General features: G+C 26.5%; 42 protein-coding genes and 1 tRNA gene (1 of these 43 running past the window's edge). 31 read left to right on the top strand and 12 right to left on the bottom strand.

What is annotated here, in order from left to right:
* From CSGHG_RS00600 to CSGHG_RS00590, 3 genes are all read left to right on the top strand, one after another.
* Window positions 1–108, top strand: the final stretch of a protein-coding gene (locus CSGHG_RS00600; protein WP_010291699.1) for a GH3 auxin-responsive promoter family protein. Its footprint begins 1,554 nt before the window's first position; the window shows 108 of its 1,662 coding nt (coding positions 1,555–1,662); its start codon lies off the left edge, out of view; it ends in the stop codon at window positions 106–108.
* A gap of 76 nt (window positions 109–184) precedes the next feature.
* The gene (locus CSGHG_RS00595) at window positions 185–1,228 is read left to right on the top strand and encodes a DNA polymerase IV (RefSeq protein ID WP_010291698.1); all 1,044 of its coding nucleotides are present in this window, start codon (window positions 185–187) and stop codon (window positions 1,226–1,228) included.
* A gap of 27 nt (window positions 1,229–1,255) precedes the next feature.
* A complete protein-coding gene (locus CSGHG_RS00590) occupies window positions 1,256–1,717 on the top strand; it encodes a DUF4825 domain-containing protein (protein ID WP_010291697.1) in 462 nt (153 codons plus the stop codon).
* 107 nt (window positions 1,718–1,824) lie between these two features.
* On the opposite strand, the gene CSGHG_RS00585 is transcribed toward CSGHG_RS00590, so the two are convergent.
* The gene (locus CSGHG_RS00585) at window positions 1,825–2,646 is read right to left on the bottom strand and encodes a PHP domain-containing protein (RefSeq protein ID WP_010291696.1); all 822 of its coding nucleotides are present in this window, start codon (window positions 2,644–2,646) and stop codon (window positions 1,825–1,827) included.
* 354 nt (window positions 2,647–3,000) lie between these two features.
* Between CSGHG_RS00585 and CSGHG_RS00580 the strand changes: the two genes are divergently transcribed.
* From CSGHG_RS00580 to folK, 7 genes are all read left to right on the top strand, one after another.
* Complete coding sequence (locus CSGHG_RS00580; RefSeq protein ID WP_010291695.1) at window positions 3,001–3,591, top strand: anthranilate synthase component II; 591 nt, start codon at window positions 3,001–3,003, stop codon at window positions 3,589–3,591.
* A gap of 223 nt (window positions 3,592–3,814) precedes the next feature.
* On the top strand, window positions 3,815–5,176 hold the full coding sequence (pabB, locus tag CSGHG_RS00575) for an aminodeoxychorismate synthase component I (protein ID WP_010291694.1): 1,362 nt from the start codon (window positions 3,815–3,817) through the stop codon (window positions 5,174–5,176).
* 171 nt (window positions 5,177–5,347) lie between these two features.
* Window positions 5,348–6,082, top strand: a complete 735-nt coding sequence (locus CSGHG_RS00570) for an aminotransferase class IV (protein ID WP_010291693.1) — start codon at window positions 5,348–5,350, stop codon at window positions 6,080–6,082.
* 44 nt (window positions 6,083–6,126) lie between these two features.
* Window positions 6,127–6,681, top strand: coding sequence for a GTP cyclohydrolase I FolE (gene folE / locus CSGHG_RS00565; protein WP_187117216.1), 555 nt, complete (start codon window positions 6,127–6,129; stop codon window positions 6,679–6,681).
* A gap of 15 nt (window positions 6,682–6,696) precedes the next feature.
* Window positions 6,697–7,179 carry an HD domain-containing protein gene (locus CSGHG_RS00560; protein ID WP_010291691.1) on the top strand — a complete coding sequence of 161 codons (483 nt, stop codon included), beginning with the start codon at window positions 6,697–6,699 and terminating at the stop codon, window positions 7,177–7,179.
* A gap of 85 nt (window positions 7,180–7,264) precedes the next feature.
* Window positions 7,265–8,077: a dihydropteroate synthase gene (gene folP, locus CSGHG_RS00555; RefSeq protein WP_026022159.1), complete on the top strand. Its 813-nt coding sequence runs from the start codon at window positions 7,265–7,267 to the stop codon at window positions 8,075–8,077.
* A gap of 597 nt (window positions 8,078–8,674) precedes the next feature.
* On the top strand, window positions 8,675–9,493 hold the full coding sequence (gene folK / locus CSGHG_RS00550; RefSeq protein WP_010291685.1) for a 2-amino-4-hydroxy-6-hydroxymethyldihydropteridine diphosphokinase: 819 nt from the start codon (window positions 8,675–8,677) through the stop codon (window positions 9,491–9,493).
* 66 nt (window positions 9,494–9,559) lie between these two features.
* On the opposite strand, the gene CSGHG_RS19455 is transcribed toward folK, so the two are convergent.
* Together CSGHG_RS19455 and CSGHG_RS00540 are read right to left on the bottom strand one after the other, a co-directional pair.
* Window positions 9,560–10,144, bottom strand: a complete 585-nt coding sequence (locus CSGHG_RS19455; protein ID WP_010291684.1) for a DUF4883 family protein — start codon at window positions 10,142–10,144, stop codon at window positions 9,560–9,562.
* Between the two features lie 864 nt (window positions 10,145–11,008).
* Window positions 11,009–11,090: transfer RNA gene (locus tag CSGHG_RS00540), tRNA-Leu, on the bottom strand.
* 816 nt (window positions 11,091–11,906) lie between these two features.
* On the opposite strand from CSGHG_RS00540, the gene CSGHG_RS00535 reads away from it, so the two are divergent.
* Window positions 11,907–13,265 carry an alanine/glycine:cation symporter family protein gene (locus CSGHG_RS00535; protein WP_010291683.1) on the top strand — a complete coding sequence of 453 codons (1,359 nt, stop codon included), beginning with the start codon at window positions 11,907–11,909 and terminating at the stop codon, window positions 13,263–13,265.
* A 53-nt stretch (window positions 13,266–13,318) separates the two neighbouring features.
* Here CSGHG_RS00535 and glsA read toward each other — a convergent pair whose 3' ends face one another.
* Window positions 13,319–14,233, bottom strand: coding sequence for a glutaminase A (glsA, locus tag CSGHG_RS00530; protein WP_010291681.1), 915 nt, complete (start codon window positions 14,231–14,233; stop codon window positions 13,319–13,321).
* A 754-nt stretch (window positions 14,234–14,987) separates the two neighbouring features.
* On the opposite strand from glsA, the gene CSGHG_RS00525 reads away from it, so the two are divergent.
* The 3 genes from CSGHG_RS00525 (at window position 14,988) to CSGHG_RS00515 (ending at window position 19,671) form a co-directional block, all read left to right on the top strand.
* Window positions 14,988–16,898, top strand: a complete 1,911-nt coding sequence (locus tag CSGHG_RS00525) for an ABC-F family ATP-binding cassette domain-containing protein (RefSeq protein WP_010291680.1) — start codon at window positions 14,988–14,990, stop codon at window positions 16,896–16,898.
* Between the two features lie 408 nt (window positions 16,899–17,306).
* On the top strand, window positions 17,307–17,987 hold the full coding sequence (locus CSGHG_RS00520) for an HD domain-containing protein (protein WP_010291678.1): 681 nt from the start codon (window positions 17,307–17,309) through the stop codon (window positions 17,985–17,987).
* Window positions 17,988–18,333: 346 nt separating this feature from the next.
* Entirely contained in the window at window positions 18,334–19,671 is a 1,338-nt protein-coding gene (locus CSGHG_RS00515; RefSeq protein ID WP_010291677.1) for an MATE family efflux transporter, read from the top strand.
* A gap of 70 nt (window positions 19,672–19,741) precedes the next feature.
* On the opposite strand, the gene CSGHG_RS00510 is transcribed toward CSGHG_RS00515, so the two are convergent.
* Window positions 19,742–20,731 carry a DUF4003 family protein gene (locus CSGHG_RS00510; protein ID WP_010291676.1) on the bottom strand — a complete coding sequence of 330 codons (990 nt, stop codon included), beginning with the start codon at window positions 20,729–20,731 and terminating at the stop codon, window positions 19,742–19,744.
* 187 nt (window positions 20,732–20,918) lie between these two features.
* On the bottom strand, window positions 20,919–23,396 hold the full coding sequence (locus CSGHG_RS00505; RefSeq protein WP_010291675.1) for a GxGYxYP domain-containing protein: 2,478 nt from the start codon (window positions 23,394–23,396) through the stop codon (window positions 20,919–20,921).
* A gap of 484 nt (window positions 23,397–23,880) precedes the next feature.
* On the opposite strand from CSGHG_RS00505, the gene CSGHG_RS00500 reads away from it, so the two are divergent.
* From CSGHG_RS00500 to CSGHG_RS00455, 13 genes are all read left to right on the top strand, one after another.
* Window positions 23,881–24,483: an MptD family putative ECF transporter S component gene (locus CSGHG_RS00500; RefSeq protein ID WP_010291673.1), complete on the top strand. Its 603-nt coding sequence runs from the start codon at window positions 23,881–23,883 to the stop codon at window positions 24,481–24,483.
* Window positions 24,483–25,178, top strand: coding sequence for an energy-coupling factor transporter transmembrane component T (locus tag CSGHG_RS00495; protein WP_010291672.1), 696 nt, complete (start codon window positions 24,483–24,485; stop codon window positions 25,176–25,178). Before CSGHG_RS00500 ends, CSGHG_RS00495 begins: the two co-directional genes overlap by 1 nt.
* A 477-nt stretch (window positions 25,179–25,655) precedes the next feature.
* Window positions 25,656–26,060, top strand: coding sequence for an ATP-binding cassette domain-containing protein (locus CSGHG_RS25200; protein WP_010291671.1), 405 nt, complete (start codon window positions 25,656–25,658; stop codon window positions 26,058–26,060).
* 17 nt (window positions 26,061–26,077) lie between these two features.
* A complete protein-coding gene (locus tag CSGHG_RS19450) occupies window positions 26,078–27,079 on the top strand; it encodes an ATP-binding cassette domain-containing protein (RefSeq protein ID WP_010291670.1) in 1,002 nt (333 codons plus the stop codon).
* A 34-nt stretch (window positions 27,080–27,113) separates the two neighbouring features.
* Window positions 27,114–28,031, top strand: coding sequence for an ABC transporter transmembrane domain-containing protein (locus CSGHG_RS24010; RefSeq protein ID WP_010291668.1), 918 nt, complete (start codon window positions 27,114–27,116; stop codon window positions 28,029–28,031).
* Window positions 28,007–28,924, top strand: coding sequence for an ABC transporter ATP-binding protein (locus tag CSGHG_RS24005; protein WP_010291666.1), 918 nt, complete (start codon window positions 28,007–28,009; stop codon window positions 28,922–28,924). The genes CSGHG_RS24010 and CSGHG_RS24005 overlap by 25 nt, the downstream gene beginning before the upstream one ends.
* A complete protein-coding gene (locus CSGHG_RS00480; protein WP_010291665.1) occupies window positions 28,924–30,660 on the top strand; it encodes an ABC transporter ATP-binding protein in 1,737 nt (578 codons plus the stop codon). The genes CSGHG_RS24005 and CSGHG_RS00480 overlap by 1 nt, the downstream gene beginning before the upstream one ends.
* A gap of 44 nt (window positions 30,661–30,704) precedes the next feature.
* A complete protein-coding gene (locus CSGHG_RS00475) occupies window positions 30,705–32,294 on the top strand; it encodes a (2,3-dihydroxybenzoyl)adenylate synthase (RefSeq protein ID WP_010291663.1) in 1,590 nt (529 codons plus the stop codon).
* 186 nt (window positions 32,295–32,480) lie between these two features.
* Window positions 32,481–32,732, top strand: coding sequence for a phosphopantetheine-binding protein (locus CSGHG_RS23840; protein ID WP_207635856.1), 252 nt, complete (start codon window positions 32,481–32,483; stop codon window positions 32,730–32,732).
* Window positions 32,704–40,350 (top strand): non-ribosomal peptide synthetase, encoded by a 7,647-nt coding sequence (locus CSGHG_RS19440; RefSeq protein ID WP_010291661.1) that lies wholly within the window; start codon window positions 32,704–32,706, stop codon window positions 40,348–40,350. The genes CSGHG_RS23840 and CSGHG_RS19440 overlap by 29 nt, the downstream gene beginning before the upstream one ends.
* Before the next feature lie 14 nt (window positions 40,351–40,364).
* Window positions 40,365–41,489 carry a saccharopine dehydrogenase NADP-binding domain-containing protein gene (locus CSGHG_RS00465; protein WP_010291660.1) on the top strand — a complete coding sequence of 375 codons (1,125 nt, stop codon included), beginning with the start codon at window positions 40,365–40,367 and terminating at the stop codon, window positions 41,487–41,489.
* Window positions 41,490–41,516: 27 nt separating this feature from the next.
* On the top strand, window positions 41,517–42,611 hold the full coding sequence (locus CSGHG_RS19435) for a Gfo/Idh/MocA family oxidoreductase (RefSeq protein ID WP_010291659.1): 1,095 nt from the start codon (window positions 41,517–41,519) through the stop codon (window positions 42,609–42,611).
* Window positions 42,612–42,651: 40 nt separating this feature from the next.
* Window positions 42,652–48,138, top strand: coding sequence for a non-ribosomal peptide synthetase (locus CSGHG_RS00455; RefSeq protein ID WP_010291657.1), 5,487 nt, complete (start codon window positions 42,652–42,654; stop codon window positions 48,136–48,138).
* A 115-nt stretch (window positions 48,139–48,253) separates the two neighbouring features.
* Here CSGHG_RS00455 and CSGHG_RS00450 read toward each other — a convergent pair whose 3' ends face one another.
* The 3 genes from CSGHG_RS00450 to CSGHG_RS00440 all read right to left on the bottom strand — a co-directional run bounded on the left by CSGHG_RS00450 (window position 48,254) and on the right by CSGHG_RS00440 (window position 50,829).
* Window positions 48,254–48,883, bottom strand: coding sequence for a 4'-phosphopantetheinyl transferase family protein (locus CSGHG_RS00450; protein WP_412766358.1), 630 nt, complete (start codon window positions 48,881–48,883; stop codon window positions 48,254–48,256).
* Between the two features lie 156 nt (window positions 48,884–49,039).
* Entirely contained in the window at window positions 49,040–49,801 is a 762-nt protein-coding gene (locus CSGHG_RS00445; RefSeq protein ID WP_010291653.1) for a thioesterase II family protein, read from the bottom strand.
* A gap of 56 nt (window positions 49,802–49,857) precedes the next feature.
* Window positions 49,858–50,829 (bottom strand): helix-turn-helix domain-containing protein, encoded by a 972-nt coding sequence (locus CSGHG_RS00440; protein ID WP_010291651.1) that lies wholly within the window; start codon window positions 50,827–50,829, stop codon window positions 49,858–49,860.
* 288 nt (window positions 50,830–51,117) lie between these two features.
* Between CSGHG_RS00440 and CSGHG_RS00435 the strand changes: the two genes are divergently transcribed.
* The gene (locus CSGHG_RS00435; RefSeq protein ID WP_010291650.1) at window positions 51,118–52,476 is read left to right on the top strand and encodes an MATE family efflux transporter; all 1,359 of its coding nucleotides are present in this window, start codon (window positions 51,118–51,120) and stop codon (window positions 52,474–52,476) included.
* A 135-nt stretch (window positions 52,477–52,611) separates the two neighbouring features.
* Here the strand turns inward: CSGHG_RS00435 and CSGHG_RS00430 are convergent, their stop codons facing one another.
* Both CSGHG_RS00430 and CSGHG_RS00420 read right to left on the bottom strand, forming a co-directional pair.
* Entirely contained in the window at window positions 52,612–53,469 is an 858-nt protein-coding gene (locus CSGHG_RS00430) for an ATP-binding cassette domain-containing protein (RefSeq protein ID WP_010291649.1), read from the bottom strand.
* 262 nt (window positions 53,470–53,731) lie between these two features.
* Window positions 53,732–54,184: an ABC transporter transmembrane domain-containing protein gene (locus tag CSGHG_RS00420; RefSeq protein ID WP_268869849.1), complete on the bottom strand. Its 453-nt coding sequence runs from the start codon at window positions 54,182–54,184 to the stop codon at window positions 53,732–53,734.
* Between the two features lie 421 nt (window positions 54,185–54,605).
* On the opposite strand from CSGHG_RS00420, the gene CSGHG_RS00415 reads away from it, so the two are divergent.
* From CSGHG_RS00415 to CSGHG_RS00405, 3 genes are all read left to right on the top strand, one after another.
* Window positions 54,606–55,565 (top strand): Rpn family recombination-promoting nuclease/putative transposase, encoded by a 960-nt coding sequence (locus CSGHG_RS00415; protein ID WP_010291644.1) that lies wholly within the window; start codon window positions 54,606–54,608, stop codon window positions 55,563–55,565.
* Between the two features lie 329 nt (window positions 55,566–55,894).
* The gene (locus CSGHG_RS00410) at window positions 55,895–56,401 is read left to right on the top strand and encodes a DNA topology modulation protein (protein ID WP_010291643.1); all 507 of its coding nucleotides are present in this window, start codon (window positions 55,895–55,897) and stop codon (window positions 56,399–56,401) included.
* A gap of 194 nt (window positions 56,402–56,595) precedes the next feature.
* Window positions 56,596–57,294, top strand: a complete 699-nt coding sequence (locus tag CSGHG_RS00405) for a zinc dependent phospholipase C family protein (RefSeq protein WP_010291641.1) — start codon at window positions 56,596–56,598, stop codon at window positions 57,292–57,294.
* A gap of 113 nt (window positions 57,295–57,407) precedes the next feature.
* On the opposite strand, the gene CSGHG_RS19430 is transcribed toward CSGHG_RS00405, so the two are convergent.
* The coding region (locus tag CSGHG_RS19430; RefSeq protein ID WP_010291638.1) for a DnaD domain protein at window positions 57,408–57,671 on the bottom strand (264 nt) is incomplete at its 5' end.

Here is a 57,671-nt window from a genome sequence, read left to right as displayed (position 1 = left end):
ATCAAGAGTTATATGATTGAAAAAGGAGTATCAAAAAATCAATTAAAAATACCAAGAATAATAAGGGATAAAGAAATACTTAAAATGTTGAATGAAAACTCTAAATGATATATGATATAGAAAATAAGAGCAATTTTAGTCACTAAATAAATTTGTTTAGTGATTATTAGTAGGAGTGAAGTTATTGGAGTCAGTAATTATTCATGTAGATATGGATGCTTTCTTTTCTTCAGTTGAAGTTATGGATAATCCAAGCTTGAAAAATAAACCAGTTATCGTAGGCGGAGTGTCAGAAAGAGGGGTTGTAGCTACATGTTCTTATGAAGCTAGAAAATTTGGAGTAAGTTCTGCAATGCCTATATATAAAGCAAAAGCATTATGCCCTAAAGGTATATTTTTACCTACAAGGCACCAAAGATATAAAGAAGTATCTAATATGGTTTTTGAACTCTTATATGAAATTACAGATAAAATAGAGCCTGTAAGTATAGATGAAGCATATATGGATATAACTGATTTAAGAGAAAATCCAGTAGTTGTAGCGCTGAAAATTAAAAGTATGATTAAGATGGAATTAGGGCTTAATATATCTATTGGAATATCATATAATAAATTTTTAGCTAAGCTTGCCTCAGATTGGAATAAACCTAACGGATTAAAAGAAATAAAAAAAGAAATGATTCCAGATATACTGATGGATCTTCCAATAAAAAAAGTTCATGGATTAGGTAAAAAATCTGTAGAAAAACTTAATAATATAGCTATTTTTACTATAAGGGATTTATATGATTTACCTATAGAGTTTATGCAAGAGTATTTTGGAAGACAAGGTGTAGATATATATAATAGAATCAGAGGAATTGATAATAGAAGTGTTTCGGCGATTAGAGAAAGAAAATCCGTAGGTCGTGAAACTACTTTAAAAAAAGATATAAAAGATAAAACTCAACTAAAAAGATATCTTTTAGATTTTTCAAGAGATATAGCAACTCAACTTAAAAAGGCAAACTTTAGCGGGAAAACCATAACAGTAAAAATAAAAACAGCTTCTTTTGAAAATCACACAAAAAGCAAGACTTTAAATAAATATGTATTTGAGGAAGAAGAAATATACAATGAAGGGGAAAAAATATTAGATAGTATAGAGCTTACAGAGGATATAAGGCTTATAGGGATATCTATATCATCACTAAAAAAAGATTTAGTAGAGCAATTAACATTATTTTAGAAAAAAGCATTGGAATGAGGGGAAAATTTGAAAAAAATATTAAGATTATTAATACCTGTAATGTTAATGTTATTATTAATGTTAGTTGGGTGCGAGCTTAAAAATAAAGATGAAGTGGAACTTAGTTTGAATAAGTTATTAGAGTATAAAGACTCTTATGTTGGTGATATTAGTGCAGTTGGAAATATATTATCAGAATTACCCTTAAATGAATCTGGTAATGGGGTTGAACTTAAAACAGATGAAAAGCCCTATGAGATAACTGTAAACTATAATTTGAAGGATGATTTAAAAGAAGAAACATTAGAAAAAAATGCAGTAGTATTATTTGCACTAATAAAAAATGTTGATACTATTAATTTTAAAATTGAAAATTTAGATAATAAAGTGTACAAATATAATAAAGATGAATTAATTGAAAAATATGAAGTGGATTTAAAAAAAATATCGGAGGATAAAGAAAGTTTACAAAAATTTCTTTATAGGTAACAATAAAAATAGGTAGTATAAAATTGATAATATCCCTCTAAAGTAGAAAAGGCAAATAAACAACTCTATTTTGGAAGGATTATATCAAAAATCATACTACCTATTTTTTATTTATATAAAGCATCTAAAAATTCTCTGGCTTTAGTTGAGTTCATTATTATAGAACCAAGGTCACTATGTTTAGAATCATTTTCTATTCCGTGAAAGTCAGAACCGCAGGTTAATAGTTTATTAAACTTTCTTCCAAGGTTTATATACTTAGCTGTATCATATTCAGTATGAATAGAATAATAAGCTTCTATACAATCAAATTCATAATTTTTAATTAAGTCTTCTACATTAGATTTTTTTATAAGACAAGGATGTGCAAGAGATACAATTGCATTATGTTTTTTTAATATTTTAATTCCATCAGATAAAGGAATATTTTTATTTTCAACATAAGCAGGACTATCCTTGCTTATAAATTTTTCAAAAATTTCATTAAAAGTATAATTATACCCTCTTTTTATTATAGCTTTAGCTATATGTGGTCTCGCTATTATATAGTTATCTTTTACATCTTCATAAAATATTTCTATATTAAAATATTTTTTTAGGTTTTCAATTATTTTTTTTGCTCTATTAATTCTAGACTCTTTTAATTCCTGTAAAAAGCTTTGTAAAGTATCTGTTTTATAAGATTCATCTTTAAAATAACCAAGAATATGTACACTCTCGTTGTTATGAACAGTTGAAAGCTCAATACCTGGAATTAACTTTATGTTTTTATCAGCACTATATTTTAAGGCCTCATCTATGCCAGTTGTTGTATCGTGGTCAGTTATTGCTAAAAAATCCACATTATTATTTATAGCCTTATCTACTAACTGAGAAGGAGTGCATCTTCCATCAGAAGCAGTGCTATGAGTATGTAAGTCAATTTTCATAATAAATTCCCCTTTCTTTTACACAAATTTCATTTTTCTTTAGAAATTTTCAGTATAATGAAAATGTAAATCAAAAAAATTAAGAAATAGCAAAAAAAATGTTGTCAAAATATTTTTTCTTTTAAAATTAAGGAAAAATAACACATATTTTTGCTATAATACATTTAACAACTAATAAACTATGTATTAATATTATTATAAACTTAAATAAAATACATTCAACAATGTAAAATTATTTGTGTCAATAGAGGGAGGCAAGTTTTGGAAAGGGTACCAAAGGAAAAAGAAAACCCAACAGGACAAGAGTATAGATTTATGGAAGTAGAATAAAATTTTCTTTAAAGGTGGGGTAATATGTTTTTAATGATAGACAATTATGATTCTTTTGTTTATAACCTAGTTAGATATTTAGAAGAAATAGAAGAAGAAACTATGGTTTTTAGAAATGACAAAATAACTTTAGAAAAAATAGAAGAAATAAATCCAGAAGGTATAATTATTTCTCCAGGACCTAAAGCACCTAAGGATAGTGGGGTTGTATTAGATGTTATTGATAGGTTTAAAGGTAAAATTCCTATTTTTGGTGTATGCTTAGGACATCAATCTATAGGTTATGCCTTTGGCGGGGATATAGTAAAGGGGAAAGCTCCAGTACATGGCAAAATAAATTTAATAAACCATGACATGGAAGGGGTTTTTAAAAATATAAAAAGTCCTTTTAATGTTACTAGATACCATTCCTTAATAATAGAAAAAGAATCTTTGCCTGAGTGCTTGAAAATTACAGCACAAACGGAAGATGGTGTTATTATGGGAGTAAGACATAATAAATATCCAATAGAAGGGGTTCAATTTCATCCAGAAGCTGAACTTACAGAGTTTGGGCATGAAATTTTAAAGAATTTTATAAATAATACGAGAGAATGGAATATGCAAAATAGATAAAGATTTGTTTATATATAATTTAAGGCATAATGAAATAAATAATAGCTCAACATTCTTTCTTATTTGTAACAAATTTTAAAATGCTTATTTTTTATATGACTAAACTTTGTACTGGATTGTAGGGTTTTAAGATTAACCTTATACTAAGGGTTATAAGCTCTTAATTTACTATAGTTGTACTTTTGAAACCCTATATTTGACATAATTTTAAGGGGGATATAATATGGATTTTAAATTTAAAAAAATTACTACTGATTTAAATTCTTTTGAAATTTTTAATGTATTTAAGGATTTTAAAGAAGTTATATTTTTAGAAAGTCAAAGGGACTTTTCTACTATGGGAAGATATTGTTTTATAGGTGTGAATCCTTATAAAACCTTTAGATATAAAAATGGTCTTTGTACTGTGAATGGAGAAGATATTAAAGAAGATTGCTTTCTTTATTTAGATAAAATATTTAAAGCTAATAAATTTAAAAATAGTACTGGTTTACCATTTGTAGCTGGTGGTATAGGATATTTTTCTTATGACCTTGGTAAAGATATAGAGGATTTACCAAATAAATCTATAGAAGATGTAAGTATACCAAATTGTTATTTTAATTTTTATGATAACATTATTATTTATGATAATATTACTAAAAGTTGCCATGTAACAGCATTAGGAAAGTTAAAAGATAGTGATTGTAGTATAGTAGACATTGAAAACTTAATAAAAAGTGGTTATAAACTGGAACCCGAAGATTATTCAGACTTAAAATATAAAATAAGTGAATTTAAATCTAATTTTGAAAGAGATGAGTATATAAATGCTGTATCTAAGGTAAGAAATTATATAGAAAGTGGTGATATTTATATAACTAATTTAACTCAAAGATATGAAAAGGAAACATTAAAAAAACCATTTGATATATATAAAACTCTTAGAACTATAAATCCGGCTCCTTTTGCAGCATATATGAATTTAGATGGGTTTGACATAGTATCATCTTCACCTGAAAGATTTTTAAAAGTTTATAATAATATAGTTGAGACTAGACCTATAAAAGGGACAAGACCTAGAGGTGAAAATATAGAGGAAGACTTGAAATTTAAAAATGAACTTATAAACAGTGAAAAGGATAAGTCAGAACTTTTAATGATTGTTGATTTAGAAAGAAATGATTTGAGTAAGGTTTGTGAGGCTGGTTCTGTTAAAGTTACAGAATTATTTAAGTTAGAGGAATATAGTACTGTATTTCATCTAGTTTCAACAGTTGTTGGTAAAATAAAGGACCAATATTCATCAATAGATTTAATTAAAGCTGCATTTCCTGGTGGGTCTATAACTGGTGCGCCTAAGATACGCTCCATGGAAATTATAGATGAAATAGAAAAAGTGAATAGAAATATTTATACAGGTGCTATTGGATATATAGGATTTGATGGAAATGTTGATTTAAATATTGTAATAAGAAGTATTCTTTTAAAGGATAACAAAGCTTATTTTGGTGTAGGTGGAGGGATAACCTATGAATCAGAAGAAGTTATGGAGTATGATGAAACTTTAGATAAAGCTAAAGCATTGATGAAGGCATTAAGTTAAATTTATTTAAAAAGTGAATTATATTATTATGTTAAAAGAAATTCAATTACAGTTTAATCCTAAATTATTGACTAACTATAGGTACACTTATCTTTTAAAATTGATAACAAAGATTGATGAGTAAACTAAATAGGAGCTTATTTCCCTATATATAGAAAGTGGTGAAATAATTTGAAAAATATAACATTAGATGACGGATATTCTTTCGGTAGGGGATGTTTTGAGACAATTCTTATTAAAGAGAAGCCTATATTATTAAAAGAACATATAAAAAGACTTAATGATTCTTTAAAGATATTAAAAATAGATAAAACCATTACAGTAAATGAAGTTATGGAGAAAATAGAGACTTTGAAGATTAAAGATAAAGCTTTAAAAATAATGGTTTCTAGAGAAAATGTTATATATAATTCAAGAGAGATAGCCTATAAAGAAAGTGATTATTCAAAAGGTTTTAATATAACTATAAGTAATGTAAAAAGAAATGAGAATTCGGATTTAACTTATATAAAATCTTTAAATTATTTAGAAAATATTATAGAAAAAGAAAAAGCTAAGAATAAAGGGTTTGATGAGGTTATATTTTTAAATACTGAAAATTATATTGCAGAAGGTGCTGTTTCTAATATATTTTTTATAAAAAACGACATAATTTATACTCCTTCTATAGAATGTGGTATTTTGCCTGGAATAATAAGAGGATTTTTGGTGGATAACATAGAAAATATAGGATATAAGATTGTAAAAGGTCGTTTTACAAAAGATGAATTGTTAAATTGTGATGGTGCCTTTATAACTAATAGCTTAATGGGAATTATGAAAATAAATTCTTTAGACGACATTAAAATTAATGAAAATCATATGGTAGATAAAATAAGATCATATTACGTATCAACATTAAAGTAATACGTAAAAATTTACAACTATAGGGAATGGAAGTGTTTAAGATGATAGATGAATTAAAGATTAGAAAAGCTGTTACTATGATTATAGAAGCCATAGGCGAGGATCCTACTAGAGAAGGTCTTATAGGCACACCAGACAGAATTGCAAGAATGTATGCAGAGATTTTTTCAGGACTTGAAGAAGACCCTAAATGCCATTTAGAAAAAACATTTACAGTAGAAAATGATGATATAGTTATAGAGAAAGATATAACTTTTTATTCAATGTGTGAACATCATTTTGTACCTTTTTATGGCAAAGTGCATATAGCTTACATACCTAATGGTAAAGTTGCAGGACTTAGTAAGCTTGCAAGAACAGTAGAAGTTTTTGCAAAAAGACCTCAACTTCAAGAGAGGCTAACGTCTCAAGTTGCAGAAGCAATGATGAAAAATTTAAATACAAAAGCAGTTATGGTTATTATAGAGGCAGAACACATGTGTATGACTATGAGAGGTGTGAAAAAACCTGGAACTCAAACAACAACTATGGTGTCTAAAGGTGAATTTAAAGATAATATAGCACTTCAAAATCAAGTTTTATCATTACTAAAACTTTAGAAAAAGGGTGCGTAAATGAATGATAAAATAAATTCTATACTTAGAAATACCTATTTTAGAGAATCTTTAAGAAAGCTTAATAATTTAGAAGAGAATAGAGTCTTCTGCATTCATGGAATAGAGCATTCCATGGATGTGGCAAGGATAGGTTATATAATTTCTTTAGAGCAAAACTTAAATATATCTAAAGAATTGATTTATGGAGCGGCCTTACTGCATGATTTGGGAAGAGTTATGGAATATGAAAAAGATATTCCTCATGATAAAGGAAGTGTTATTTTAGCAACAAGAATATTAAAAGAAAGTTTATATTCTAAAGAAGAGTGTGAAGATATTATAAAAGCCATATCTTCTCACAGGATAAAAGAAAGTGAAAAAAGTGTTTTAGGTCATATTCTTTATAAAAGTGATAAGTTGTCTAGAATGTGCTTTGGGTGTAATGTTAAATCCAAATGCCATTGGAGTGATGAAAAGAAAAATTTAGAAATAAAATATTAAGTTTAGGTAAGTGGTGAATAGTTTTTTAAAACTATTCACCATATGTTATTAGCTTATTATAGGAGTGATTGTTTTGACTAGAATAATAAAGATTGGTAATAGAGAATTTAATTTAGATGAAAAAACTATAATTATGGGTATACTTAATGTTACTCCAGATTCTTTTTCAGACGGTGGAAATTTTAATACAGTAGATAATGCAGTTAAAAGAGCAATGGAAATGATAGAAAATGGTGTAGATATAATTGATATTGGTGGGGAATCTACAAGACCAGGCCATAAATCAGTGGGATTGGAGGATGAACTTGAAAGAGTAATTCCTGTAATAAAGGCTATAAGAAAAGAAACAGATATACCAATATCTATAGACACATATAAAGCAGAAGTTGCTAAGCAAGCAATTGAAAATGGTGCATCTTTAATAAATGATGTATGGGGATTTAAAAAGGATCCAGAAATTGCTAAAGTTGCAGCAAAGTATAATGTGCCATGTTGTCTAATGCATAACAGAGATAATAAGGAATATAAAAATATAATTTCAGATATGATTGTAGATTTAGAAGAAAGCGTAAATATAGCTTTAAATGCTGGAGTTAAAAAAGAAAACATAATACTTGATCCTGGCGTAGGCTTTGCAAAAACTTATGAAGATAATCTTATTGTAATGAAAAATCTTAAAGAGTTTAAAAAAATGGGGTATCCACTTCTTCTTGGAACTTCAAGAAAATCTTTTATAGGAAAAGCTCTTAATATAGAAAATCCAAAAGATAGATTAGAAGGAACTTTATCAACAACTGTTATAGGAATAATGGCAGGATGTGAGTTTGTAAGAATTCATGATGTTAAAGAAAATAAAAGAATTGCAACTATGACGGATATTATTTTAAAGAGTAAATAAAACTTTTATAGAGAAACAAGTCAAAACTTAAATTTGTTTATTAAGCTTTTGCTATCAATTAAAGAAAACAGGTAAAACTATAGTTAGTTAATAGCTAATAGTTTATGATGAAACTGGAGATCAGTTTCTTTTGAACAAAGCTGCAAAGGCAGCCGATCTATCGGGTACTGGTTCTTTCATTATTTTATTATGGGAATATGGTATTTGTGGAATCTATAATTTATACGAAGAAAACATCCATAAATAAACCTGTCCCATTTGTAATGGAACTAATGCTTAGATGTATTGCTTGATTAGATTGTTTGGCAAAACTAAATTAAAAAGTACGTTTAATATTACTAGAAATATAGTTAATAGTAATAACCAGAACTGTTAACTATTCACTCTTAACTCTTAACTAAAACAATCTGTTAGGTATTGGTAAAATATTAATTTGAGTTTTTTCATTTGATAAATGAATAAGTTTAAGATTTAATTTGGAACCCTATAGAGGTATAAGCTAGAATTAAAATTAAAAGATTGAAGTAGTAGTTTTTCTATATAATAAGTATTTAGTATTGGCAAAAAAACTGAGGATGATGTTTAGGGAGTGTTGGAATGGATAAAATATTTATAAAAGATTTAGAAATTTTTGCAAATCATGGATATTTTCAAGAAGAGAAAAATTTAGGGCAAAAATTTGTATTAACAATGGAAGTAGAACTTGACTTAAGTAGGGCAAGTAGTGAAGATAGTTTAGAAGATACCGTTCATTATGGAATACTTTGTGATGAAATAGAAAAAGAATTCACTAAAACTAGTTATGATTTAATTGAAACAGCATGTGAAGAGTTGATTAATTCTATAATGTTTAAATATAATATTATTAATAAAATAAGTTTAGAATTAAAAAAACCTTGGGCACCAGTAAAAAAACACTTAGATTATGTTGCAATAAAAATGGAGCGTTCATGGCATGAAGCAATAATTGCTGTTGGTGCTAATATAGGTGACAAAAAACAGAATATTATGAATGCCTTTGAAATAATAAACAATTCTAAACATACTAAAATAGAGGAAATTGCTGATTTTTATGAGACAGAGCCTTTTGGTTATGAAGATCAAGATATGTTTTTAAATACAGCTATAAAAATAAAGACAATGCTTAGTCCTAAAAGACTTATGGAATATCTACTTGAAGTAGAGAAAGAGTTAAAAAGAGAAAGAATAATAAGATGGGGACCAAGAACATTAGATTTAGATGTAATCTTCTATGAAGATTTAATTAGTTATGAAAAAGATATAATACTTCCACATCCAAGAATGGAGGAAAGATTATTTGTATTAGACCCACTGTGCGATATAGTGCCGTATAAAGTTCATCCAATTTTAAATAAAAGAGTAATTGATATAAAAAAAGAATTGGAAAACAAATAAAAAATATAAACCAAATAGCATAATATACTGGATAAAATAAAAGTTGATTAAAAAAAGAGGGCATTTCTAATTGCCCTCTTTTTCTTCTTTAGATTCATTAGGTTCTTTTATAGGTTGTTCTTTTTCAATATTCTCTCTTTTATCTGTTATATCTTCTTCATCTTTGTTTAATGAATTATCAGTAAAGTATTTACAAAGGCCATATACGTTATAAGCTATAGGTACTTGAGATATATCCATATAATCTTTTGAATGATTTCCATCCCATGGATAAATAGATATATATTTTTCATTATAAACATTTATAACATATTTACAATTATCAAAAGTTATAAAAACTTTATAGGTTATTTTTTCATCACTTAGATCTACTGAATCTTTTTCTAAAGCATAATCCTTTTTTAAAGAATTCATGAATTTTAAAACATCAAAAGATTGTTCCTCTGTTAAAGTTTGTTGCTTGTACATATTTACATCAAAAACTGAAACCTCTGTTGGAGGGTTTTCTATGTAAGAATTTATTAAGTTTTCTGTATAAAAATTTATACTAGGTTTTTCTTTTTTAAAAATAAATTTTAAGTCACTAGAGCATCCAGTAAGTGTAACGGACATAAAAATTACACAAATTATAACTGAAAGCCTTTTGTACATAAAAAATCAACTCCTTGTCTAATTAGTATATATATCTAAAATATGAAAAGGAGTTATGAATTATTACAAAAGCAGTTAATTAAATAATACTCATATAGGTAAGGATACAATCTCGAATTTAAATTTATACATCAAATTTTTATTATCAGTTAAGAAAAATAAGTACAAATATAGTTAGTTAAGAATTAAAAAGAGAGAATTATGAATTTAGGATGAAAGTGGCAACCACTTTCTTTGAAAAGAGGTTCGGGACTGACTTTGAATTTTTAGATATAAGTATAAAGTTAGAAGAGCATCAAGTGTTAGCGAAGAAAATAAATTTATCGTGCCTGTCCCATTTGTGATGAAGATAGAACTTGGGTGAATTGATTATTTAGTTGATGTAGAGAGTTTTAAAGAAAAAAACTCTAGTACTCAATAAAAAGGGGAGATAAAATAAATTATCGAGCAAAGAACCAGTATTTGAGCTGCAAAGCAGCGTACATGTTAGGTACTGGTTCTTTGCTTATTTTGTTATGGGTATACAGTAATTATGGAATCTACAGTTAAGCGAAGAAAATATCCGAAAATGAACCTGTCCCACTTGTTATGGAATAAAAGTCTTGGATAATTGCTTATTTAGAAGTTTTAATTTTGTAGATTCAAAAATACGTTGAGAATTACTAGGAGCAAAGTGAGTAGTAATAACCATAACTGTTAACTATTCACTATTAACTCTTAATTAAAATAATGTGTTAGTTATTGATAAAATATTAATTTGAGTTTTCTCATTTGATAAATGAATAAGTTTAAAAGTTACATTAAAACCTTATATAATTATTTATAGACAAAACAAAAAACATGGTTTATAAAAAACCATGTTTTTGGTGCTAGTGACGAGAGTCGAACTCGTACGGTTTCCCGTTCGATTTTGAGTCGAATGCGTCTGCCATTCCGCCACACTAGCAAATTGCCAACTGACAATATTTATTTTAGCATGATACATATTAAAAATCAATAGTTTTTTATAAAAAAGTTCCAAATTTAACTAAAGGTAATAGAAAATAATTACATTATTAAAAAAAGCTAAAAAAATAATTTAAATATATTAAAATAAGAAAGTAAATTTTAAACAATAATTATAGAGTATTAAAAAACTTATTAAATAAAATTTAATACTGGTATATATAATATATATTTTATTATAGGTATAATTCAATTAATATCATATGCAATAGCTTCATATTAATTGAATTAATTAATAAATGGTTAAATATGTATTAATGATAGAAATAAGGTATATTCGTAAGTTGAAAAGAATATTTTTAAAGTATATATAAGATTAGTTCAAAATACCATACAAATATAGTTAGTTAAGGAATAAGAATTAAAAATTATTGATGAAGCTGAGCGTAAGTTTCTTAAAGTTAAAAATACGTTGAGAATTACTAGGAGCAACGTGATTAGTAATAACCACTAGAGAAAATAGGTACATATATATTGAAGCAATTTATCATTATAAAAAATATAAAATTAAACGTTAGAAAAAATAACAAATAAAAGTTAGTTATTTGTAGTAACTAATAGCATTTACAAAATATAAAGCTCTAATATTAATTAGTTTAATTAATTACTTAAAATATTTATTTTAAATTAAGGTAATAAGAAGGTGATAAAAATTATATTAGAGATACAAAATTAATAGAATTTATTTTGTGCCTCTATGTAAGCAAATTTAAATTTAAATAGCAAAAATTTAATCAATACTATAGGAGGATTATTTATGGATGGATTACTGAATGCTATTACCAATTTAAATGAGGTGCTTTGGAGTAGTGTTTTATTAGTGTTGCTATTAGGTACAGGAATATTTTTTACGATTAGGTTAAAGTTTGTTCAGGTTAGAAAGTTTGGTGAAGGTTTTAAAAGGGTTTTTGGTGGTATAAATTTAAAAGGAAAAAAAGCAGGCAAAGATGGTATGAGTTCTTTCCAAGCTGTAGCTACAGCAATTGCTGCACAAGTAGGAACAGGAAACCTTGCAGGAGCTGCTACAGCAATTGCTGCTGGTGGACCTGGTGCTATATTCTGGATGTGGGTCAGTGCATTTTTAGGAATGTCTACAATATATGCAGAAGCTGTTCTAGCTCAATTGTTTAAAACTAGAGTTGAAGGCGAAGTTACAGGAGGACCAGCTTATTATATTAAAAATGGTATTAAAAATAAAAAAATTGGTGGATTTTTATCTGTATTTTTTGCTATATCATGTACATTAGCATTAGGATTTATGGGGAATGCAGTTCAAGCAAATTCCATATCAGATGCTTTTAACAATTCCTTTGGAGTTTCTCCATTAATAGTAGGTATAATAGTTTCAATTATAGGTGGTTTTGTATTTTTCGGAGGTATGGGACGTATAGCATCTGTAACAGAAAAAGTTGTTCCATTTATGGCTGGTATGTATATACTTGTTGGAGTAATAGTAATTGCTATGAATGGAAATCAGTTACTTCCAGCATTTAAAGCTATTTTTGTAGGAGCTTTTAATCCACAAGCTGTAGTTGGTGGTGCAATAGGTATAACTATAAGACAGGCTGTAAGATATGGTGTTTCAAGAGGATTATTTTCTAATGAAGCAGGAATGGGTTCAACTCCACATGCTCATGCAGTTGCAAATGTTAAACATCCAAGTGAACAAGGATCTGTGGCTATAGTAAGTGTATTCATAGATACATTTGTAATTCTTACATTAACAGCATTAGTTATAATAACAAGTGGAGCATTAAATGAAGGAAACTTAACAGGTATACAATTAACACAAAGAGCATTTGAATTAACATTAGGTGGTTTTGGTGATGTTTTTGTAGCAATATGTTTATTATTCTTTGCGTTCTCAACAATAATTGGATGGTATTTCTTTGGAGAAAATAACATAAAGTTTTTATTTGGAAAAAAAGGATTAACACCATATAGAATATTAGTTATGATAGTAGTTATTATTGGATCCACACTAAAAGTTGATTTAGTATGGCAGTTAGCAGATACTTTTAATGGATTAATGGTTATTCCTAATTTAATAGCATTATTAGTATTAAGTAGATTAGTTGTTAAAGCCACAAAGGATTATGATGAGTTAAAAAAATAAAAATATAAAGGAAACGTTAAGATTAACGTTTCCTTCTTTATCTTAAGAGTATATTAGAATATACTTAAATCTAATTCAGTAGAAAGGTATTCTAAAACTTTTAATCCACCACAACTATTTCCTTTAGAATCTAGAGCAGGTCCAACTAAACCAATGCCCATTCTTCTAGGAACAGCAGCCATTATACCACCGCCAACTCCACTTTTAGAAGGGATTCCAATATGTACAGCGAATTTACCAGATGCATCATACATTCCGCAAGTAACCATTATAGTTTTTATCATTCTGCATATATCTCTAGATATAATTCTTTCACCGTTTATAAGTACACCGTCATTAGCAAGCATAGCTCCGATTCTAGCTAAATCTCTGCAAGTAACTTCCATAGAACATGCTTTGAAGTAAACATCAAGAATTTCTTCAACTTCACCTTCTATTATGCCGTTACCTTTCATGTAATAAGCAAGTGCTCTATTTCTATCTCCAGTAGCTTTTTCGCTTCTATAAACATCTTCATTTATCTCAATAGTATCATTTTCACAAATTTTTCTTGTGAAATTAAGGATAGTTTTAATTTTATCTTCAGGACTTTCTCCGTTTAATAAAGAAGTAACAGCTATAGCTCCTGCATTTATCATTGGGTTTAAAGGTTTTTTCTGGGGGCTGGTTTCAAGATTTGTTATAGAGTTGAACGCAAGTTCTGTAGGTTCCATACCAACCTTAGAAAAAACATATTCTGATCCGTTTTGTAATATTGCAACCATTAAGGTTATAACCTTAGATATACTTTGAATAGTAAAACTAGTATCATAGTCTCCTGAATAGTACTCTTTTCCATCTAATGTAGTGATGCATATTCCTAAAACATTTGGATCAGCTTTTGCAAGCTCAGGAATGTAATCTGCTACAGCACCTTTTTGAGTCCAATCTCTACTTTTTTCAATAATATTATCTAAAATTCTTTTCATAAGTCCACTCCTTTATAATCTCAATGTTTTTTTGTTAAAGTCTTTTAAAATTATTATAAATATAATTATATCATCTATAATATGAATTATATTATGCAAAAGACTTTAATTTTGAAAAACTAAAAACAATATTTGTATAATATTAAAATAAATACAAAGCAAAACATTCAGCAAAAACTTAATTGTTATATCAGTTTTAATATAAAAAGTATTAAGACAATTTTGAATATGTAAACACAACTAAGAATTTATGAATTTGAATTGCTATAAAAATAAAAAATAAATAATAATAAAATTTTCTTGTGAAATAAAATAATAATCAAATTATTAACAAAATACTATACATTGAGTATATATGCTTTTTAAGTGAAAATCAATTACTAAACTTAAATTATATTAAAAAAATGTTATTAATATATAAATTTAGTAACTTTATATAGAAAAAATATGTAAAATGTGGTAAAAAACACGGATTAAATAATAATATGTGTTAAAAGTATAACTTTACATATTTTAAAGGTAAACTAGCAGAAAAATTTAATATAGTATATAATTTATTTAAGTATTATATGGATACAAGCTCAAGTTTAAATCTGTTAAATAATTTGAAAATATTTTCATGTTATAAGAAAGTACTTACTTTAGATACTTACGAGCTTGCGTCATTCTTTTAGACTTCCAAGTATTAAGATAAAATATCTTATAAGTAAACTTGGAGTCATATAGATAAATTAAAGCAAGAGGATGGTAATAAATGAATTTAATAACTTTAGATAATATAACTAAAAGCTATAGTGATAAAATTTTACTAAATGATATAAAATTAACGATTTCTAGTGAAGATAAAATTGGGATTATAGGAGTAAATGGTGCTGGTAAATCAACTCTTTTGAAAATTGTTGCTGGAATAGAAAATTATGAGAATGGAACTATAGTAAAAATGAATGGGTTAAGAGTAGAATATTTAGCTCAAGAAGTGTTTTACGATGATGAAGATAATGTTTTAGATTTAGTGTTTAAAGGATCTTCAGAAGTTATGAAAGTTTTAAGAGAATATGAAGAGACAGTATATAATCTAGAGAAGGATAGTACTAATACTAAATTTCAAAATAAATTAACAGCATTACAAAATAAAATGGATGCTTTAAATGGATGGCAAGTTGAAAGTGATGCTAAAAGAATTTTAACGAAACTTGGAGTAAATAACTTTAATGAAAAAGTGAAAAAATTATCCGGTGGACAAAGAAAAAGAATAGCATTAGCTAGTAGTTTAATTGCACAGTGTGATCTTTTGATATTAGATGAGCCTACAAATCATATGGACAATGAGGCTATTGAATGGCTTGAAAATGAATTGAAAGTAAGAAAATGTGCATTGCTTATGATTACTCATGATAGATATTTTTTAGATAGGGTTGCAAATAAAATTTTTGAAATAGAAAAAGGTAATTTATATACATATGATGGAAATTATTCTGTTTTTGTTGAGAAAAGAATAGAACGTATGGAAATGCAAGAGAGTCTTGAAAGAAAAAGACAAAATTTATATAGAAGAGAGCTTGAATGGGTAAAAAGAGGTGCAAAGGCAAGAAGTACTAAGCAAAAGGCAAGACTTGATAGATTTGAAGAAATTAAAAATGGAAAAATTGATATAAGTAGTGAAAAAGTTAATATAAGTACTGGCAGTAGCAGACTTGGTAAAAAAATAATAGAAGCTGAAAATATAAGTAAAAATTTTGATGATAAACTTATAATAAAAGATTTTAACTATATAGCCACTAAAGAAGATAGAGTTGGAATAATAGGAAATAATGGGATAGGAAAGTCTACTCTTTTAAATATTTTAAGTGATAAATTAAAACCAGACAGTGGAGTAATTACCTTTGGAGACACAGTAAAACTTGGATATTTTTCACAAGAAAATGAAGATATGAATTATGATCTAAGAGCTATAGATTATATAAAAGAAAGTGCGGAATTTATAACAACTAATGATGGAAGTAAAATATCTGCATCTCAAATGCTTGAAAGATTTTTATTTGAAGGACCTAGTCAGTATACACCTATAAATAAACTTTCAGGTGGTGAAAGAAGAAGATTATATCTACTAAAAATACTTATGGAGAGTCCTAATGTATTATTTTTAGATGAGCCTACCAATGATTTAGATATTGACACTTTAGCAATACTTGAGCAATATTTAGAGGAGTTTAATGGCACAGTAATAACTGTATCTCACGATAGATATTTTTTAAATAGAGTAGCTAACAAAATACTTTCTTTTAGAGGAAATGGTGAAATTATAGAAATTACAGGAAACTATAGTGATTATAAAGATTATGAAGAAGCATTTTTAAAAGAAGAAGGGGATAAAAAAGAGGTTAAAGAAAAAACTGAATATAAAAATAGGAAAAAAGATAAACCACTAAAATTCTCCTTTAAAGAACAGAAAGAATATGAAGAAATAGATGATAATATTTCATCAAAAGAAGAAGAAATAGAAAATATAGAAAAAGAAATAGCTAAAAATGGAAGCGATTTTGTGAAGTTACAAGAGCTATTAAAAGCTCAAGAGACATTAAAAGGTGAACTTGATTATTTAATGGAAAGATGGGTATACCTAAATGAGCTTGCAGATAGAATAGAAGAGCAGAAGAATAGTTAAAATAACGCCATTTAAAGATAGTTTTTAAAACTATCTTTAAATGGCTTATTTAGTTTAAGTGGTTATATTTAATAAAAATTTAAACTTTTGATATTAAACTGACAAGGTTAAAATATAAAATTGTTTTAAGCAATAAATAAGTTTAAATTTATCCATCAAATCTTTGTTATTAGTTAAAAAAGTAAGTATAAATATAGTTAGTTAAAAAATTAGAAATTAACAGTTAAGGTTTGAGGATAAAACCGGAAATTAGTTTCTTTTAATTTAATCATATAATTTGCTTTGCAAATTTATAAAAAGATACGTTGAGAATTACTAGGAACGAAGTGAGTAGTAATAACCACAACTGTTAACTATTCACTCTTAATTCTTAACTAGAAAAATCTTATATATACTGGAGGTATGATCTTGAGAAAAAAATTGATAATTATTTTGTGTGGTATATCTATAATCAGTTTAATTAGCGGCAGTTTTATATATGTAAAAAATAAAAATCATTCTAAAAGTATAAGTACTAATACCATAAATGAAAATGGTAGCAATATTACATATAATGAAGAAGAGGTATTAAAAAAAATAAGAGAAATAAATAAATCATTAGGTGAAAAAGATGCTGAAGAGCTAGTAGAGCATAGTAAAAAAGTAAAAGAAATATCATTAATACTTTTTGATGAGTTAGGAATGGATGAAAAATATAAAGATATAGTTGGAATTTCAGCATTACTTCATGATATTCAAAAGCATACTGGTGATGAACATAATAAAGTTGGTGCAAAATATTTGGAAGAAAATATGGATAAAATTTTAAATTGTGATGATAAAGCTAAAGAGCTTATAATATTGGCAGTAAGATGGCATAAAGGATCTAAATATACAGAAGAGATAAAAGATGAAAATTATTTGAAAGTTGTTGAAACTGTAAGGGCAGCAGATAAAATAGCAAAACTCTTTAAAGATAATAATAGTACTTTAGATGAAAATAAGTTAGAAGCAAAATCTAAAATAGATGAACTACAAAATAGTGATATAAAAGAAGCTTCATATAAGCTTATAGATGAGTATTACAATAAGCTTAACAATCAATCTTAAAAATTAGATTTGTATAGGGAAACAAGCTCCAATTTAAATTTATTCAATAACCTTAAAATATTTTTATACAAGATACAGTGTTGAATTCTAGGTGATTCGGAGCATGTCTCACTATTTTAGGTATCCAAGTTTTTGAATGGATAATTTTAAAAGTGAACTTAGAACACTATATATTAAAAATATAAATTTAAAAGTTTTTATTGACAATTATTTTTTTTATATGATATTATCAATAATGTCATCGGAGGATATATTTGTAATATATGCCGGATAAGATGGTTAACTATCGTTAACTGACTTATCCGGCTTTTTTAGTAATAATTAAATAATTGGGAGAAGGGGTAAAATGGAAAAAAACAATAAAATTTTAACAGAAGGCAACATTTATAAATCCTTACTGATGTTTGCTATACCATTTTTAATCGCAAACTTTATACAAGCTTTATATGGAGCCGTTGATATGGCTATAGTAGGATGGTTTGGAAGTTCAATTAGTATATCCGCAGTATCAATTGGAAGTCAAGTTATGCAAATATTGACGAGCTTAATATCAGGATTAACTATGGGGGGAACCATATTAATAGCTCAATACTTTGGTGCGGAAAAGGAAAAAGATACAGTTGAAACAATAAGTACTATGCTAACATTATTTGTTGGTTTTGCAATTTTGTTTACTATAGTTATGATGTTTTTAACACCATCATTTTTAAAAATGTTAAGAACACCAGTAGAAGCATTTAGTGGAGCAAAAGAATATGTTCTAATTTGCTCAGCAGGAATAATATTTATTTTTGGGTATAATGGTATTAGTGCCATGTTAAGAGGAATAGGTGATTCTAAAAGCCCTATGATTTTTATTGCAATTGCTTGTATTACCAATATCGTTCTTGATTTAATTTTGGTTGGAAAATTTAAATTAGGTCCATCAGGAGCAGCAATAGCTACTATAGCATCTCAAGGTGTTAGTGTACTACTAGCTATTATTTATTTAAGCAAAAGAAATTTTATATTTCAGTTTAAATTTAAAAACTTTAAAATACATAAGGATAAAGCATTAAAGCTTATAAAGCTAGGGATACCAGTATCGCTTCAAGAAACAATGGTTTCAGTATCTTTTTTAATTATAACAGCTATTATAAATACTTTAGGAGTAGTTCCAGCAGCAGCAGTGGGAATAGCCAGTAAATTTGATATGTTTGCAATGCTTCCAGCCATTGCATTTTCAGGTGCAATAACATCAATTACAGCGCAAAATATTGGGGCTAATAAACCAGAACGTGCTAAAAAAGCTTTAAATGCTAGTATGTTACTTGCTTTTTTATGTTCCATAGTATTCTTTGCCTGGGCCCAAATAAATGCTCAGTCAATTATGCATATGTTTAAAGCAGATCCAGATGTAACTTTGGCAGGAGCACAATATATGAGAACATTTAGTATTGATTTCATGCTAGTTGCCTTTGGGTTTTGTCAAAATGGTTTCTTAAATGGATGTGGAAAAACTAAGTTCACCATGATTAATGGAATTTTAGCATCAATTTTAATTCGTGTACCATTAGCGTATATATTAAGTGTTTATATACCAACTAGTTTACTAGGAATAGGTATTGCAGCGCCAATAGCAACATTTATTTCTGTAACTATATCTTTTGTATATATAAAAAGTGGAAGATGGAATAAAATTTAAGTAAAAATAATAAAACCATTGAAAAATAATAATTCATTTTTCAATGGTTTATTAAATTTAATAGTTTAAACTAGTTACTAGCACTAGATGCTGCAGCGGCAGATGAAACAGCTGCCATTGTAGCTATTTCTATTGCAATTGCAACAGTTAATGCAACATTGTTTGTAGTATTTATTAAATTCTCTTTAATAACGTCATCCATGGTATCAATATACATTGAAGTTACTAAAGATGCAGAAATCATATTCCTAATCAATGCTCCCATAGAAATGGTCCCAAAACCTTTTTCTTTTTTTAATTCATTACTTGTAGTAACAACAGTTTTAGCAAAAGCATCAGTGTCATCTGTGACAAAAGAGGCTATACCTAAAAGTGGCAAAGAATAACTTTTTAAAGGAACATTGTAGGTTTCAAGTTTTTCTTTAAGCTCAACAACTTTTTTACACTTATCTTCTGCTGGAAGATTTATAAAGCACAATACATGAGATAATGTTTGAAGGTTATTTCCGCTCCAAAGTCCATGTTTTTTAAGAATAGTATAACATTTTTCTATTTCATTAAAAGTTTCATCATAATTCTTAGAAGTTGTAGCAATCATAGCAGCACAAGCTATATCCTCGTGACCAGTTAAAAATCTATGATTGTTTTTCATAAGATTATATACAGTTCTTGTATTTATTATAGCATCATTTGTATTAACCCTATCTTTTGCATCAAAAATAACTTGAGCTGCTAAAACAAGATATTGGTTTGAAAAAAATTGTTCTTTTAATTTATTATATATATTTATAATTTCCTCTAAACTAGCCTCCATATTATCAGTAAGTGAAATATTTACAGCTAAAGTTAATAGATTATTTCCTCTAAAATTTGAAAATATAGACGTTTTACCTTTGATTAAATTAATAGCCATATTAATTTTTTCAGAATCAACATTTTTATCTTTTAATGTTACATTTAAAGCATTGCATTTTTTAAAAAGACTCATTCCAAAAGTACCATGAACTTCATCTAAACCATGGCAATTATGTATCATTAAATTTAATTTATCACAAATCATATTGTTTCCCCCATAAAAGTAAGATAAATTTTAAAATTATCATGTTATTTTAATGATTTAGTAAGTAATAATATTATTATAAAAATTATTCTAACATAGAATTTAATGGTTAAAATTACAAAAAAATTACAAAATTAAAAAATAAACCCTTAATTATTATATATAACTAATAATGAAATATTTTTAATTAGTGCGTAACATTCTTAGATATAATTTCCATAAATATTTTAGGAGTTACTATTTCAACGTTAGGATTTTCTTTAAGCTTATCAACAGCATATTTAACATTACTTAAATCTTTACTCCAAGCATGAACATAAACAAAGGTATAGCTATTAGCATCATGAATGTCTGTTTGACCTGATTTAACTCTATCATTTATATTCTTAATTAAAGTATCTTCATCCTCTAAGTTACTCCAAAGCAAATCCCTACAGGATACTATAGGTTTATTATTAGACCAATTAATCTTTCCGTGATAGTTGTCATGTCTATGATAATCAAGATAAAATAATCCATCTATATTAGATTTAATAGTAAATTTATCCCAAAGTTCATTATTATAAAAAGATGAATCGTCTATAATTGCAACATATTTTTCATCGGTCTTTTTCATATATTCATTTAATCTAGTAGTATATGATGTTAGAGCATTTGTATTAAATTTACTAGGATATATATATCCATTACCTGATGGAGAAACTATAAAATAATCACTATTAGTTCCATTAGAAGCAGTTTTATAATATAAATCAAATACAGTAGGAGATAAAAAAAATAATGATGGACTTAGAGACCAACCTAAATTAAATTGTCCTCTATATGGAGATCCGAACCACTTTAAAGAACCATAATTACTTCCAAGGTTCCATTGTTGATTATCACCATCGGATATTATAAATGTTACATAATGAGCATTTTTTTTATCGGGAGTATTTTGCGATAATTTTTGATTAACAGGTAATGAATCAAATGCACTTAATACAGTTAAGTTATAAGACCAATCTGCAGCAACCATACCTACACCATATTTTGATGTTGTACTTACATTTGTAAATTCATCAGGGCCCCAACCTAAACAAATAGAGTCTAGTTCCATAGATGAAAATATTTTATCTCTAAGAGAGGTGTCACTTACACTATCTTCATAAAATATCAAGGATTTAGTCATTATAGCATAATCTCTTAAAGCAGTGTCTTTTTCAGGAGAAAGTTGAATTACTATTGAGTGATTTAAACCTTTATCCCATAAATTATCATAAGCCCAGTTCTTATCAGTATTTCTACAATCTCCTTTAATTTTTGTTATACCTTGAGATTTTACTTTGTCTTGAAGTGTTTCATCAATAGCAATGCAATTATTTAATGATGCAAAAGAACATGCATTATTTATTGAAGGATTTTTTAAAGAAGCATTATTATAAAGCACATATCCATCAGTATAATCTTTAAATATATTCAATAATTCCCAAGGGTCTGAAATATTTTTACATATAATACCGTAATTATTTTTCAAATCATTTAGCCATATTTCATAATCAGGTTGGGAAGAGTTAAGTGTATATATCTGAGAAGAACATTTAGGATTAACTATTCCTTGAAGAGTAGATATCATTGTTCTTTCACTAGCAGTCATTGCATTTTGTGAAATGACATATAAAGTAGTTGGAGTTTTAGAATTTTTTATGTAGTAAGATTTAGAGGAAGAATTAGATAAAAAAGCAATAGGAAAAAAACTATTGCTTGTAGTTGTAGTTTTTTTCCAATCGCTATATTTAATGTTAAAATTATCACCGTTTTCTTTACAGTACTTATAAAAGTTCTGTAAAAATGCAAGAGAATTCTTATCATAAAAAGGTTTAATTGGAGTGTCTTTTAAATTACCTAGTAATATTTGTCTTTTTATAATATCTTCAGCTGAAACATCTTTATAGTTTTTAACCATATCATACATAACCATAAATGTTGTGGTTCGACCTACACCATGTTTGCAGTGAAAATGAAGCCATGTATTTTTCGGTTGTGACTTTACCGTTTTAATGAAGTAATCAACCATATCATCTGTAGGCAGATTATTATCAGTAACAGGAATACGGATATATGATAGTGAGTTAGAAGTAACAAGTTTCTCTTCATTTTCAACAGTAGTTGGGACTACAGTGAAATTAGGATTGTTATAAACTTTTATAGGCACACCTAACTTAATACTATCTAAATCATTTTTTTCTTTTTTAAGAACTTCATCTTTGGATAAGCCTACATTAGCATTATTTTGAGTGTTTGCCCAACTAACAGGGAAGCTATTTATAAATCCATGAGATTCTTGTCTTAAATCAACAACTGTTATTGGAAGCTTTGTATCTATGTTTTTTATTAAAATAGGTAAATTATGTCCAGAAAATTGATGACTACCAGAGATATTTAACTTATCTAGGCCAGTAAGATTTAAATTAGCATTATTTTTTATACTTGAAATATCAGAAGTTTTACGGAAAGTTTCAGGGACTTGATTGTAATGTGATGGGTTTGATACATCTAACACAAGATTCACAGTGTTTAGTGGAGTATCATATGCTTTGATGTTTTGTGGCTTTATTAATATACCGTAGAACATACATAAAAACATTAATAAAAAAGAAATATGATTTTTAAGTTTTTTATTCAATTATTATCACCTCCATAAAATAGTATAAAATTTTATTATAAATTTATAGATATATATAGGATGTGCTTAATAAAAATTTTATATGTAAGCATTTATATAATTTTAAAATATCACTAATAGTCAATGTTAATACAGTATAGGACAAGAATGATTGATTGATATTGATTATCAATTGCCGTAAATATATACTTGAAATTAATAAGGAGGACATTACAAAGTCTTAGAAATATAGGGAAACAAGCTCAAATTTAAATTTATTCAATAACCTTAAAATATTTTTATACAAGATACATTGTTGAATTCTAAGTGATTCGGAGCATATCTTACTATTTTTGGTACCCAAGTTTGTGGATAGATAATTTTAAAAGTCAACTTGGAACCCTATAGTGTATTTAAAAAATACATAAAAAATTGTATAAGGAGATGGGAGTATGTAAAAAAGTTAATTTAAATAATAATTAAAGTTAAAAGGAGGAGTTGTAGTATGTCTAACTTAAAAACTAATAAGTTACAAACAAAGGATTTAGTTACTATAGGTATTTTTACAGCGATATATTTTGTCATAACTATATTAGTTATGATTTTAGTTGCAATAGCACCTGTTATATGGTTACTATATCCTGGAATCTTAGCAGTTGTTTGCGGTGTTATATATATGTTATTAACAGCCAAAATTGAAAAAGCTGGTCCAGTATTTATTATGAGTACTATAACAGGAATTATATATTTAGTTACAGGAGAATGTACATGGGTAATATTAGCAACTTATGTAGTTACAGGATTAATTGCTGAGGTAATTCGTAGTTCTTTTGGATATAAAAGTTTTAAAGGTAATTTATTTGCTTATTGTGTATTTTCACTTGGAATGATTGGCTCACCACTACCATTGTGGTTATTTCATGATAGTTTTATCCAATCAATAATAGAGATGGGTATGGATCCATCTTATGTTGAAAAGATATCAACAATGGTTTCTGGATGGTCTTTTATAGGTATGATAATTGTAACTATAATTTGTGCAATAATAGGTGGATTTATTGGTAAATCAATGTTGAAAAAACATTTCCAAAAAGCAGGTATTGTTTAATGGAAAGTGTATCAAATGAAAGTTATTTGAATTTAGACCCGAGAACTAAGCTAGTATTATTATTTATAACTAATATTATTATTTTTTCAACTACACAGGTATATATTGAGATAGCAGTGGTTTTACTCCTTATGATGCTTATATCATTATGTGGATGTTTCAAATCAATTTTAAAATTAGTAACAGTTTTTTTTTCATTAATATTAATTCAATTTTATGTAATACCAGTGTTACCAACTATACTTGTAATGACTTTTAATGTCCTTGCAGTTTATGCAAGGAAAATACTTCCTTGTTTGATGATTGGTACACTTATAGTTAAGACCACCCCAGTAAGGCTAATCATGTTGTCTTTAAGAAAGTGGAAAGTTCCACAAAAAATTTTAATACCCTTAGCTATTACTATACGTTATTTTCCTTCTATTAAAGAAGAATATTCATACATTAAAGACGCAATGAAGTTAAGAGGAATAAAAGGTATTGTAAAAAAGGTTGAGTGTGTATATGTTCCATTATTAATATCTGCAACACATACTGCAGAAGAATTAAGTGAAGCTGCAATAACAAGGGGAATTGAAAATCCTGTACCTAAAACTAGTGTAATAAATATTAAATTTCATTTTCAAGATTATTTTTCTTTGGTTGTAGGTGTGGTTTGTATGATAATTGCATTTACTGTGAAAATTCAAATTTAAAAGTAAAATTTATGTTTTTAAAATATATAGAGAAACAAGCTCCAATTTAAATTTATACATAAAATTTTTGTTATCAGTTGAGAAAAATAAGTACAAATATAGTTATTATGAATTTAGTATGAAAGTGGCAATCACTTTCTGAAAATGATTTTAAAAAATCTATCAATATAATTTGCTTTGCAAATTTATAAAAAGGTACGTTGAGAATTACTAGGAACGAAGTGATTAGTAATAACCACAGCTGTTAACTATTCACTCTTAACTTTTAACTAAAATAATCTTTTAGTTATTGATAAAATATTAATTTAAATTTTCTCATTTGATAAATGAATAAGTTTAAAATTTAATTTGGAACCCTATAGTGGTTAGCTGAAAATAATTAATTTTATAATTAAGTTCCTATTATTTTAATTTAGTACTTTCAGCTTTCCATTTTTATAAAATTAGAGAACTTATATTAATATTGGGGGTAAAAATGTGATAAATATTGATAATGTATTCTTTGCTTATCCAACAGAGAAAAATCATAATATAAAGAATATAGATATAAAGATTAATCATGGAGAATGTGTTTTATTATGTGGTAAAAGTGGATGTGGTAAAACCACAGTAACAAAACTTGTAAATGGATTAATACCACATTTTATAGATGGAGATTTAAAAGGAAATGTTCATGTTAATAATATGAATGTAAAAGAGACAGAAATGTATAAATTGTCTTTGAAAATTGGATCAGTATTTCAAAATCCTAAATCGCAATTCTTTAATATTGATTCTGATAGTGAACTTGCTTTTGGACTTGAAAATCAAGGGTTGGAGCCTAAATATATGCGAGATAGAATTAATAAGGTAGTTAAAGAACTTAATATAAAAAACTTTTAAAAAGAAATATTTTTAAAATGTCTGGAGGTGAAAAACAAATACTCGCATTTTCTTCTGTTCATGCAATGAATCCAGATATATATGTTCTAGATGAGCCATCTGCTAATTTAGATGCTAATAAAATAGAGTTATTAAAAGAATTACTTATAAAGATTAAAAACCAAGGAAAAACAATATTAATAACTGAGCATAGAATTTATTATCTAGCTGATATTATTGACAAAATTGTGTTTATAGATGATGGAGAGATAAAAAGTCAACTAACAAGAGAAGAATTTTTAAATTTAGAAGATAGCACTCGTAGAAATATGGGATTACGAACATTAAAGATACCTGAAATCGAAGAAAAATTCCATATTGTAGAAAATAAAAAATCACATGAGGCAGAACTTGTTATAGAAAATCTTTCATGTAATTATGGAAAAAAAGAAGTTTTTAAAGATATATCATTTTCTGCATCTGCAGGAGATATTATAGGTATTCTTGGAGAAAATGGTGCAGGTAAGACAACTTTAATGAGATGTTTGGCAGGGCTTATAAAAGAAAAAAGTGGAAATGTATTTATTGATGGAGAAAAATTAAATTATAAGCAAAGACTAGATTATCACTATATGATTATGCAAGATGTAACCCATCAGCTTTTTGCCGAAAGTGTAATTGAAGAATTTACTTTAACAAATGAAAATATACCAAAAGAAAAAATATTATCTATATTAGAGGAATTTAATCTTGATAAATTTAAGGGTAAACATCCAATGTCATTGTCAGGAGGTCAAAAACAAAGACTTGCAATAGCAGTTGGAGCATTAGCTAATAAAAGAATACTAATATTTGATGAACCTACAAGTGGACTGGATTATATACATATGTATAAAGTAAGTAATATTATAAAAAAACTTAGCAAAGAAAATCATATTATATTTATTGTTACACATGATAAAGAACTTTTTGAAATAACTTGTAATAAAGGTTTAAAGTTGGAAAATGGCAGAAAAGTAAAAGAATTTTTAGTAAAATAAACTCATTTATTGTTTTAGAAAGGAAGTAAAAAAATTGGAGGCTAAAAAAAAAGAAGGATTAGCAAGACTCTTTGAAATTGCAAGTGAAAAAAAGAAGTTTCTTATTATATCTGGAGTGGTATCAATTATAAGCGCCTTTTTTCTATTATTTCCATATTTAATGGTGTATAAAATTATGGAAGAGCTTTTAAAAAACGCTTCTAGTATATCAAATATAAGTGGAAGTAGTTTGATGAATTGGGCAATTTATGGCAACATAGCAATGATTATAGGATACATTTTATTGTATGTAGGTGCAATGATAGCTCACATAGTTGCTTATAACATTATATATAAAATAAGAATAAAACTTTCAGAACATATGGGTAAACTTCCAATGGGATATTTCAATAAAAATTCTATTGGAAAAATTAAAAGCGTAATAGAATCTGATGTGGAAAAAATAGAACTTTTTATTGCACATCAACTTCCAGATTTAGTTAGTACTGTTGTAATGATTATAATAATTTTTATATCTATGTTATATTTAAATTTTTGGTATGGATTAGCTTCTATCATACCAATAGTTGTGGGATATTCTTTGCAATACTCTATGTTATGTGGGGAGAAAGCAAAAGCTGGATTAAAAGAATATTTTGATGCATTAGAAAACATTAATACATCAGCTATACAGTACGTCAGAGGGATGCCATCTATAAAAATATTTGGACAAACTATTCACTCCTTTCGTGAATTTTATAATGATATGATTGCATATCGTAATTTTAGTATACAATATGCAAAAAATTATGAGAAAAGTTATGTTTTATTTAATACAATTATTGCGTCTTTATTTACATTTATAGTTCCAGTTGGACTGTTATTTATAAGTAAAGAACCAAGTAATTTAGCATTATCAATAACATTTATTTTTTTCTTATTCTATCAATGGGTATTTCTTCACCAATTTTAAAATTAAATGCATTAGCTACAACAGTAAATAGAATATCAGAGGGATTAAATAGAATAGATAGGATTATGGAAGAAGAACCTATTAAAATTTCAGAAGATGTTAAAATACCATCTGAATTTGATATAAAATTTAATGATGTGTCATTTGCATATAATAAAGATGGACAAGAGGTCTTAAAAAAAATTAAGTTTACTGCATATCAAGGAGAAATTACTGCTTTAGTAGGTCCATCAGGATCAGGAAAATCTACTATAGCTCAATTGATACCTAGATTTTGGGATGTGAATAATGGAAGCATAACTATTGGAGATATAGATATAAAAAGTATCGAAAATGAAAAACTTATGGATATTATATCCTTTGTTTTTCAAGATAATTTTTTATTAACAGATACAATTTTTAATAATATTTTAATTGGTAGTCCAAATGCACAAAAAAAAGAGGTTATTGATGCTGCAAAAGCTGCAAGATGCCATGAATTTATAAAAGCTCTTCCTAATGGATATGACACTTATGTAGGAAACAAAGGCACGTATTTATCAGGTGGGGAAAAACAAAGAATATCTGTAGCAAGAGCTATATTAAAAAATGCACCAATTTTAATATTAGATGAAGCAACAGCATTTGCAGACCCAGAAAATGAATATGAAATGCAATTAGCTTTGCAAAAACTTATAAAAAATAAAACTGTATTAGTTATAGCTCATAGATTAACTACAATTGTAGATGCAAATAAAATAATTGTTATAGAAAATGGGGAAATATCAGAGCTAGGGACTCATGATAGTCTTATAGCTAATAATGGTTTATATAAGAAAATGTGGGAAGCGTATAATGCATCTTTAAATTGGAAAGTTGATAGTAGGTTTATTAAGGAGGTAAAAAAAGAGTAATGAAATTTTTATATACCATTACTGCAGGAAATCCTAAGAATATGATTAAACCTGTTTTGTGGGAAGTAGCTACTGAAATAATCAATATGATTCCTTTTGCTTGTATAACAATAATTATAAACATAATATATGAGTATCATGCTAAGGAAAGACAAGAATTGAATTTTAATATACTTTGGATAGCCTTTTCTATAATGATAATATTCTTTTTTATCATATTTCTCTGTAAAAGAAAATCATATAGAGCTATTGTAAGTTCTGCATATGAGACTTCAACACAAGGACGTATAAAAATTGCTGAGCATTTAAGAAGACTTCCTCTTGGATTTTTAATGAGTAAAGATTCAGCAGAGTTAGGAAGTATGATAATGAATGATATTACTTTAATAGAAGAAGCATCAAGTGATATATTACCACAACTTATAGGTGGCATAATTGTACCAATAATTGCTTTGGTTGGAATGGCATTTGTTGATTGGAGATTATCTTTATCAATGTTTTTAGGATTTCCAATATCAATTCTTATAATAGTAGCTATTTCAAACTTTCAACGTAACTTAGCAACAAAACATTCTATGGCAAAGCTTGAACAATCAAATTGTATTGAAGAGTATCTTGCTGGAATAAAAGTTATTAAAGCTTATAATTTAACCGGTAAAAATTTTTCTAAATTAAATCAAGCTTTTTATAATTTTATGAAAATGAGTATTAAACAAGAAGGACTAGTAGGCCCATTTTTCTTAGTAGCAGTTTCTTTTATTAAATCTGGTTTATCTTTTATTTCAATTTCTGGTGTTTATTTAATTTTAAATAAAAGTTTAACTATACCAATTTTTGCCCTGTTTTTATTGGTTGGAACTCGTATTTTTGATCCATTGTCAGCGGCTATTACAAAACTTCCAGAGCTTAAATATGACATGATTGCAGGTGAAAGTATTATTCATTTGCTAAATCAGCCTAAGATGACAGGAGAAGGTAGTCCTAATAATAAACACAATATAAAATTTAACAATGTTACATTTGGTTATAAAAAAAATATGGTTTTAAATAATATTAACACTGAAATAAAAGAAGGAGAATTAACTGCTATAGTTGGTCCATCTGGAAGTGGAAAAAGTACAATGCTTAGACTTATAGCAAGATTTTATGACCCTAATAATGGGATGATTACTTTTGGAAATAAAAATTTATGTGAAATAAATCCGGAAAAGTTAATGAATAAAATTTCCATGGTATTTCAAGATGTATATTTATTTGAAGACACAATAGGAAATAATATTCGTTACGGAAAAAATAATGCAACACATCAAGAAATAGAAGAAGCAGCAAAAAAAGCTTGTTGTCATGATTTTATAGTTAAACTTCCAAAGGGATATAACACTATAGTTGGAGAAGGGGGTTCTACTTTATCAGGTGGAGAAAAACAACGTATTTCAATAGCACGTGCTATTTTAAAGGATGCACCACTAGTTTTACTTGATGAGGCAACATCATCCCTTGATCCAGAGAATGAATTAGATGTTCAAAGGGCTATTAATGAATTGGTGAAAAATAGAACTATAATTATGATTGCTCATAAGTTAAGAACTGTAGTTAATGCAGATAAAATCATTGTTATAGATAATGGAGAAATAGTTGAAGAAGGTAATCATGAATATCTTATAAAAAAACAAGGTCTTTATTTAAAATTATGGAATTTACAAATGAAAACAAGAGGATGGAAAATAACTTCATAATAAATCCTTATAAAAATATATATCATTTTTCAGGAGGATAAAATATGATTAAAAATTACGGATTATGTGAAAAAAGAGAAGATATTAAACAAATTTTTTTAGAAGAACTAACACTTTATGACCATCTAGAATTGGCTATAAAAAGGTACAAAAGTAAAATTGCACTTGTAGAGAAAAGTAGAAAATTAACTTATATAGAGCTTTATAAAGAGATAAGTAAGGCTTCAGGAGGATTTTTGAGACTTGGAATAAAAAATGGTGATAAAGTATTGATTCAACTTCCTAATTGCATAAATTTTGTTATAGTCTCGTTTGCACTGTTTAAAATAGGTGCTTTACCAATTTTTGTTTTGCCTAGTTATAGAGAAAATGAAATTGATGAAATTATTAAAAAAACTAAACCTAGTGCAATAGTTATTAATGACAGTTATTTAGGATTCAATTATAAAAACATGGCAATTAACCTAAAGAAAAAACATAAAAGTATAAATTGGATAATAAACGTGGATAAAGATGATGAAAATCCATGTATAAAAGATTTTAAAGAATCAAATGTAAAATATGAAAAGCCATTATATAATGATACAGCTTTTTTAATTTTATCTGGTGGAACAACCAGTCTTCCTAAAATAATTCCAATAACACATAGTGCTTGTGCTTATTATGCAAAGGAATGTGCAATAAATTCTAAAGTAAATGAAAAAAGCACATATTTAGCTATTTTGCCAATAGCACATAAATTTGCACTAAGTATGCCTGGAGTTATTGGAACATTAATATTAGGTGGAAAAGTTGTAATGTGTGAATCAGGAAGTTGTGAAGAGGTTTTTCCAATAATTGAAAATGAAAAAGTAACAATAACATCATTAGTACCATCTTTAATAAATTTATGGCTGGAAGTTTTAGAGTGGGACAAAAAGCATGATATATCAAGTTTAAAAGTTCTACAAGTGGGAGGAGCTATGTTAAGTAGTAATACTGCAAAAGAGATAGTAAAGAATATGCAGTGTAATCTTCAGCAAGTGTATGGAACTTCAGAAGGAGTTATATGTTTTACAGATTTAGATGATGATTATAATGTTTTATGTAATAGTCAAGGTAAGCCTATTTCTAGATTTGATGAAATAAAAATTATTGATGAAAATAGCAATATTATATCAAATGGAGATTATGGCGAACTTTTAGTAAAAGGACCATATACTATAAAAAGTTATTATGAAAAAGACGAAAGTAAGGATAATTATTTTACTGAGGATGGTTTTTATCGCACTGGAGATAAGGCAAGAATAGTATTTGATAATAAAATACAAATAGTAGGACGTCTTAAAGAACAAATCAATAAAGCAGGAGAAAAAATAATGCCATCTGAGATAGAAAATATATTATGTAAACATAATAATATTAGAAATTCTGCTGTAATAGCTATTGAAGATGAAGTGTTAGGTGAACGAAGTTGTGCATTTATAATTTCAGATAATATAAATTTAAAAAAGGCTGATATTACAAAATTTTTCATAGATATGGGAGTTGCTTCAAATAAAATACCAGATCAAATGGAATTTGTAGACTATTTTCCACTTACAGGGGTTGGAAAAATTAATAAAAAAGAGCTTAAAAAATGGATTTTAAAATAGATTAATTTAATGAATTTATAAGAAAAATAAATATAGAGAGGTATAATGCTATTGTATTATCAATTGGTAATTATTATCGATGGAAGATATATTATATAGTTATCAATTTAATATAAATTATTTTATAAGGGAGTGATTAAACTGGATAAAATAAATAACAAACAAATATTATTTAACTATGAAGATATGAAAGCTAAAATTAAAAATATATTATCAATAAAAGGTGATATAGAAGATAATCGTAATTTACTTGAGTTAGGATTAAATTCACTTCAAATAATGAGATTAGTAAATCAATGGCGTCGTGAAGGAATAGATATTACATTTTCAAAACTTATTTCATCACCATATCTGAATCATTGGTGGGGACTAATAAAAGAGCAAATGAAAGTAGAATCTAAAAATATTAATGAATATAAAAAAATCAAATATATGTGAGGATAATTTAGAGCTTACAAAATCATTTCCATTAAATGATGTACAATATGCATATTGGGTAGGAAGACGTGAAAATCAACCACTTGGTGGAGTGGGATGTCATGCTTATTTTGAAATAGATTGTAATGATATTATACTAGATAAATTACAGAAAGCCTGGATTAAATTGTTATACCATCATCCTATGCTTAGGGCAAGATTTTTAGAAAATGGAGAACAAGAAATATTAAAAAATCCATATTCAAAAGAAATAGTAATTAATAATTTTAAAGATAAATCTTTAGAAAATATAGAAAAATCTTTAAAAAATATTAGGGAAAAGTTGTCTCATAGAGTGTTAGATGTTAAAAGTGGACAAGTTTGTGGGCTAGAAGTTAGCTTATTACCAGATAATAAAACAAGGATACATTTTGATATAGATTTACTAGTTGCAGATATGCAAAGTCTCCAAGTGATTTTTAGAGATTTAGCATTAATTTATGACGGAGTAAAAGAGCTTTCTGCACCGATTGATTGGAGTTTTGGAAAGTACTTAAAAAGGAATCAACAAAGGCTATTAGAAGAAAAGAAAAAAGCTAAAAATTATTGGGAGAATAATTTAAATATTTTACCTAAAGGACCTACAATACCGTTAGAAGAAACACCAGAAAATATAATAAAACCTGTATTTAAAAGAAGAAAATATTTTTTGAATAATTCTCAATGGGAATCACTTAAGAGTAAAGCAGCAGCAAATCAGGTTACACCAGCTATGGTATTGTTAGCTGCATATTCAGAAATATTAGACAAATGGAGTGAAAATTCTAAATTTTTAATAAATATGCCATTATTTGACCGTGAAACTAGTGAACAAGGAATAGAAGATGTTATAGCAGATTTTACAAATGTATTATTATTACCAATAGATTGTAATAATATAAAGCCATTTTTACAAAGGGTAAAAGACATTCAGAAAAATTTTCATAAAACTGTAGAGTATTCATCATATTCAGGAATAGACATATTAAGAGATATGGGAAGATTATATCCTGGAGAAGGAAGTTTTGCACCGGTAGTATTTTCATGTAATTATGGGACTCCACTTATTAGTGAAAAATTTGAAAAAGTTTTAGGAAAACTTTCATATATGATTTCTCAAACACCTCAAGTGTGGCTAGATTTTCAAGTTTATGAGATTAATAATGGGTTGTTACTTGCATGGGATAGTGTAGATAAACTTTTCCCAGAAGGTTTAATTGATGATATGTTTAATAAATTTAAAGAATTAATTAATTGGATAGTTAATGAAGAAAGTTGGAGCGAAGTTCCTGAAATTCTTTATAATATTAGAGAATTAAAGAGTTATGACGTAGAAAATGATGAACTTCCACTCAAATATAAAAAATGTTTACATACGTCGTTTTTCGAAATTGCAAAAAAAACCCCTAATAAAATAGCAGTTATAGACGGAGTATTGGGAATTAAAGTTTCATATGAAGAATTAGCAAAAGATGCATTGAAAATAGCTACAATGCTTGAGAAAAATGGAATTAGTAATAAAGATTTAGTTGCAGTAACTTTGCCAAGAGGAATAGATCAAATAAAAGCAGTTTTAGGTATATTAGCTGTAGGTGCATGTTATGTGCCTATTAGTGAAAAGCAACCATATTTACGTAGAAATGCAATTTATAAAAAAGCTAATATAAGTTTCACTATTACTAATGAAGAGTTATATGAAAATATAAAATGGCCAACAACTAATAAAATTTTAAAAATTGAAAATTCTAAAGAAATGAAGTTATTTACAGAATTTAAAAAAGTTTCTTCAGATAATTTAGCATATATAATTTTTACATCTGGATCTACTGGAGAACCTAAAGGTGTTGAAATTTCACATTGCGCAGCAGTAAATACAATAATTGATATTAATAAACGTTATAATGTTTCAAATGAAGATATAGTGTTAGCTCTTTCATCCTTAGATTTTGATTTATCAGTGTATGATATATTCGGCATATTATCTGTTGGTGGAACAGTAGTTACTATTACAGAAGATAACTATAGAGATGCTGCAAGTTGGGTAGAGATAGTACAAAATTACAATGTTACCATATGGAATTCAGTACCAATATTATTGGATATGTTCTTATTAATGGCTGAAAGCAAAAAAATAAAAATACCATCAATAAGAGTAGCTATGCTATCTGGAGATTGGATTGGACTTGATTTACCTTCAAGATTATATAATATATCAGAAAATGCACAAATGGTAGCTATGGGTGGAGCTACAGAGGCATCTATTTGGTCAAATTATTTTAATGTAACTTTGCCACTAGATTCTAAATGGAAGTCAATTCCTTATGGAAAACCCTTAACTAATCAAATTTATAGAGTTGTAGATAGAAAAAGAAGAGATTGTCCTAATTGGGTTTCAGGAGAATTATGGATTGGTGGAGTTGGAGTTGCTAGGGGATATGCAGGTGATGACAAACTTACAAAAGAGCGTTTTGTAGAGTGGAATAATAATAGATGGTATTTAACAGGAGATATAGGACGATATTGGAATGATGGGAATATTGAGTTTCTAGGTAGAAAAGATTTTCAAGTCAAAGTTAGAGGACATCGTATTGAACTTGGGGACATAGAAACTGCAATAAAAAAATATCCTAATGTGCAAGATGCTGTAGTTATTACAATAGATGATTCATATAAAAATAAGCATTTAGTTGGATATATAATATCTAAAAATAAATATGAAGATTATAATGCAGATGATTTTAATAGTATAGAAGAAAATATAAAGATTTTTTTACAGGACATATTACCAGATTATATGATTCCTACTAGATTTGTATTATTAAAAGAGCTACCACTTAATATTAATGGAAAATTAGATAGAAAATTATTGCCATTACCTAGTGTTGAAAAAAATGAAAAATCAGAGAAGCATTTTATGAAACCAAAAACAAAAACAGAATTGTTATTATCTAAAATTTGGTGTGAAATTCTTAATATAAATGAAATAAATATAAATGATAATTATTTCATTTTAGGTGGCGATTCATTAATGGCAACAAAATTGAGCACAAAAATACAAAAGGAGTTTGGTGTTAATTTATCTTTAGAGATGATATTTAAAAATCCTGTGTTTATTGATGAAGTAGATTGTATTGATAGCTTATTAAAAAATAACAATGAAATTATAAAAAAAGATGTTCAATTACCAAAAGTAAATCAAGATTTAAAAAATTTATATAAACCATTTCCATTAACAGATATACAAAAGGCATATTGGATAGGAAGAAGTGGAGCATATTCTTTAGGAAAGGTTGCAACTCATTATTACTTTGAATTTGAAGGTGAAAACTTAGATGTATCTAGGATAAATAATATTTGGGAAAAAATCATAAAACGTCATGATATGATGAGAGCAATAATACTTCCTGATGGGGAAAATCAGCAAATATATAAAGACGTTCCAAGCTATAAGATAAAAGTCTATGATTTAAATTCAAAAATCCTTATAGATGCAGAAAAGACATTAAAAGATGTCCGTATAGAAATGTCTCATCAAAAATTTATAACAGACAAATGGCCATTATTTGATGTACGAGCATCCTGTTTTGATAAAGGAAAAGTAAGGCTTCATTTTAGTTTTGATAATATAATTTTTGATGGTTGGAGCATATTTCATATTTTAAATGAAATGGCTGATGTTTATTTTAACCCAGAGAAACCTTTATCAAAATTAGACTTTTCTTTTAGAGATTATGTACTAGCTACTGAAAAAATAAAAAATAGTGAATTATATAAACGAGATAAAGAGTATTGGTTTAATAAGATAAAAGATTTACCAATGGCTCCAGAGCTGCCGTTAGCTAAAAATCCAGACCAATTAGACAATCATCAATTTACACATTATGAGAAAATAATAGACAAAAATAATTGGACTAAATTTAAAAAAGATATTACAGAGTTTGGATTAACACCATCAGCAGTGTTACTTGCAATATATGTAGAGATTATAGGAGCATGGAGTAGACATCAAAAGTTTACTATCAACTTAACAAGATTTAATAGAATGCCAATACATCCTAAAATAAATGAAATTGTAGGAGATTTCACATCGTTAACATTACTAGCTATAGACAATTCTTTAAAAGATACATTCATTGAAAGGTGTAAGAATATACAACAAAAATTATGGCAAGATATAGATCACTCATATGTAAGTGGCGTTGATGTGCAAAGAGAACTTGCAAAGATTAATGGTAAGAATCAAGGTATGGTTATGCCAGTGGTATTTACAAGTGCAATAGGATATGAAAATAAAAATTCTAAAGAAATTAGTAGATCTTTATTAGGAAAAAGAATATATAGTATTTCACAAACACCTCAAGTTTGGATAGATAATCAAGTTATAGAAGAAAATAAAGAGCTTATATTAACTTGGGATGTAGTAAAAGAACTGTTCCCAGAGGGATTAACAGATGACATGTTTGAAGCTTATTCTAAAACTATTGATAAAGTTATAAATGATATAAAAGTATGGAAGAAAAAGTCTAGAAATATTATCTCTATTCCTAATATTGAAAAAAGAATAGAGGCAAATAGCACTAAAAGACCAATATGTTATGAAACACTTAATAGTTTATTTGAAAAGAAAGCTTTACAATATCCTAATAACATTGCAATATCATCAACAAATTATAAATTGACTTATAAAGAATTGTTAAAGAAGGTTACTAATGTTAGTAATGTTTTAATAGACAAAGGAGTAAAACCTAACAATTTAGTAGCAGTTATTATGGAAAAGGGATGGGAACAAGTTGTAGCTGTTTTAGGAATAATGAAAGCAGGAGCGGCATATTTGCCAATTGATCCTAATAATCCTAAAGATAGACTTGAAATGTTACTAAATGAGGGAGAGATAAAGTTTGTTTTAACTCAAGGCAGTATAAAAGATAAATTAATTTTACCAACAAAATTTGAATTGTTAGAAATAAATAATATTGCTAATAAAGAAAGTAGTCATATATCACAGGATGTAATTGTAAATCCTAAGGATTTAGCATATGTTATTTACACATCAGGTTCTACAGGGGTTCCTAAAGGTGTAATGATAGACCATATTGGTGCTGTAAATACTATTCTTGATATTAATAAACGCTTTTTAGTAGGAACAGAAGATAGTATAATAGCACTTTCTAACTTAAATTTTGATTTATCTGTGTATGATATTTTTGGAACACTTGCTGCTGGGGCCACAATAGTATTTCCAGATAGTGATTCTATTAAAGATCCTTCTCATTGGCTAGAGTTATTAGAAAAATATAATATTACAATTTGGAATACAGTACCGATGTTTATGCAAATGTTTATGGAATATTTAAGTAATGAAACAAGAGATTTGCCACAGTCACTTAGATTAGTTCTATTAAGTGGGGATTGGATTCCACTTGAATTGTCGGATAAAATAAAATTTCATTTTAAAAATACTGAAGTTATTGGACTTGGTGGAGCTACTGAGGCATCGATTTGGTCTAATATATATAAAATTGATAAAATAAATGCAAATTGGAAGAGTATTCCTTATGGCAAACCAATGGTTAATCAACATTATTATATATTAAATGAATTAATGGAAGAATGTCCAAACTGTGTTCCTGGTAGGCTGTATATTGGTGGTATTGGCGTTGCTAAGGGTTATTGGAAAAATGAAAAGAAAACATCAGAAAGATTTATATTATATCCTAAAACTGGAGAGAAGATATATTATACCGGCGATTTAGGAAGATATTGGCCAGATGGAAATATAGAGTTCCTTGGTAGAGAGGATTCTCAAATAAAATTAAATGGATATAGAATTGAACTTGGTGAAATTGAAAGTACAATAAAACTTAACAAAGATATAAAGGATGCTGTAGTTATTGTAGATGAAAAGAATAATGAAGAACGTAATTTAATAAGTTATATAGTTCCTAAAAATAAAGAGTTATCAATTTGTTTTGAAAATGTAGAATCTGATAAAAAGCATATTGATAAATGCTTACAGTATATAAAAATGTCTATAGAAGAGGAAATGAATAGTCTATCAAACGATGTGAATTTAAGTAAAATAGTATTATTTAATAATTGTCTAGATCATATTAGTATTAAGGCCATGTGTGATACTTTTAGCAATATAGGTATTTTTAGCAGTGATGTTAAAGAAGATTATACTGTAGAAGAGTTAATTAAAAAATATAAATTTGATAACCGCTTTAAAACACTAATAACTCATTGGTTAGAAACTTTTGTTAAAGAAGGCATTCTACAAAAAGATTGCAAAGGAAAGTATTTTAATTTATATCCTATAGGAAACTACAAGAAAAATACTGAGATGATTAATCAGTTAAATTCATACCCAGATTTAAAAGAAAAAATAGTTTTAGTAGATATGAAAATGCACAAAGATATAAATACTAATATTTCTATATTAAAAGGTGAAAAAGATTCACGTGAAGTAGTTATTGACAATAGTTTATGTTTAACTCCTAATAAATTAGAAAAATATAATATAGGAGGAGACTATTATAAGGGGTTGTTATGTAAAGCTCTAAAAACTTTTATAAACTCATATAATAACAAAATAAATGTTTTAGAAATAGGTGGAAGAATGGGTAATATTCTATCATTAATAAAAGAGTGTTTGCCTAAGGAAAACTGCGAGTATATATACACAGATGAATCATCTTATTTTTTAGAAAAAGTAAAAAATGAGCATAAAAGGTCCCAAATAATAGATTTTAAACTATTAAATGTTAATAAATCTCCTTTAAATCAAGGTTATGAATATCATAAATACAATATTATAGTTGCTAATAATTCTATACATCGCTCAAAAAATATTGTAAAAACTTTAAGATTTTTAAAAGATATGCTAGCACCTGGAGGGATATTACTCGTTGTAGAAGCTACTGAAAATAGAAAAATTCAATTAAATACAGTAGCTCTTTTAGAAGATGGGTTTTCTAATATAGAAGATATACGAAAAGAAAATAATCTTCCGTTATTATCCAATAAACAATGGATAGATATATTAAAATCACAAGGGTTTTTCAATATAGAATTTTCTTTATTGTATAGTAAAATTTCTAAAATTTTTGGACAAAATATGATTATTGCAGAAGGTCCTAAAACTGTTAAGAAGTTTAAATCAGATGCACTTTCTAATTTCATGAAAGAAAAATTACCAAATTATATGTTGCCTAAAAAATACTTTTTATTAGATGAAATACCTCTTTCAAAAAATGGAAAGGTAGATAGAAAAATATTAGAAGAGTTCAGTGAAAACTATAATAAAAATTATAAAAAATCTAATGTTGTACCTTTTACAGACATTCAAATTAAAATAGCTGATTCATGGAAAGATATACTTCATAATAATGAAATTAGTGTAGAAGATAACTTTTTTAAACTAGGAGGAGATTCATTACAAGCAATTCAGTGTGTAAATATATTAAAGGATAAATATAATATTAAGTTATCTTTAAAAAATTTCTTTGAAGCATCTAATATATACGATCTAGAAAAACTTATAGAAAATAAATCAATAGAAACAAATTTAACTGAAACCTTTGTAGAAGGTGAAATATAGGATGTGATAATAGATTGGATAAGAAAATTATTGGAATTTTAGGAGCTACAGGAGTAGTTGGTATAGGTGCTGTTAAAACTATTTTAAAATTAAATAAATATGATGTTTTACTTGGATATAGAAATTTAGAGAAAATTAAAAGTTTATATAAAGATATGATTAGTGAAAACCAATATATGAAGGTAGAAATTAATAATGAAGATTTAGTTGATAATTTTTGTAATAGATGTGATTTAGTAGTTAATTGTGCAGGACCGTCTAATTTAATAAGTATTAAAGTAGCAAAATCATGTATTAAAAAAAATGTTAATTATTTAGATGTTTCAGGTAATAAAGCTTTATATGATTATCTTAAAGAAAAACAGAGTGAAATTATAAAAAAGAGATTATTATTTATTATTTCAGCTGGAATATACCCAGGATTATCTGAAATTTATCCTGCTTATATATCTGAAAGTATTTTTGATAAAGTAAATAAATTAGAAATTTATTTTAATCATAAGGGAGAAATGTCATTCAATGCTGCATACGATTTTGTATGTGGCATTGAAGAAAATAGTGGACAAGGCATGATGTATTGTAGAGAGGGTATTTCAGTAAAACTAGAAAATAGAAGAAATCAAAATTATAAGGATTATGATTCAGAAAAAAATTTTGATGTATACCCAGTGTTGAATACAGAATTTATTGAAATGGTAAGGCAACAAAAAATTAAAAATGCATATTTCTATAATGTTTATGAAGATAAATCAATACTAAATGATTATGTAATCATTAAAGCATTAAAACAATATGAAACAGAAAAGCAAAAAAAAGAATCTGCCCAATTATTGATGAAGCATAATTTAAAATCAATACAAAAAGAGGAATTCGTATCAATGGATATTCAAGCTAATGGTTATAAGGATAATTGTTATATTGAAGTTATATCTAAGCTTTTGTGCAAATATAATGGAAATAAATTATCTGGAGTAGTTGCAGCTAATGTTGCAGATAATATTATTTCTAATAAATCTAATATTGTAGGAACTTACTACCCATCACAAGTAATAAATCTAAAAAATTTTATTAATAGGTTAATAGAGCAATCTATAATAATAAAAACTGAAATTTTAAATATTGAAGAAGGTATGATTTAAACCATTGAAGAATGAAAGGATAAAAAAATGAAGTTGAAAAAAAGACTAAAAACTATAGTTTGTGGTTCAAGATTTGGACAATTTTATATAGAGGCTTTAAATTTGTTAAAAGAAGATTTTGAAATAGTTGGATTATTAGCTAAAGGAAGTGAACGTTCAATAAGTTGTGCAAAAGAATATGGGATTAAATTATATACAGATATTAAAGAGTTACCAACGGATATAGATTTAGCTTGTGTTGTAGTAAAATCTGGTGTCATTGGTGGCAATGGTACAGATTTAACATTAGAATTTTTATCTAAAGGAATAAATGTAATTCTAGAGCAACCTGTTCATTATAATGATATAACAAAATGCATGAAAGTTGCTAGAAAAAATAATGTTTGTTTCCATATAGGTGATTTATATGTAAATCTTCCATCAGTGAATAAATTTAGCTTATATTCTAAGGCAATATTAAAAGAGCAAAAAGGATTATATATAGATGTATCATGTACAACTCAAGTATCTTTTCCATTAGTTCATATTTTATTGAAAATATTATCATCAACCAGACCTTTAAAAATTAATGATAATATTGAAAAAGTTGGGATATTAAAAATACTTACTGGAAAAATTGGAGATATTCCTATTTTAATAAAAGCCGACAATAGATTGGATCCAGAAAATCCAGATAACTGTTTACCTTTGTTACATGAAATAAATATTGGATTTGAAGGAGGAAGAATATCTTTAATAGAAACTCATGGTTTTATAGTTTGGTCACCTTGTTTATATGTGCCTGAAGTTAATGGAATTCCAAATAAGTTTAAAGATAAGTGTCCTTTGAATTTAATTGATAATAGTTCTGAAATACTTGGTGGAATAACAGAAAACTCTTTTAAAGATATACTTACAAAAGAGTGGCCAGTATCAATAGGTAAAGATTTAATATTCATAAAAGATATGATTTTAAAAGACATTAAAAAAGAAGTGTTAAACAAAAATGGACAACAGAATCTTTTATGTTCTAAGTATTGGCATGAAATAACTAAAAAATTAGGATACCCTTCTATAAAAAACAATGATGATTATAAACATATATCTATAAATAATCTACAACAAATTATAATAAATGATTAAAAAATATTTAGATCGAGCATTTGAAAGGAGTTGCATTTGAGTGGAAAATGAAGCTAAAAAACTTTTGAAATATTTAAATAATATAGGTGTAACATTATGGCAAGAGGATGGAGCCTTACGCTATAGAGCACCTAAAGGAGTATTATCTAGCAGTAATTTAGAAAAACTAAAATTTTATAAAAATAATATAATAAATATATTAGCAAATCAAGAGGGGGAGGGTAAAACAGAAATAGATTCAGAATCACAATTTATACCATTTCCTTTATCAGACGTACAATCTGCATATTTGTTAGGAAGAGAAGAACTTTTTGAATATGGTAGTGTTGCTTGTCATATTTATATGGAGTTAAATTATTCAGATTTAGAGCATGAAATGGCAGAAGAAGCATGGAATAAACTTATTTTAAGACATAATATGTTGAGAGCAGTATTTGATAAAAAAGGTAATCAAAGAATATTAGAAACTGTTCCCAGATTTAAAATAAACTATATGGACTTGTCTGAAGGTGATGTTTCATATAATAAATTAAAGCTTAACTCTATAAGAGAAGAAATGGGACATAGAATATATAATGCTGAAAATTGGCCATTATTTGATGTAGGAATAACTAAAATGAAGAATAATTCAATTTTACATTTTTCTATGGATTTTCTAATTGCGGATTGGACAAGCATTCTTTTACTAATATCAGAATTTGAAAAAATATATGAAAATCCTAATATTTATTTGCCAGAACTAAAAATAACATTTAAAGATTATATGGTAAAGGAACATAATCTAAAGAAAAGTCCTGAATATTTAAGTGATAAAAAATATTGGATGGATAGAATAGATAGTTTACCATTAGCACCTAAATTACCTTTAAATAATAAAAAAGCAGAAGATAAAAAAGCAGTTAATTTTAAACGTTATTCATTACATCTTGATAATGAAAAATGGACAAAAATCAAAAATCATACTAAGAATTTTGGATTAACACCATCTACTATAGTAATGACTGCATATGCAAAGGTAATAGAAAAGTGGAGTAGTAATAAAAAGTTTTTATTGAATCTTACATTACTGAATCGCCAACCATTACACCCACAAGTAAACGAGATTATTGGAGATTTCACATCAGTAAATCTACTAGAAATTAATATGGAAAATGATTATTCTTTTAAAGAATGTGCAAAATCAATACAGAATCAATTATTAGATGATTTAGATCACCGTTTATTTTCTGGCGTAGAGGTATTAAGAGAAACATCTCGTAGAAAAGGTAGAGAAAATGCTTTAATGCCAATAGTATTTACTAGTGCAATTGGTCTTACAAAACAGATTGAAAAAAGCAAAATGAAAGGACAAATAGGTGAACATGGAATAAGTCAAACTCCACAAGTATTTATAGATTGTCAAGCAATGGATAATGAAATGGGATTAGATATAAATTGGGATGTTAGAGAAGGGGTATTTCCTAAACATATGATAGAAGATATGTTTAAGACATTTAAAAAACTTTTAAACATTTTATCAGAAAATGAAAAGCTATGGGATGAAAAAGAAATTTTAAAACTTCCTTCTTGGCATGAAGAAGTTTTAAAGAAAGTTAATGATACAAAGTTAAATATGGATACCAAATTATTACATTATGATATTTTTAAAAATGCTATAAAATATCCTGAAAAAATTGCAGTTATTGACTCAAAAGAGCAACTTAGTTATAGTGAATTAGTTTTTAGAAGTTTAAATATTGGTAGCAAATTAAAAGAATTGGGCTGTACACCTCAAGACAAAGTTGCGATAATTATGGACAAATCTGTACACCAAGTATCCTCTGTGTTAGGAGTATTAGCTATTGGGGGAGTGTATGTTCCAATAGATGTAAAACAGCCATATAAACGTTTACAAAATATAATTGAAAAAGCAAATATAAAATATATTATAACAACTTCATCAGTAAAAAGAACTTGGGATGAAAGTTTAAATGTAATAGAAGTTGATAAATTAATATATTCTAATGATTATAATGTAACTCCTCAATTAGGAAATCCAGAACTTCCGGCATATGTAATTTTCACATCTGGTTCTACTGGAGAGCCTAAAGGTGTAATTATAAGCCATAAAGCTGCTATAAATACAATTGATGATATTAATACAAAGTTTGATGTTAAATATACTGATACGGTGATTGGACTTGCTAAATTAAGCTTTGATTTATCAGTTTATGATATTTTTGGACTACTTTCAGTAGGTGGAACTTTAATATATCCAGATAATGATAGGTTAACAGATCCATCTCATTGGTCTGAGTTAATGATAAAACATGAAGTAACAATATGGAATACAGTTCCGGCAATGATGGAAATTTTAATATCTTATCTAAGTTATAATTCAAATATTAACATTTCTACACTACGTTTAACATTACTTTCAGGTGATTGGATTCCTTTAAAATTGCCTAATATGATAAATAACTATTTACCTAATAGCATGGTTGTTAGTTTAGGTGGAGCTACAGAAGCAGCAATATGGTCTATTTATCATATTTATGAAGAATGTAATGATGAATATAAAAGCATACCTTATGGAAAACCTTTAGCTAATCAACAGTTTCGCATTTTAGATTGTAAAATGAATGATTGTCCAGTGTGGTGTCAAGGAGAATTATATATCTTAGGTGATGGTCTAGCATATGGGTACTTAAATGATGAGTGGAGTACATCTAAACAGTTTGTTACCCATCCATCAGATAAAGTGAGAATGTATAAAACCGGTGATTTAGGATGTTATCACCCTGATGGTAATATTGAATTCTTAGGAAGAATAGATAATCAAGTAAAAATAAAAGGACATAGAATTGAACTAGGAGAAATTGAAAGCGCATTAATTAAACATCCGTCTATTGCTATGGCAAATGTTTTAGTAGATAAAATAAATGAGGAAAAATCTTTATTAGGTGTTGTTAAACTTGCTAACAGTAAGAATATAGATAAAAAAGAAATTAACTCTAAGTTGTATAAACTATATGATGGAATTCATGAAAGTTCTGATTCAGTCATTGAAGATATAGATAGTGATAGCATAAAAAATGCAGTAAATTGTCTTGATAAAGTAGTACTAAATTCTATGTTATATTCACTTCAAAAAATTGGACTGTTAAAGAATGGAGAAAAAATAAATATTGAAGATATAACTAATTGTGAAAAAATTAGTGATGATTTTCATTGGATTGTAATTCGTTGGTTATCAAAATTAAAAGAAGATAAAGTTTTATTAACAGATGATAATAACAATTATGTATGTAGTAAACATATAACTAAAGATGAGATAGAAAAACAGTGGGATACTTTAGAACAAGTATGGGAAAAAATAAGTGGCACTAAGGGATTTATAAACTATTTACGTGGATGTTTTGAAAAGTTGCCACAGTTATTATCTAAAGAGCAAGATCCAGTTTCATTACTTTATCCAGAAGGTAAAATGGATTATGTACAGTCTTTATATTTTGATCATATAATTTCTAGATATTTAAATAATTGTATAGCTACTTTAATAAAAAGAATAGCTGAAAATCATCCTAAAAAACCATTGAGAATTTTAGAAATAGGAGCAGGGACAGGAGCAACTACTGAGCAAGTATTAAATGCTCTTAAGGAAGAAGAAATAGAATATTTATTTACGGATAATACAAAGTTTTTTATACCTAGTGCAAAAAGTCGATTTGAAAAATATAAATGTGTAACCTTTGGCATATTTGATATAGATAATAATTATAGAAATCAAGGATTTGCACCAAATAGTTTTGACATAATTATTGGAGCAGAAGTAATAGAAAATGCAAAAAATATACCTAAAACTTTTAAAAATCTAATAGAGTTATTGTCTCCACAAGGTTGGATGGTTTTTTCAGAACCAGTTAAGGAACAGAATTGGATTTTAATATCACAAGCATTTATGATGACAAAACCTAGTGATGAGCTTAGAGTAAAGAGTTCATATCTTAATGCAGATAGTTGGTTAAATCTTATGAAACAACATAGTAAATATCCAATTTTAATGTTGCCACAAAGAGAACATAGACTGGCTCCTTTTGGAATTAATGTTTTTGCAATGTGTGTAAAGGAAGAAAAAGAGTTAGTTAAAGAAAAAGAAATTGTAGACTATTTATCACAACAAGTTCCAGATTACATGATACCTTCTCATATACAAATAGTAGACGAGATTGCTCTTACTGTTAATGGAAAGGTTGATAAAAAAGAATTAAGTACATGGAGACCGAAAATTATAGAAAATAAAGATATAATTACAGTTAAAAATGAAGAAAAAGATTTTCTGGAAAATTATTTAACTGATTTATGGACAGAAGCATTAAGTATTCCATGTATTGATAAAACAGAAGATTTTTATCATTGTGGTGCAGATTCTTTAATTATGGCTCAAGTTGCTGCAAAATTACGTAGCAAACTTTCAAAAGAGCCTTTTAAAAAGGATATACCCTTTGATGTGTTATTAAAGCAAATGCTCAACGAACCTAATATTAAATCAAGTGCAAAATTCATAAGAAACTATGATAATGATTATAAGAAGGTTTCCTTAAAACAAGAAAATAATAGTAATGGAGTAATAACAAAATTTAATTCTGAAAAGAAAGAGCCGTTAAGAGTAGTATTTCATGCCGGATTAGGAAGCATAAATGAATTTGGTTTACTTTTAGAAAATTTAAAAGAACAAGGATTAGGTACCGTTGTAGGTATTACTGTAAATGATGATAAAATTTATAGACAAATAAATGAAAAAAATCTTATTAATGCTCTTGCAGATGACTATTCAAAGCTTTTAATTGATACAGGATATGAAAAGTTTCAATTAATAGGCCATAGTATGGGGGGATTAATAGCAGTTGAAGTTGCAAGACGTTTATTAGAAAATAATATATCTGTAATAGATGTTGCTTTAATTGATAGCTTCCCAGGAACATTTTATATTGAAGATGATTTAATTCTTGAAGCTATGTTTCAATTAGCATTAAATATAAATTTAAACCAAGTTGGCTGTAATAATGTAGGTATAAATAGATTATCTGAAGGAATAAATTATTTGCTAAAAGAAAATAAAGAAAAAATTTCTAAGGGTACAGCTTGTTTAATAGGTGGAGATGAAACATTAAATAAAGTTGGAGATATGTTTAGAAAAATGGACTCTTTAAGCAAAAAAGAAAGGTTTAAAATATATAGTAGCTCTATTGAAAATAAAATACCAGTAGAAATGTTGGAAGAGTTATTTAGTGTATTTTGTCATAGTTCAAAATCAGCTAATTATATTCCAGAAGTGTATGTAGGTGACATTAGATTTTTTAAAGCCAAGGAATTTTCTAATATATTGGTAGGTGATAATGAATCAATTATAGATTTATGGAAAGATATATGTATTGGTGACTTAGAAGTTATAGAAATTGAAGGAAATCATTTTTCTTGTGTAAATAATGAATCTTATGTTAAAGAACTAGTTAAATTAATTGCATCTCCTATAATTACTAACTAGTTAAATAATAAAAGCTATCATTTATCTAATAATTTAATTTAGATAAATGATAGCTTTAAATTTTTACAAAAATATGTTATGAATCATAGGCAAAGTATTAATCTATTAAATATTATTATTCACCTAATTTATCATGTTTAAAGCAAATAGATGCAGTATAGTTGTCTAGGATATTAAATGAAATGATATTCCATATATATCCTGAATAATTTTCATCATTAACTTTATAATAATTATCAAATTTATTTTGTATATAAAATGAACTCAGCGATCTATTTAATCCTTCGCCAGTAGCTTTAAGAAAAGCTTCTTTTTGGGTCCAATATCTATAAAAAATATCTTGTTTTTTTAAGTTTGAAACTTTATTAAAGTTTTCAATTTCAAGTTCATGAAAATAGTTAGCAACTATATCATTAAAATCATTAATATTCTTATTATATTCAACATCTATTCCAATAGTTGCTGAATTTGAAAATGCAAAAGCAATTAAATTATTTGAATGAGAAATATTAAAATTAATATTCCTATCATCTATAATTACTTTTGGCTTTCCATATAGGTCTTTTTCAAATTTAATTTCATTATTTGATAAGTTTAAATATTTGCTTATCAAGATTCGTAATAATCCATGTGTTATTGCAAAACGTTCTTTATCTTTTTCAAAATAAAAGCTATTCATTTTATTTACTTCATCATTACAAAGAAGATTTTCAAAGAATAAAGTATTAGATTTATATAAGTCAATATAAATTAGCCAAATATGAATTTCATTTTTATTTAATTCTAATAAACTTGAAATCTTAAAACTTATAGTATCAAAATCTTTTACTATTATCTTTAAAAATTTATTATAACTTTTATTAAAAAATCAAAATAATTATTAATCATCTAACTTTTAAGGTTAACTTGAAACCTTATAATTTGAAATGATTTTAGAGATTTTATTTAAAAGCTCCTCAACATGCGATTTGAAAAAGAAATGATCGCCTTCAATCATACTATAAGAAAATAAATTACTTGTATAAGCTGACCAGTCTTGAATTTCATCTTCAGATGCTTCTGTATCATATACGCCTCCAAAAGCTATTATAGGACAAGGCAAAGGAGATTTATCTTTAAATACATAAGTTTCATCTATTGTGTAGTCTGCTCTTAATATAGGAAGAAATAAATTCATAAGTTCTTTATTTTCAAAAATAATATTAGGAATACCAGATAATTTTCCTATTGCATTTAAAAATTCATTATCAGGTAAAAAATGAATAGGATTTGGCTCTGGGATGTGTGGAGCTCGACTTCCTGAAACAATCAAACAGTTTGGTATTTTATTATAAACAGAATTAAGGTTATGAGTAATTTCAAAAGCCACTCTAGCACCTAAACTATGACCAAAAAACAAAAAAGGTTTATCTAAATATGGCAATATAGAGTTTGTAATATATTTAACTAAACTATCCATATCAAGAATAGGATCTTCACAGATTCTATTTTCTCTTCCAGGTAACTGAATAGGGTATACGCCTATATCTTTTGGTAAGAATTTATGCCATTGACCATATATAGATGCTCCACTACCAGCACAAGGCAAGCAAAAAATACGAATTTTATCATTAGGATTTGGATATGTTAACAACCAAGATGTAGTTTTAGTTTTAAATTCCATAATAACCTCCCATAATTTGTTATTCATTTTAAATCATTTGTCAATGAAAGCTATAGTTATAGGCCTATATTACATTTAGTTAGTTTACGATATTGAGTTGGCAATAAACCTGTTTTACGTTTAAATAGCTCTGAAAAGTAACCAACATGATTGTAACCAACAGCTCTAGAAATTTCACGTATAATTAAACTACTATTTACCAGAAGATATTCAGCATAGCTGATTCTCATATCTTGTATATATTGAGTAATCGTACATTTATATGTTTCTTTAAAAATGTATTTAAGCTTAGTTTTTCCCATAAGAGCAATTTCAGCAAGTGTATCTAGCTTAATATCATATATAAAATTATCTTCAATATAATCATGTACTAAAGAAAGAAAATGTGAATCCTGAGAAGTTAAAATCTTTTTTTTAGTAAAGCTTCTATTTTTCTCTATTATTAAAGAAAATGCTTCAAAAACTTTGCTTTCGTAATACATCTTAGCAGCAGCGCCAGTACCACGAAAATTCCTTATTTGTCTAAAGACAAATATAAGCTCTGAAAAGTCATTTATGTCATTAATAGAGTTGAATGCAAATTGAGGATTCTTAAATTCACCAGGATATTTTATATCTAAATAGTTTTCGTAAAATTCAGGCATTATTTCTATACCGACTGAATGAACTGGAATATTTCTATGGTAAATTGCTCTATATAAATCGTTGTTGGAAATATGTCCTCGTATACAACTTTTATTAAATTGTTTATAAGGTTGAAGCTCTTTTTTTGAGATAGAATCATAATAATTTATTCCTATGTAGGTAGGTTGTTTATACTCTAAAAAAAGATCATCATAAAGAACATAGTCCTGTATAGAAATAGAAAATAGATTTTCCTTAGCATATACCCAGTAATATCCATTACCTTTATTAGGTGATACACAATAACATAAGCCTTCTTTATTATAATTAAAAGTAGATTTGGCAGGGCGAAAACCACATTTAAATAAACAAGGTTCATGCATTTCTTTTATAATATCTTTCATAAATACCCCTCCCATTTTAAATAGCATAATAAGACATTAAATTTCCGCTAATAGACAACTATCTTGTTATCAATTGACAATGATTCTAAATAGAATTATATATAAGTGTATAAGTAAAAATTTTATAGCATATATTGAAATATAATAATGATAATGATTATCATTATTATAAGGTAATTATATCATTATTTTACTATTTAAGTCAATTAAAGTTTAAGGGGGGATAATATGTGTTTTAGATTTATTAATATTTATTAATAATTAATTGATTAATGGAGGGATAAATTTATGAGTAAAAATAGAGAAGAATTAATAAATGAAGACCCTAAAAAATTAATGATTAAGTTATGTGTTCCAGCAATAGTAGGTATGGTCGTAATAGGCTTATATTCTTTCATGGATGGAGTTTTTGCTGGACAATTAATAGGAAAAAATGCTATGGGAGCTGTATCAGTAGCATATCCACTTACTTTAATTAACTGTGCCATAGCTACTTTAGTAGGTATCGGATCTGCTTCGGTTTTAGCTAGGGCTATAGGAAAAAATGACCAAGAAACTGTAGATAAAATTATGGGGAATTTACTATCTTTAGTTTTATTACTTTCACTTGTTGTTATGATTTTAGGTGTAATATTTGCTAGAAAGTTGCTACTTTTAACTGGAGCAAAAGGAGAAATATTAGAATTGGCAGTAAGATATATTAGAATTGTTTTTCTAGGTTCAATTTTTGTTAATTTTGCACAAAGCGCTAATATGATAATGCGTGGTGAAGGACTTATGAATAAAGCTATGATTTTTATGGGTATAGGAGCAATATTAAATATAATTTTAGATCCTATTTTAATTATAGCTTTTGGAGAATATGGAATTGAAGGTGCAGCAGTAGCTACAATATCTTCTCAATTTGTACAATTTGTAATAACAATGATATATTTTATTAAGAAGAGTAAAACTGTAAGATTCCATAAAATAAGAGTTGAAAGACTACTTCTTCCTCAAATATTTTCAGTAGGATTATCTGCTATGATGATGCAACTAATGAGTATTTTACAACAAACTTTAATGTATAGGATGGCATCAAAGTATGGTGGAGAAAGTCAGTTAATATTAATGGGTGCAGTTTTAAGAATACAAGCATTTTCCTTTATTCCTCTTTGGGGGATGAGTCAAGGGTTACAACCAGTAGTAGGTACAAATTATGGAGCAAAATTATTTTCAAGGGTAAAAAAATCTACGAATATATTTATAATAGGAGCAACAGTTTTGGCATTAATATTTTGGATTCCTATTGAAATTTTTTCATCTAATGTATTAGCATTATTTATAACAGATGTAGAAGCTGTTAAGGCAGGAATAGTTAGCTTTAGAACTATGTATAGTGTATTCCCAGTGTTGGGAATAATAATTATGGGAATAACTTTTTTTCAATCAATAGGTAATGGAAAAAATGCTAGTATTATGGTTTTATTAAGACAAGTAATACTTTTTATACCGACAATAACAATACTTCCTAAAATAATAGGAATTTATGGGGTGTGGCTTGCAACACCACTAGTAGATGGAACAGTATTTATTATGGCGTTATATTTAATCTTCAAGGAATATAAAAATATGGATAACTCAAGTGAAATGAAAGTAAAAGTGTAATATGAATAAAATTAAGTTTGTAGTTAAATTTGAATGTAAAAGATTTATTATAGATTAAAAAGGCATAAAATAAGTTTACTGAAAAAATCCCCAGTTAAATTATATATTGAAAAATATATAGTTTAACTGGGAATTTTATTTAACTTTAAAATCATCAATATTTATTACTTTATTACATTGTTCCAATATTTTATCTTTATGAGATATTATAAATACAATTTTATCTTTATAATATTTTTTTATGTTATTTATAATGTTTTCTTCCATGGAAGAATCTAAAGCAGAATTTATTTCATCCAATAATAGAATATCACTATCTTTTAATAAAGCCCTTGCTATACATATAATTTGTTTTTCACCACCGGACAGATTTAAGTTTTTATCATTTATAATTGTATCATACCCATTTTCTAAAGATATAATTTTTTCATGAATATTTAAGTCTTTACAGATTTTATAAACACTTTCTTTTGAAGTTTTTCCAAAGCAACTTATATTGTTTATTATGCTATCTGGAAATAAATATATATTTTGTGGTACATAGGCTACTCTATTTAAAATTTGTTTTTCAGTTAGTATATTTTGAGGAATTTCATTTAAAAATAAATTATCTACATGATAAAATCCGCATATTAATTTCATAAGAGATGTTTTCCCAGAACCATTTCTTCCTTTTATAGCAATAATATCATTTTTATTTACATTAAACTTCATATTTTTAAATATATAATTTTCATTGTATTTAAAGTTAATATCTCTAGCACATATAGAGTTGATTTTAAAATTCAAATCAATTTCTTTATCATCAACTTCAAATTTACTTATAAAATTTAATATTCTATTTAAAGAAGTATCTATATCTTTTAATATTATATTTATTTCTATAATGATTTTTAATTGAGATGTTAATTGAATAGCATATGAATATATAGTAAATATATCTCCAATATGAATCGTATGATCTAATATATATATAAGTCCTCCAATTAACACTGAGGAAGCTCTAAAAATAGATAATACAAAAAAACTTATATTAGAATATATACTAGATGTTTTAGTTAATTTTTATAGTTAATTAAATTTTTAGTATTTCTTTTGTTTAATATAGATATACATTTTTCCTCTAAACCTAATATTTTAATATTCATAAATCCAGAAATGAAATTTTTTAAGTCTTTTAATAAATCTTCTTCAGAAATTTTATATTTAGAATAATTATTTTTTAGCTTATGAGAAAATATTTTTTGTAGTAAGATTAAAAAATAAATAAAGAACATACAATAAGTGTTGCTATTTCATTTACTCGTAACATTGCCACTATTAAAACTAAAATGTGAACTAAAGACACTATAAGATAAAAAAAATTAAAAAAGGCTTTTTCTAAACTTTCAGTATCCTTTAAAAGCTTATTTATAATTTCCCCTTCACTTTCTTTTTCAAATAAAACCATATTAGAATTAAAAAGCTTTTCATAACAAAAAGTTCTTATATTATTTTCAATAGTTTTATTGATAACAGAAAATCTTATAGAAATCAATATGTTACATAAGTCCCAAATAAAATATAACAGTATAACAATAAAAAATCTTTTAACAAGTAAATTAACAGTGGCGGTGCTGTTTTCTAAACTTGATAACATTCCGCCTAAAAGATAAGGAATAAAAACAGAACATAATATTGTTAAAAATTCTAAAACTGTAGCAAATATTATATTAGGTGTTTGAGGTTTTATAAATTTATATAAAAATTTTAAATTTTTTTACTTCTCATTATAAAATACTCCATAATAATATAAATAAATTTGGCTCCTTTTTACAAATATGTTACATTAAGTGTCATCTAAAAACAATAAATTTGAATATAATTAATAAAATGGAAAGAATTTGTTAACAAATATATAGAAGCTTAAATTATCTATAAATAAGGGAATGTAATTAAAAAGAATTAGTATTAAAGAATTTTTTTAAATAACATTAAAGCATTATTTTCACTAATAAAATTTTCATTAAAACCTTTTACAATAAAATTGTGTAACTAAATTATGTAATACAATAATTATTTATGAAATAAAGACATGAAGAAAATAATTAAATTATGATATAATTAGATAAACAAAGGATGTGAATAAATTGGCTAAAAAACATGATTTTGATGCAGCTTGGAAGTCTATATTAGAAGCTTTTGAAACAGAAATAGTAGAACTGCTTTTTCCAGAGATATTTAATAAGATAAATTGGAATTTAGGAACCGAATCACTAGATAAAGAATTACAAGAAATTCAAAAGGATATATTTGATAGAGATAGTAGTGAGAAAATAATTTCAGATAAAATAATAAAAGTAAGATTAAAAAACAAAGAAAGTAAAATACTATTTATACATGTGGAAGTACAAAGTTATAGTAGTGACCATGAAGTTTTTGGGGAAAGAATGTTTAGATATTTTTATAGAATATGGGATAAGTTTAGATATAAACAAAAAGATAAATCAGAAATAGTAGCTGCAGCAATATATACTTATAAGGGACAACGTGGAAAAGATAAAAGGTATGTTTATAAGTTGCCAGAAATAGATAATGATATATTAATATATAATTTTAGAACTATAGATATAGAGAAAATGAATTTTGAAGAAATTAGTGAAGATAACCCATTAAAATTAGTTTTTAAAATGGCGAAAAGTTTGCTGGAAATCGGTGTAACTGATGAAGAAATATACGATGCAAAAATCAATTTAGCTGATGAGTTAAAAAACTATGATAAAGTAAAAAATAATGAACAAATAAAAGCATTAGTAGACTTTTTAGAATACTTATTTTTAATTGAAAACCCTGAATTAGAAAGAAAGTTTGATGAGTATAAAAAGAAAAGTGGAGGTGCGTTTAAAATGACTATAGAAGAAATTAGAAAACTACATTATAAACAAGTTGGAAAAGAGGAAGGTAGAGAAGAAGGTATAGAGGAAAGTAAAAGAGAAATAGCTAAAAAACTTTTAAAAAAAGGTATAGATATTGATATTATTATTGACACAACAGAATTAAGTTTAGAGGAAATAAATAATATTATAAAAGACTTAGAAAAAAGTAATTAATTTATTTATAAAATTTTCAATTAATAATATAATTAATTGAAAATAGACAAAAAAGCATGTGCGAACATATGCTTTTTTATTGTATAAAGTTTTAAATTAAGCATATGAAAATTAAATATAGGATTTTAAGTATAAGCAAAAAAATCTAAAATTTTTAAAATTATAGTATTAAAAAAATAATGAAGGAATTTCATATATATGTAGCGAAAATGTATTAGATTTATATATTTTTTATAGATTATACAAAGCTAGAAAGTGATTTAAAACAATATTATAAATAAAAGGTTATAGTTTATATATTATTAACTCAATAGGAAGAGAGGTATTCTATGAGAATAGCAATAATTGGATATAGCGGTAGTGGAAAATCAACACTTGCTCGAAAACTTGCAGAACATTATGATATACCTGTTTTATTTCTTGATATAGTTAAGTTTTTACCAAATTGGGTTGAACGTGATACAGAAGAATGCCGTTTTATAACTTGGGAATTTATGAAGAATGAGTCATGGGTAATTGATGGAAACTATAATGATTTTTTTCAGAAAGAACGATTAGAGCAAGCTGATAAAATTATTTTTTTAGATTTCCCTCGTAGGATATGTATTTATAGAGCTATAAAAAGATATTTTAAGAATCGAAATAAAACCCGAGAAAGTATGGCTGAAGGGTGTATAGAAAAAATTGATTTAGAATTCATTTGGTGGATTCTACATGAGGGTAGAACTAAAGAAAAACATAATCATTATAAAAATATAGAAAAAGAATTTAAAGATAAAGTTGTAATATTGAAAAGGCCTAAAGACGTGGAGTTATTCTTGAAAAAAATTATTTAATAATATAGAAGAAATAACTAGTTAAGAAAGCATGTTCAAATTAGTTATGCTAATAAATATGAAAATATATGGTGAAAGATATTATGATTTATATAGTAGTTGCTTTTCAATTGTGAAATAAAGCATCACAACTATAATGAAGTCCAACTGATAATTATTTATGTTTTGTACTTTTTAGCAAAGGAGAGAAATAAATGGGGTATTTTATGGTACATTTAAAAGTCGCTGAAAAATTATTGAAAAACAATGCAAATATAAAAGACATTGGTGCATTTTACAAAGGATCACTTGCTCCAGATGCTATTATGTTTAGAAAAGGATGTAAACGTTCTGAAAAATCATCAACTCATTTTTGTGTTGGAGATGAAGGTTGGGGATATTATACTAATTATGATGAATGGGAGAATAATTTAAATTTAAATATTAGAAATTATGCTAATACAACAAATCCTGATTTTTTACTTGGATATTATGCACATATAGTTACTGATATTGCTTATACAAGTAGATTTTGGACTCCTATCAGGGTTAAAGAAGATAAAAAATATATAGACGACTATTTAAAAAATAAAAACTCTAATATAATTGCAGAAAATAAAAAAAATATAGATAGTTATTTAAAAGATATTGCAGAAATCGATTCACGTTTATTAGAAAGTCTTGAAAACAAAGAAATATTATGGTCATTACTAGAAAATTCTACAAATTATTGCTTATCAGGTCTATTTGATGTTAATGACTTATCAATATTAATAAATGAGATGATAAATCATATGTACAATAATCGTAAGTCAGATTTAGATTACGAATTTAATGTGGTGAAATTTTCTGATATGCTTGATTTCATAGATAGAGTAGTTTCAAAAATTAGTAACAGTCAATTTATAGTATAAATAAAGGGAAGTCATTTTTAACTTCCCTTTAAAAATGTAATATTATTAGAACTATTTTAAAACATATCTAAAGTGAAGAAAATTTATGTTTTTATTATTTAGTATTTACTGTATTAACAAAAATCATAGCCTAAAAGTTCTTGCTCTAATTTATCAAAATCGTATTTTCTTTGATGAAAATTATTAAATGTATCTTTGTTAGAAGATGAGTTTTTATATTGCCTTTTCATTATCTTCTTACCGTTAATTTTCCAATTTTTAAGAATACCTTCAACATAGCAAAGTCGAACATTTCCTTTGCTAATTGCTTCTTCCATAGCATCTATAACAGTAAATGTGTCATTATCATCTACAAGCCTATCTAAAGTTAAAATTGT

It is taken from the genome of Clostridium senegalense JC122 (genome assembly GCF_000285575.1).
Lineage (GTDB): Bacteria > Bacillota > Clostridia > Clostridiales > Clostridiaceae > Clostridium_J > Clostridium_J senegalense.
Note: the sequence above shows the minus strand (reverse complement) of the source record. Positions and strands in the feature narration are given on the sequence as shown.

Bases quoted from the DNA above. Each gene is read 5' to 3' on its own strand.
- CSGHG_RS00510 (WP_010291676.1), bottom strand. From the start codon at position 20,731: ATGATTTGTGATAAATTAAATTTAATGATACATAATTGCCATGGTTTA.
- folK (WP_010291685.1), top strand. From the start codon at position 8,675: ATGGATAAAATATTTATAAAAGATTTAGAAATTTTTGCAAATCATGGA.
- pabB (WP_010291694.1), top strand. From the start codon at position 3,815: ATGGATTTTAAATTTAAAAAAATTACTACTGATTTAAATTCTTTTGAA.
- CSGHG_RS00515 (WP_010291677.1), top strand. From the start codon at position 18,334: ATGGAAAAAAACAATAAAATTTTAACAGAAGGCAACATTTATAAATCC.
- CSGHG_RS00495 (WP_010291672.1), top strand. From the start codon at position 24,483: ATGGAAAGTGTATCAAATGAAAGTTATTTGAATTTAGACCCGAGAACT.
- CSGHG_RS00405 (WP_010291641.1), top strand. From the start codon at position 56,596: ATGGGGTATTTTATGGTACATTTAAAAGTCGCTGAAAAATTATTGAAA.
- CSGHG_RS19440 (WP_010291661.1), top strand. From the start codon at position 32,704: ATGAATATAAAAAAATCAAATATATGTGAGGATAATTTAGAGCTTACA.
- CSGHG_RS00440 (WP_010291651.1), bottom strand. From the start codon at position 50,829: ATGAAAGATATTATAAAAGAAATGCATGAACCTTGTTTATTTAAATGT.
- CSGHG_RS19455 (WP_010291684.1), bottom strand. From the start codon at position 10,144: ATGTACAAAAGGCTTTCAGTTATAATTTGTGTAATTTTTATGTCCGTT.
- CSGHG_RS00445 (WP_010291653.1), bottom strand. From the start codon at position 49,801: ATGGAATTTAAAACTAAAACTACATCTTGGTTGTTAACATATCCAAAT.
- CSGHG_RS23840 (WP_207635856.1), top strand. From the start codon at position 32,481: ATGAAAGCTAAAATTAAAAATATATTATCAATAAAAGGTGATATAGAA.
- CSGHG_RS00585 (WP_010291696.1), bottom strand. From the start codon at position 2,646: ATGAAAATTGACTTACATACTCATAGCACTGCTTCTGATGGAAGATGC.
- CSGHG_RS00560 (WP_010291691.1), top strand. From the start codon at position 6,697: ATGAATGATAAAATAAATTCTATACTTAGAAATACCTATTTTAGAGAA.
- CSGHG_RS00525 (WP_010291680.1), top strand. From the start codon at position 14,988: ATGAATTTAATAACTTTAGATAATATAACTAAAAGCTATAGTGATAAA.
- CSGHG_RS00535 (WP_010291683.1), top strand. From the start codon at position 11,907: ATGGATGGATTACTGAATGCTATTACCAATTTAAATGAGGTGCTTTGG.
- CSGHG_RS00435 (WP_010291650.1), top strand. From the start codon at position 51,118: ATGAGTAAAAATAGAGAAGAATTAATAAATGAAGACCCTAAAAAATTA.
- CSGHG_RS00580 (WP_010291695.1), top strand. From the start codon at position 3,001: ATGTTTTTAATGATAGACAATTATGATTCTTTTGTTTATAACCTAGTT.
- CSGHG_RS00500 (WP_010291673.1), top strand. From the start codon at position 23,881: ATGTCTAACTTAAAAACTAATAAGTTACAAACAAAGGATTTAGTTACT.
- CSGHG_RS00410 (WP_010291643.1), top strand. From the start codon at position 55,895: ATGAGAATAGCAATAATTGGATATAGCGGTAGTGGAAAATCAACACTT.
- CSGHG_RS24005 (WP_010291666.1), top strand. From the start codon at position 28,007: ATGGGTATTTCTTCACCAATTTTAAAATTAAATGCATTAGCTACAACA.
- glsA (WP_010291681.1), bottom strand. From the start codon at position 14,233: ATGAAAAGAATTTTAGATAATATTATTGAAAAAAGTAGAGATTGGACT.
- CSGHG_RS19450 (WP_010291670.1), top strand. From the start codon at position 26,078: ATGTCTGGAGGTGAAAAACAAATACTCGCATTTTCTTCTGTTCATGCA.
- CSGHG_RS00475 (WP_010291663.1), top strand. From the start codon at position 30,705: ATGATTAAAAATTACGGATTATGTGAAAAAAGAGAAGATATTAAACAA.
- CSGHG_RS19435 (WP_010291659.1), top strand. From the start codon at position 41,517: ATGAAGTTGAAAAAAAGACTAAAAACTATAGTTTGTGGTTCAAGATTT.
- CSGHG_RS00480 (WP_010291665.1), top strand. From the start codon at position 28,924: ATGAAATTTTTATATACCATTACTGCAGGAAATCCTAAGAATATGATT.